Origin of the sequence: Pseudobutyrivibrio ruminis (genome assembly GCF_015057245.1) — a bacterium.
Taxonomy (GTDB): Bacteria; Bacillota; Clostridia; order Lachnospirales; family Lachnospiraceae; genus Pseudobutyrivibrio; species Pseudobutyrivibrio ruminis_E.
The window spans coordinates 1-44,167 of record NZ_SVET01000021.1 but is presented as its reverse complement, the minus strand read 5'-3'; the positions used below and the strand labels follow the sequence as shown (position 1 = coordinate 44,167).

At 38.9% G+C, this 44,167-nt stretch carries 46 protein-coding genes; all 46 read right to left on the bottom strand.

What is annotated here, in order from left to right; genetic code table 11:
- The coding region (locus E7274_RS13020) for a TCP-1/cpn60 chaperonin family protein (protein WP_304176464.1) at positions 1–527 on the bottom strand (527 nt) is incomplete at its 3' end.
- Positions 528–552: 25 nt separating this feature from the next.
- Positions 553–837 carry a co-chaperone GroES gene (locus E7274_RS13015; RefSeq protein WP_033154058.1) on the bottom strand — a complete coding sequence of 95 codons (285 nt, stop codon included), beginning with the start codon at positions 835–837 and terminating at the stop codon, positions 553–555.
- Positions 838–997: 160 nt separating this feature from the next.
- On the bottom strand, positions 998–2,146 hold the full coding sequence (locus E7274_RS13010; protein WP_304176463.1) for an Mbeg1-like protein: 1,149 nt from the start codon (positions 2,144–2,146) through the stop codon (positions 998–1,000).
- Between the two features lie 8 nt (positions 2,147–2,154).
- Positions 2,155–2,892 (bottom strand): DUF308 domain-containing protein, encoded by a 738-nt coding sequence (locus E7274_RS13005; protein ID WP_304176461.1) that lies wholly within the window; start codon positions 2,890–2,892, stop codon positions 2,155–2,157.
- Between the two features lie 41 nt (positions 2,893–2,933).
- Positions 2,934–3,575, bottom strand: coding sequence for a CPBP family intramembrane glutamic endopeptidase (locus tag E7274_RS13000; protein WP_304176460.1), 642 nt, complete (start codon positions 3,573–3,575; stop codon positions 2,934–2,936).
- A complete protein-coding gene (locus E7274_RS12995) occupies positions 3,562–4,215 on the bottom strand; it encodes an HAD hydrolase-like protein (protein ID WP_033154055.1) in 654 nt (217 codons plus the stop codon). Before E7274_RS12995 ends, E7274_RS13000 begins: the two co-directional genes overlap by 14 nt.
- Positions 4,212–6,452, bottom strand: a complete 2,241-nt coding sequence (locus E7274_RS12990) for a DNA gyrase/topoisomerase IV subunit A (RefSeq protein WP_074790468.1) — start codon at positions 6,450–6,452, stop codon at positions 4,212–4,214. The genes E7274_RS12995 and E7274_RS12990 overlap by 4 nt, the downstream gene beginning before the upstream one ends.
- A complete protein-coding gene (locus tag E7274_RS12985) occupies positions 6,445–8,370 on the bottom strand; it encodes a DNA gyrase/topoisomerase IV subunit B (RefSeq protein ID WP_304176458.1) in 1,926 nt (641 codons plus the stop codon). Before E7274_RS12985 ends, E7274_RS12990 begins: the two co-directional genes overlap by 8 nt.
- Before the next feature lie 81 nt (positions 8,371–8,451).
- Positions 8,452–8,889 (bottom strand): dUTP diphosphatase, encoded by a 438-nt coding sequence (dut, locus tag E7274_RS12980; protein ID WP_304176456.1) that lies wholly within the window; start codon positions 8,887–8,889, stop codon positions 8,452–8,454.
- A 16-nt stretch (positions 8,890–8,905) separates the two neighbouring features.
- Positions 8,906–9,397 (bottom strand): anaerobic ribonucleoside-triphosphate reductase activating protein, encoded by a 492-nt coding sequence (nrdG, locus tag E7274_RS12975; RefSeq protein WP_304176454.1) that lies wholly within the window; start codon positions 9,395–9,397, stop codon positions 8,906–8,908.
- 14 nt (positions 9,398–9,411) lie between these two features.
- Complete coding sequence (nrdD, locus tag E7274_RS12970; RefSeq protein ID WP_304176452.1) at positions 9,412–11,535, bottom strand: anaerobic ribonucleoside-triphosphate reductase; 2,124 nt, start codon at positions 11,533–11,535, stop codon at positions 9,412–9,414.
- Positions 11,536–11,705: 170 nt separating this feature from the next.
- Entirely contained in the window at positions 11,706–12,695 is a 990-nt protein-coding gene (locus tag E7274_RS12965) for a radical SAM/SPASM domain-containing protein (RefSeq protein ID WP_304176450.1), read from the bottom strand.
- On the bottom strand, positions 12,689–14,416 hold the full coding sequence (locus tag E7274_RS12960; RefSeq protein ID WP_304176448.1) for a DUF2207 domain-containing protein: 1,728 nt from the start codon (positions 14,414–14,416) through the stop codon (positions 12,689–12,691). Before E7274_RS12960 ends, E7274_RS12965 begins: the two co-directional genes overlap by 7 nt.
- Positions 14,406–15,428, bottom strand: coding sequence for an NAD(P)H-dependent glycerol-3-phosphate dehydrogenase (locus E7274_RS12955; protein ID WP_304176446.1), 1,023 nt, complete (start codon positions 15,426–15,428; stop codon positions 14,406–14,408). The genes E7274_RS12960 and E7274_RS12955 overlap by 11 nt, the downstream gene beginning before the upstream one ends.
- A complete protein-coding gene (plsY, locus tag E7274_RS12950; RefSeq protein ID WP_304176444.1) occupies positions 15,428–16,087 on the bottom strand; it encodes a glycerol-3-phosphate 1-O-acyltransferase PlsY in 660 nt (219 codons plus the stop codon). Before plsY ends, E7274_RS12955 begins: the two co-directional genes overlap by 1 nt.
- Positions 16,087–17,412: a ribosome biogenesis GTPase Der gene (gene der, locus E7274_RS12945; protein ID WP_304176443.1), complete on the bottom strand. Its 1,326-nt coding sequence runs from the start codon at positions 17,410–17,412 to the stop codon at positions 16,087–16,089. Before der ends, plsY begins: the two co-directional genes overlap by 1 nt.
- A gap of 13 nt (positions 17,413–17,425) precedes the next feature.
- Entirely contained in the window at positions 17,426–18,745 is a 1,320-nt protein-coding gene (locus E7274_RS12940) for a DUF512 domain-containing protein (protein ID WP_304176441.1), read from the bottom strand.
- Entirely contained in the window at positions 18,739–19,098 is a 360-nt protein-coding gene (locus tag E7274_RS12935; RefSeq protein ID WP_304176439.1) for a YraN family protein, read from the bottom strand. The genes E7274_RS12940 and E7274_RS12935 overlap by 7 nt, the downstream gene beginning before the upstream one ends.
- 13 nt (positions 19,099–19,111) lie before the next feature.
- The gene (locus E7274_RS12930; protein ID WP_033154042.1) at positions 19,112–19,399 is read right to left on the bottom strand and encodes an EscU/YscU/HrcU family type III secretion system export apparatus switch protein; all 288 of its coding nucleotides are present in this window, start codon (positions 19,397–19,399) and stop codon (positions 19,112–19,114) included.
- A gap of 2 nt (positions 19,400–19,401) precedes the next feature.
- Entirely contained in the window at positions 19,402–21,249 is a 1,848-nt protein-coding gene (locus E7274_RS12925) for a flagellar hook-length control protein FliK (RefSeq protein WP_304176437.1), read from the bottom strand.
- An 11-nt stretch (positions 21,250–21,260) separates the two neighbouring features.
- A complete protein-coding gene (locus E7274_RS12920; protein WP_304176435.1) occupies positions 21,261–22,025 on the bottom strand; it encodes a ribonuclease HII in 765 nt (254 codons plus the stop codon).
- 2 nt (positions 22,026–22,027) lie between these two features.
- The gene (gene lepB / locus E7274_RS12915; RefSeq protein WP_304176466.1) at positions 22,028–22,549 is read right to left on the bottom strand and encodes a signal peptidase I; all 522 of its coding nucleotides are present in this window, start codon (positions 22,547–22,549) and stop codon (positions 22,028–22,030) included.
- Between the two features lie 182 nt (positions 22,550–22,731).
- Positions 22,732–23,571, bottom strand: coding sequence for a ribosome biogenesis GTPase YlqF (gene ylqF / locus E7274_RS12910; protein ID WP_304176433.1), 840 nt, complete (start codon positions 23,569–23,571; stop codon positions 22,732–22,734).
- 12 nt (positions 23,572–23,583) lie between these two features.
- On the bottom strand, positions 23,584–24,180 hold the full coding sequence (gene lepB / locus E7274_RS12905; RefSeq protein WP_304176431.1) for a signal peptidase I: 597 nt from the start codon (positions 24,178–24,180) through the stop codon (positions 23,584–23,586).
- A gap of 98 nt (positions 24,181–24,278) precedes the next feature.
- Positions 24,279–24,629: a 50S ribosomal protein L19 gene (gene rplS / locus E7274_RS12900; protein WP_033154038.1), complete on the bottom strand. Its 351-nt coding sequence runs from the start codon at positions 24,627–24,629 to the stop codon at positions 24,279–24,281.
- A gap of 105 nt (positions 24,630–24,734) precedes the next feature.
- Entirely contained in the window at positions 24,735–25,433 is a 699-nt protein-coding gene (trmD, locus tag E7274_RS12895; protein ID WP_304176429.1) for a tRNA (guanosine(37)-N1)-methyltransferase TrmD, read from the bottom strand.
- Position 25,434: 1 nt separating this feature from the next.
- Complete coding sequence (gene rimM, locus E7274_RS12890) at positions 25,435–25,953, bottom strand: ribosome maturation factor RimM (protein ID WP_033154036.1); 519 nt, start codon at positions 25,951–25,953, stop codon at positions 25,435–25,437.
- 78 nt (positions 25,954–26,031) lie between these two features.
- A complete protein-coding gene (locus tag E7274_RS12885) occupies positions 26,032–28,458 on the bottom strand; it encodes an FtsX-like permease family protein (RefSeq protein ID WP_304176427.1) in 2,427 nt (808 codons plus the stop codon).
- Position 28,459: 1 nt separating this feature from the next.
- Entirely contained in the window at positions 28,460–29,167 is a 708-nt protein-coding gene (locus E7274_RS12880) for an ABC transporter ATP-binding protein (RefSeq protein ID WP_304176425.1), read from the bottom strand.
- 183 nt (positions 29,168–29,350) lie between these two features.
- Positions 29,351–29,632: an acylphosphatase gene (locus tag E7274_RS12875; protein ID WP_304176423.1), complete on the bottom strand. Its 282-nt coding sequence runs from the start codon at positions 29,630–29,632 to the stop codon at positions 29,351–29,353.
- 371 nt (positions 29,633–30,003) lie between these two features.
- The gene (locus E7274_RS12870; RefSeq protein ID WP_304176421.1) at positions 30,004–30,633 is read right to left on the bottom strand and encodes a hypothetical protein; all 630 of its coding nucleotides are present in this window, start codon (positions 30,631–30,633) and stop codon (positions 30,004–30,006) included.
- Positions 30,634–30,855: 222 nt separating this feature from the next.
- A complete protein-coding gene (locus E7274_RS12865; RefSeq protein WP_304176420.1) occupies positions 30,856–31,314 on the bottom strand; it encodes a hypothetical protein in 459 nt (152 codons plus the stop codon).
- A 129-nt stretch (positions 31,315–31,443) separates the two neighbouring features.
- The gene (locus E7274_RS12860) at positions 31,444–31,881 is read right to left on the bottom strand and encodes an SMI1/KNR4 family protein (protein WP_304176418.1); all 438 of its coding nucleotides are present in this window, start codon (positions 31,879–31,881) and stop codon (positions 31,444–31,446) included.
- A 223-nt stretch (positions 31,882–32,104) separates the two neighbouring features.
- Entirely contained in the window at positions 32,105–32,776 is a 672-nt protein-coding gene (locus E7274_RS12855) for a LemA family protein (protein WP_304176416.1), read from the bottom strand.
- 13 nt (positions 32,777–32,789) lie between these two features.
- A complete protein-coding gene (locus E7274_RS12850; RefSeq protein ID WP_304176414.1) occupies positions 32,790–33,356 on the bottom strand; it encodes a hypothetical protein in 567 nt (188 codons plus the stop codon).
- Between the two features lie 401 nt (positions 33,357–33,757).
- Positions 33,758–33,994 carry a KH domain-containing protein gene (locus E7274_RS12845; RefSeq protein WP_033154032.1) on the bottom strand — a complete coding sequence of 79 codons (237 nt, stop codon included), beginning with the start codon at positions 33,992–33,994 and terminating at the stop codon, positions 33,758–33,760.
- A gap of 23 nt (positions 33,995–34,017) precedes the next feature.
- Positions 34,018–34,260: a 30S ribosomal protein S16 gene (gene rpsP, locus E7274_RS12840; RefSeq protein ID WP_033154031.1), complete on the bottom strand. Its 243-nt coding sequence runs from the start codon at positions 34,258–34,260 to the stop codon at positions 34,018–34,020.
- A 39-nt stretch (positions 34,261–34,299) separates the two neighbouring features.
- Entirely contained in the window at positions 34,300–35,640 is a 1,341-nt protein-coding gene (gene ffh, locus E7274_RS12835; protein WP_033154030.1) for a signal recognition particle protein, read from the bottom strand.
- Between the two features lie 3 nt (positions 35,641–35,643).
- Complete coding sequence (ylxM, locus tag E7274_RS12830; RefSeq protein ID WP_033154029.1) at positions 35,644–35,979, bottom strand: YlxM family DNA-binding protein; 336 nt, start codon at positions 35,977–35,979, stop codon at positions 35,644–35,646.
- A gap of 82 nt (positions 35,980–36,061) precedes the next feature.
- The gene (gene ilvA / locus E7274_RS12825) at positions 36,062–37,273 is read right to left on the bottom strand and encodes a threonine ammonia-lyase (protein WP_090394010.1); all 1,212 of its coding nucleotides are present in this window, start codon (positions 37,271–37,273) and stop codon (positions 36,062–36,064) included.
- 26 nt (positions 37,274–37,299) lie between these two features.
- Positions 37,300–38,229, bottom strand: coding sequence for a signal recognition particle-docking protein FtsY (gene ftsY / locus E7274_RS12820; RefSeq protein WP_033154027.1), 930 nt, complete (start codon positions 38,227–38,229; stop codon positions 37,300–37,302).
- 18 nt (positions 38,230–38,247) lie between these two features.
- Positions 38,248–41,808, bottom strand: coding sequence for a chromosome segregation protein SMC (smc, locus tag E7274_RS12815; protein WP_304176412.1), 3,561 nt, complete (start codon positions 41,806–41,808; stop codon positions 38,248–38,250).
- Positions 41,809–41,826: 18 nt separating this feature from the next.
- Positions 41,827–42,528, bottom strand: coding sequence for a ribonuclease III (gene rnc / locus E7274_RS12810; protein ID WP_044934237.1), 702 nt, complete (start codon positions 42,526–42,528; stop codon positions 41,827–41,829).
- Between the two features lie 96 nt (positions 42,529–42,624).
- Positions 42,625–42,861, bottom strand: a complete 237-nt coding sequence (gene acpP / locus E7274_RS12805; protein ID WP_033154024.1) for an acyl carrier protein — start codon at positions 42,859–42,861, stop codon at positions 42,625–42,627.
- A gap of 3 nt (positions 42,862–42,864) precedes the next feature.
- A complete protein-coding gene (plsX, locus tag E7274_RS12800; RefSeq protein WP_304176411.1) occupies positions 42,865–43,887 on the bottom strand; it encodes a phosphate acyltransferase PlsX in 1,023 nt (340 codons plus the stop codon).
- Positions 43,888–43,984: 97 nt separating this feature from the next.
- Positions 43,985–44,164 carry a 50S ribosomal protein L32 gene (gene rpmF, locus E7274_RS12795; protein ID WP_033154022.1) on the bottom strand — a complete coding sequence of 60 codons (180 nt, stop codon included), beginning with the start codon at positions 44,162–44,164 and terminating at the stop codon, positions 43,985–43,987.
- Positions 44,165–44,167: the final 3 nt, after the last annotated feature.

Below are 44,167 nucleotides of genomic sequence, written 5' to 3'. Positions count from 1 at the left end.
TCGATTGTGATAACACCATCGTTAGAAACCTTTTCCATAGCGTCAGCTACCATCTGACCTACTTCATCATCACCAGCTGAAATTGCTGCAACACGAGCAATCTGCTCCTTGCCATCTACAGCCTTAGACATTTCAAGAATAGCCTTAACAGCACAATCTGTAGCCTTCTTCATACCCTTTCTAAGAACGATTGGGTTTGCGCCAGCAGCAAGGTTCTTCATACCTTCCTTTACCATAGCCTGTGCTAAAACTGTAGCTGTTGTAGTACCATCACCTGCTACATCGTTTGTCTTTGTAGCAACTTCCTTTACGAGCTGAGCACCCATGTTTTCGAATGCATCCTCAAGCTCAACATCCTTAGCGATTGTAACACCATCGTTAGTGATAAGTGGAGCACCGTAAGACTTTGCAAGAACAACGTTACGTCCCTTAGGTCCAATAGTAACTCTAACTGTATTTGCTAATTTATCTACGCCTGCCTCAAGAGCCTGTCTTGCTTCAGCGCCATACTTAATTTCTTTTGCCATAATAATCTACCTCTTTTCCTAAATATTATTCTACAACTGCAAGAATATCATTCTGACGAACGATAATGTACTCCTCGCCTTCAAGCTTAACTTCTGTACCAGCGTACTTTGAATATATAACCTTCTGGCCTTCCTTAACCTGCATTGTGATTTCCTTACCGTCAACAATTCCGCCAGGGCCAACAGCTATAACCATAGCTTCCTGTGGCTTCTCCTGTGCTGCAGATGCAAGAATAATACCAGACTTTGTAGTCTCTTCTGCTTCGCACTGCTTTAATACAACGCGATCTGTTAATGGAACTAATTTCATTTTATATTACCTCCTAATTTAAGTATCAAAATCATTTATTAGCACTCCATTCAGTCGAGTGCTAACCACAAAGAGTATAATAGGATTCTCTCGAATCAGTTGCAAGCAATTAAGGTTAGTAGTTTTCGAAAGAATCCTATAAAAAGCTCTTATTTTCTCTTTATTTCTCGTTTTTTCTCATTATTAAACTTTTAGGTAGCTTAGAAAGCAGAGAATGCTTAAGACTGTCGCCACCTGCAGACACAAGTTTGCCAAATACATCCAAAATCAAAGCCTGATTCTTGGGATCAAGAGTTTGTATCTCTTTTGTTAGTGACGCAATAGACCTGACTTTACTAGATGTAATCTGTGAAAGCCTTGTAGCCCCTGATGAGCTAATAAGGGACGAAAAGAAAACATCACCAAATGCCGCCCTGGTCTCATAATCAAACTGAACAGCCCATTTCTTGATGACTTCATCAATTAAAACTGAAGACGAAGCAACTGCATCTACCTGTTCAAATTTATTGCGTTTTATCTGCCAGCTCATTGGGTCATGTTGGTTAATCCCCTTTGCATCACTGACAACAACCTGCATCTTAGCCTCTGTATACATAAGCATTCCAATAATAGATTCTTCTGGAATAAACTTATGAACTCTATTAATCATAGCTTTATAAGCAGGCTTTTCGAGGACTTCCGGAATAAATCCAGGTCCATCAAAATTATACACTCCTAAGATACTATCCTGTATATGGCCCCTGCAGAATGTGCTTCCATAAACAGCAAAATTACCACCCTTTGAGTGGCCACCAATTCGAAGCTTTTTCATTGTCCTTGCAAAATTGGTATTGAGATAATCTGCCGCCTGAAGCTGACCGCCAGTGCCTTCAGAAAAGCACATGTTAAAATCTTCTTTCCATCCAACAAGTGTATCGTCAGTTCCTCTAAAAGCAACAAAAATAGTGCCATCAGGCAAATAAAAGCTGCAAACAGCAAACTGAGTCTGCTTTTTAGCATCAACATCATTAACAAAACCTGCAAGCTTCATTCCACCAAATCTTTTAGAATTAGCCATTTTAGGCATAATAAAGGGAGCAAGCTTAGTCAAAGCTGTTCTTGCCATCAAACCTTCTTCTGTGAATTTTTCAAAGAATTTTTTATTGAGATCTTCTATTGATATTTTTTCTTTTAGGCCAGGACCAGGCACTAAACCATCAAAAGGTGCATACACCAGCTCGCAAAGAGCTAGCGCATCCACCTCATTAAACGGATCTATATCGAAAGGGACATCCCCTCTCCAGTCAAGATAATCAAAGATGTTAGCCATACAACATACTATTCCTCAAATAAAGCATCTGAGCCAGCCTCAGGCTGTGACTTTGTTTCTTCTGCAAACTCAACTACAGGCTCTTCCTCAAAAATAGATTCATCTACTTTGTTTTTGCCTGAAATTGGAGAATCCTCCATGTTGCGATTAAAGTTTCTATTAGAATCCTTCTTATGATCCCTAAGGCCAATCACCATAAGTAACAATGAAAATAGAGAAAATGCTCCTACCACTACTAAGTAAGCGCATGCATAAACATTTCCATCAAAAATCTTGATAGGTGTTAAGAGCAGGTAAATGCTTGCGGCAATTGTAGCTGCTCCGAGAATCAAGCTTAAGAACCAAGAGCCTCTTTGAATATGGAACAATGCAAATGACTGCTGAAGCATGATAGCACCAAAAACCACGCCAATGAGACAAACAAGGGCATCAATAAATGCTGATACAATATCCGCATTTACGATAAAAACTGCACCTATTACAACAAGGATGACACCCATTGTAAAACCATAGCTAGTGATTCTAGTAAATTCATGATTAAAGAAATATTTAATCATGTAGTACATTCCAAAACAAATAAATAAAATACCAAAACCTAAAATAGAGAATGAATATACCACTTTTGAAATAAACTCTACATTAAGTGTGAGCAAACAAATACCAACAGCCAGGTAAGCAATCGCTCCGATAATATTGGCAATCAAGCCTGCCTTTGAGTCCTTAATTTCTTCTTGTGTGTGAGCCATAGTCTCCTCCTTAGTATTGATTAAGTGATAATAATCAGTATTTAACCAAATAATATAGCAGTAAGATTTATTAAACAGTGAGCAATAATGCACATAGATAAACGTTTATTTTTAATATACATAAATCCAAGGGCTGCTCCCATCAATACTGCATATATGAATTGTACTATATTATTGTGTAGAATTCCAAAACAAATTGAGGAAATCACTACCGCTGGAACCGGGCCGTACCATAAGCATAGCTGGCCTGTTAGAATGCCACGCATTAACAATTCCTCTAATATCGGAATTACTAAACAGTTGCATAACACCTTCATTAATAAATCGCCATCAGTAAGTATACTGTTAGCTCTGGCAAAGCCTGCCGACGATTCAACCAAACCACTATGTGTCAGAGCTACGTTAAGTAAAACTGCCACAGCTACTGTTGCCACAACCCATATCGCATATACGAAGACTTGCTTTTTGTTTTTAACAGGCTCCGGAATAAGCTTTGGAACATTTGAATAAATAATATACATTGGCACAATGCAAACAATGCCTGCTATAAGCAGACATGTAAGCTTGCCGTATTTATCTCCTATGATATCAAGAAGTAACGATACTCCAAGCTGATATACAAAGAAATAAACAAGCAACGGATATATAATTTGAATGATTCTATTCTGTCTAATTTGCTTCAATGTATTCAAGCACCTCATTTGGATAGTCTAAAATAGTAACAGCTCCAGCATCTTCCAAATCCCACTTTGAACCAAAGCCCCAGGAAACACCAATGCAATCGATTCCTCTTTGTGCAGCACCTTCTGCATCAAACTTGGTATCACCAACAAGAACTGTTTCTTCCTTTTTGTGCCATGGTGCACGAGAAAAGCATAGATCAATAACCTCTGCTTTTGTATCTATGGAAGCATCCAATGTAGCTCCACAAATATCAGTGAAATAATGGTCTATACCAAGCTTTGCCAAAAGCTTTCTAGCAGTTGGTTCTGGCTTTGAAGTACAGACAAAAAGACAATAGCCTCGTTTGTTTAATGCAGCAAGAAGCTCTTCTATGCCAGCGTAAACCTTGGCATTGAACATACCATTTTCCTTGTCGTAATACTGTCTGTAAGCGGCAACAGCACCATCAAAATCCTCATCCTTAATATGCAAAAGCTTTGGAAAAGAATATGTAAATGGTGGCCCTACGCATTTGCGAAGTGTAACAAAATCTGGAATGTCATATCCATATTTTGTAAGGGCAACCTTCAGCCCCTCAATAATACCAGGAGCTGAATCAACAAGTGTGCCATCTAAATCAAAATAAACATTTTTTATCATTTCTTAACGCCCTTTGTGTCTCTGCTTGCGATGTGAAGTCGTCCGATTGAAACAGTTTTGTCTTTAACCTTAACATCTACATTTTCGCCTTCGCCAAGAATGTAAATATTAATAAGCTCGTCGCCCTTGCCAAGTTTCATTCCACGGACACCAACTGCTGTCTTTTTCTTTTCAGGAATTGTGTCCCCTTCAATTCGAAGGAACATATCCTTTGCAGACTGCATTACAACAGAGCTACCAGGATTAAGCTTGCCAACACAGATAACCTTATCGTCATCAGCAAGTTTTGTTGCAGCAATTTGCTTTCTAGTAACGTCAAATTCTGCACCCTCAACAACCTTAATCATAGATTGCTTAGTACCGAATAAAAGTCTTGATTGGATAATGTTAGCCATTGAATCTGCAAAGATAAGATTCTGCTTTGTAAGGTCAATCTTTGAGCCCTTTTCTGCAGTGTCGATTGGCTGTCCCTTGTCGCGGAACTTACCAAATGGCAAGCTGAGAACCTTAATCGCATGCATGTCTCCGTCATCTGTAAAGAGACAAATCTTATCTATGTTTTTACAGAAGATAATCTTTTTAGATTCAGTCTCTGCTGCTTCTTTATTACGCTCGAATGTAGGCATATCTACTACACGAGCATATGCAAATCTGTCGATTAGAACTGCCACATCAATTTCCTCGATTGGCTTTTCTTCTACAACAGCCTCTTCCACGTTATCAATGACTGTACGACGCTCTCTAGCATACTCTTTTTTGATAGCCTGTAAATCCTTGATGATAACCTTTGCCATCTCAGCACGGCTTTCAAGAATCTTTGTATAATCAGCAATCTTCTGCATTGTCTCAGCATAATCACCACGCAATGCTTCGATTTCCAAACCGATTAATCTGTGGAGACGCATATCAAGGATAGCCTGAGCCTGACGTTCAGTAAACTTAAGCAAAGCTGCATCCTTTTTCGACTGCTCAGACTTGAACTTGATACCTTCTGTGATACCTTCAACAAGACAAGCCTTAGCCTGCTTTACATCCTTTGAACCACGAAGGATTTCAATGATAAGATCGATAACATCACAAGCCTTAATCAAACCTTCCTGGATTTCCTTTTTCTCACGCTCTTTGCCAAGTAAATGAGTGTACTTTCTAGTGCAAAGCTCATACTGGAAGTTAACATGATGTCTGATGATTGGAACGATGCCGAGAGTCTCTGGCTTTCCATCAGCAACAGCAAGCATGTTTACGCCAAATGTATCCTCAAGACGAGTCTTCTTGTAGAGGAGGTTAAGGACATTCTGTGCATCCGCACCCTTTCGAAGCTCAACAATAATTCGCATACCATCCTTTGAAGACTGGTTTGAAATATCTGTAATATCGTTGGTCTTTTTAGACTCAACAAGTGAATATATATCATTAAGGAACTTTCCGATATTGGCACCAATCATAGGATAAGGAATCTCCGTAATTACGATTTGTTCCTTACCACCTTTAATCTTTTCGATTTCTGCCTTACCACGGATTTTAATTTTTCCAACACCTGTAGAGTAAATCTCAAGCAAATCATCCTTGTTAGTGATGATACCACCAGTTGGAAAATCTGGACCAGGAATTATTTTAAGCATCTGAGCTGTGTTAATATCTGGATCCTTCATATATGCAATAACGCCATCAATTACCTCACCTAGGTTGTGCTGAGGGATTGATGTAACCATACCTACGGCAATACCATCGGAACCATTGATAAGAATATTAGGAACACGAACAGGAAGAACCTCTGGCTCCTTTTCTGTCTCATCATAGTTTGGTACGAAATCTACAACGTTTTTATCAAGGTCCCCAAGATAAACCTCCTGGGCAACCTTAGCAAGACGAGCCTCGGTGTAACGCATAGCAGCGGCACCATCACCTTCGATGGAACCAAAGTTACCATGGCCATCAACAAGCGGAAGACTCTTCTTGAAATCCTGTGTCATAACAACAAGTGCTTCGTAGATTGAGCTGTCACCATGTGGGTGATATTTACCCATGGTATCACCTACGATACGGGCACTCTTTTTATATGGTTTATTATAATCAACCTTTAACTCGTACATATCGTACAGGGTACGACGCTGTACAGGCTTAAGACCATCTCTAACATCTGGAACTGCACGTGCAAGGATAACCGACATAGAATAGTCTATAAAGGATTTCTGCATAATCTCAGAATATTCGGTTCTTATAATCTCACTAGGCATCTATCTCTGCCTCCTTTGCATGTTTGTAAATAAAGTCTTTTCTAGGAGCAACGTCACTACCCATAAGAAGCTCTGTTACCTCGGAAGCCATAAGAGCATCCTCGATTTCAACAAGCTTAAGCTTACGACGCTCAGGATCAAGTGTAGTCTCCCAAAGCTGATCCTTATCCATTTCACCAAGACCTTTGTATCGCTGAAGAGTGAATGTCTTTCCATTCATCTTCTTACGATATTTATCTAGAGCAACATCATCGTAAAGGTATTCTTCCTCGCCCTTTGTAGGAATAGCCTTGTAAAGAGGAGGCATAGCGATATATACATGGCCCTCCTTGATGAGCTCTGGCATAAATCTGTAGAAGAATGTCAGAAGCAATGTACAGATGTGGGCACCATCAACGTCGGCATCGGCCATGATTACAATTTTGTCATAGCGAAGCTTAGAAATATCGAAATCGTTGCCATAGCCCTCAGAGAAACCACATCCGAAAGCATTGATAAGTGTCTTGATTTCGGCATTTGCAAGGACCTTGTCCATTGATGCCTTTTCAACATTAAGAATCTTTCCGCGGATAGGCATGATAGCCTGATACATACGATTTCTAGCCATCTTTGCAGAACCGCCAGCGGAATCTCCCTCTACGATAAAGATTTCGCACTTGCTAGCATCTCTTGATTCGCAGTTAGCGAGCTTACCATTCTGGTCAAAAGAAAACTTCTGCTTTGTAAGAAGGTTTGTCTTTGCCTTTTCTTCGGATTTACGAATCTTTGCAGATTTCTCTGCGCAAGAAATAATAGCTTTTAATGTGTCTAAATTTCTATCGAAATAGAGAACAAACTCATCCTGGCAAATCTTCTGAGTTGCCTTTGATGCATCTGGATTATCAAGCTTTGTCTTTGTCTGTCCCTCAAAGCGAGGATCTGGATGCTTGATAGACACAATAGCTGTAATTCCATTACGAACATCGGCGCCAGTGAAATTAGCATCCTTGTCCTTTAGGATACCAAGCTCACGGGCATAGTTATTGATAACAGTTGTAAGAACTGTTTTAAAACCTGTGATATGAGTACCACCCTCTGAGTTGTAGATATTGTTACAGAAACCAAGGATATTCTCCTTGAATTCGTTACAATACTGGAATGCAACCTCTAGCTCGATTCCATCAGCACTACCGCTGAAATAAATAACATCGTGAAGCACCTCAGCTGTTTTATTGATTTCCTTAACAAAGCCCTTGATTCCCTCTGGCTCGTGGAATGTAAGGTACTCAGGCTCCTCACCACGTAAATCTGCATAATTGATTGTAAGACCAGGATTAAGATATGCAGTCTCATGAAGACGTGACTTAATATCCTCCTCCTTGAAATAAGTCTTTTCGAAGATTTCTGGATCTGGAAGGAAGTTGATTTTTGTACCGTGCTTTGTTGTCTTGGCAATCTTTGGAAGAAGGCCATCAACAAGCTTTTCTGTAGGCACACCTCTTTCGTATCTATCGTGGTGAACGTAACCCTCACGAGAAATATCTACAGTCATGTATGTACTAAGAGCATTTACAACTGAAGAACCTACACCGTGAAGACCACCAGAAGTTTTATAGACACTGTCATCAAACTTACCACCTGCGTGAAGTGTAGAGAAAACAAGACGTGCAGCAGGCACACCTTTTGCATGCATTCCAACTGGAATACCACGACCATTATCCTCTACTGTACAGCTGCCGTCCTTTTCAAGAGTAACATGAATAGTGTCGCACTCACCGGCCAAATGCTCATCTACTGAATTGTCCACTATCTCATATATAAGATGGTTCAAGCCCTTTCGTGATGTTGAACCAATATACATGCCGGGTCTTTTTCTAACAGCCTCAAGACCTTCTAAAACAGATATACTGCTGGCATCATAAGTAACTTTGTTTGCCATAAAATCATACTCTCTTTCGATATAATTTATAAAAACGCTGAAAGGCGTCTGGTACAAAACCAGGCGCCAACGTAATAAATACTAATGTTTTCCAGTGGAACCAAATCCGCCTTCTCCTCTAGCGGTATCAGATAAATTTGAAACCTCATTAAAGTCAACAGATAAAAATGGTACAACCACAAGCTGAGCAATCTTTTCAGCTGGTATAATAACTCTAGCCTGCTCTCCATCGTTGTGAAGGGCAACCTTTATTTCTCCCCTGTAATCAGAATCTACCACGCCAACACAGTTTGCTGGTCGAAGACCTTCCTTTGCAGATAATCCGGAACGAGCAAAAATGCCTCCGAAATACCCTTCTGGAATCTCCATCGCAAGACCTGTGCCAATCATTTTGGTCTCGTGTGGCGCAATAGTAACATCCTCTGCAACATCAGCAAATAAATCATAACCAGCTGCTGATACTGAGCCACGCTCAGGAAGCTTTGCTGAATCAGTCATACGCAAAATATTAATATTCATTTTTATTCTCCATTTATTAATCTACATGCAAAACGATTTGTCCAAGCTTTCTAGTCTGTGGAACATCAATAACACGCTGATTGATACTTCCTCTCCATTTTGCCTGCAAATCTATCTTATCAATTTCAAATTCTCCGTCAACCAGAACATCCAAATATTCCATAATTTCCAGAGATTTTATTTCTTCATAAGTGAAGCCCGTGTAAAGCCAGACGGTCTTCCCGGGAAATCTCTCCCTAATCTCCCGGGCAAGAGCCGTCACTTCCTGACGATTGCCAGGATAAAGTGGATCTCCGCCACTAAATGTTATGCCTGATATATAGTCGCGAGATAAGACCTCGTATAATTCATCCTTTGCAGCCTGATCAAATTTAAGTCCTCCATCAGGATCCCAAGTAACCGGGTTCTGACACTCCTTACAATGATGATCACAGCCAGCTACCCAAAGTACAGCGCGAAGGCCGTCACCATTGAGCATATCATCCTTTGTAATGTTATGGTAATTCATATTCTTCAAGTCCTTTACATTGATTTACGATCAGCAATCTCTGCCATCTTTGCCTCATTCAAACGTGTATCTCCCTTTACACGTGAATATGACAAATATCCATTCATACGGTCGATTTTTGTAAGATTCTTGCTGCCGCAAACTGGGCAAACATCCATCTCTAATTCCTCGTGACCACAATCATCACAGTATGAAAGGGAAAGGTTAACTCCTTCGTAGAAGCCCTTTGCCATAGCGCGACGAACAAGTGTCTTTACAGCTTCGCGATTGTAGTTGATTGGATAACGAACGTACTGAATCTTTCCACCGTTTGAAAGCTCCCAGAATCTGCCTTCCAAATCCTGCTTTTCAATTGGTGTGATGTCTTCTGTAACATGACAGTGGAATGAGTTTGAAACGTACTCTCTGTCAGATACATTTTCAACGATTCCATATTTGTTTCTAAACTGCTTTACCTGAAGTCCGCAGAGGTTCTCAGCTGGTGTGCCGTAGATAGCATAAAGATTGCCATCCTCCTCCTTGAACTGATTTACTTTTTCATTGATATGCTTAAGAACCTCGAGAGCGAAATCTCCGTCTTCTACAAGAGATTTGCCGTTGTAAAGCTCCTGAAGCTCATTAAATGCGGTAATACCGAATGAAGCAGTTGCAGCCTTAAGGAGTGGCTTAATCTTGTCGTGGAAACCAAGGTGTCCACCGTAGAAGCCACCCTCGCAATAAGCAAGTGGATTTGTGCTAGCACGCATTTCTCCAAGGTATGCATATGTACGAATGTGAAGCTTTCTAATCATTTCAAGATAGTAATCAAGCACTTCGTAGAAATCCTTTGATTCCTGACGTGACTTAGCAAGAATCATAGGAAGGTGAAGTGATACTGCACCAATATTGAAACGACCAATAAATACTGGCTCATCATTTTCATCTGCAGGCTTCATGCCGCCCCTTTCATACCAAGGTGAAAGGAATGCACGACATCCCATAGGTGAAATTACCTTGCCATATTTTTTGTACATGCTGGCAATGTAGCCCTCACCTGTAAGAGAAAGCCAATCAGGATACATTGTCTTGCGTGAACAATCGATACCTGCTTCGAAAACATCCTCAAGCTCCTTACCAGGGCCGTGAAGATTTTCATCATAAAGGAATACAATCTTAGGGAAAAGAACTGGCTTCTTGAAGCCTGGCTTACCCTGGCCGATTGAACGAACCTTTAAGCATGCCTTTGATGCCATCTTTGCAAATACTGATGTACCAAGGCCAATTGTAACAGTGATAAATGGATAGTCACCACGGCTAGATGCAACTGTGTTGAACTTGTACTCCCATCCCTGGAAGCCCTGCTCCATTTCTCTTTCAACTTCTGCCATTGATACTTCGTGAGCCTTTTTCTCACCAATACCAAGGGCAATGTATTTTTCCATGTATTTATCAAATGATTTCTGAGCATATTTCTCAAGAATCTGATCAGCCTGAGGAATAGTGAAACCACCGTACTGCTGGCTTGCAGCAGAAAGAACGATATCACCGATAACATCAAATGCTACATCCAAGCTCTTTGGCTCGTTGTAGAAAATGTTACCCATTTCAAAGCCGCCCTCAAGAACTGACTTTACATCGAAAAGACAACAGTTCATTGTGTCTCTTCTGGCGTTCATATCGTGGATGTAGATATAGCCATCACGAATAGCCTGGACTTCCTCAGTTGTAAGGAAGAATTTCTTGTAAAGCTCTCTATTAAGCTCATTGAAAATCAAAGAACGTTTTGTGGATACAAGCGCAGAATCAGTATTTGAATTCTCCTTGTCACCGATATACATGATGTTTTGAGACTTCTTATAAACATCATCCAACATCTGGACAAAATCCTGCTTGTAATTGCGGTAATCTCTGTAAGACTTCGCAACCATAGGGTTAACACGTTCCAAAGCACCCTCAACAATGTTATGCATTTGCGCAATTTCAATTTTCTCAAGGCCAAGTTCCTCCACTCTTTCTTCAACGAATTGACAGATAAACTTTTCCTGCTCAGGAGTAAATTTTACAAGTACGCGTGTAGCAGATTTTCCAACAGCTTCTACAACTTTTTGCACATCAAATGGTTCAAGTGAACCATCTTTTTTAACTACATATCTTTTCATGTTCCGCCTCCGGGTTTTATATAAAAATGAATCGTATTGTATATAATATTCAGTCAATATCTAGTTGATTTAAAACAAAAACTACTAGATATTGTGTTGATAGAATTATACTACCACCACATTATCTAGTAGTCAATAGACTTCTGTACCACAAAATAAAGTTTCACAATTTAGTCATAATAACAGCCTACATCTTTGTGATTTAAATCACCATAGGTGGCGTATGTAAGACATTTCAAGCCACCCTTGCAAAATGAGCTGTAATCGCAATCACTACAGTCATCAGGGGTGGTATCTGCTCTAAGCGACTTTAACACATCATAGTTGTTGTAAAGGTCAAGCATATTGTCATCAAGCAGATTCCCAACCACTATAGGCATACGTCTACAAGGAACTAAATCGCCATTTTCCATGACAGTCAGCAAGGTGTCTCCCGCTGTACAGGAATAAGGCAGATTATTTGTCTTCAAAAATTGCAAAGCACGATATAGCGCCACTTCTGTTTTACAGCCCTGTCTTCTTAGCGCAAAGCTCTCACTTGTGATCATATCAAGATACTCTTTCGTTTGCTCTTTATTCATGCAAAGGTTAACTTCTGGAGAATTCAATGGAATATATCTATCAGACCATACAGTGTCTACTCCATATCTTTTTGCGAACTTTACCACCTTTGGCAGCTCTTTATAATTAAGAGCTGTTGCAGTAAAAGATAAAGAAACATATACATTGTATTTTTTCAGCAGCTTTACAGCCTTTGCCACTTTAGAATAAACGCCCATGCCTCTTATATAGTCGTTAGTTTTCTTGCTACCTTCCAGGCTCACCTGAACATATTCTGGGCCATAACTAGCAATCCTTTTTGCTATCTCATCAGTGATAAGCGTGCCATTTGTAAGAATCGAGAAACTATATAAATCTCTATCCTTCTTAAACTCTTCTAAGAGCTCAAAAAAATGAGGAGAACACAGTGGTTCCCCTCCTGTTATATTAATATGCCCTTTTATTTTCTGCTCTTTAAGAAGCATTCTGTATTGATTTAAAATGTCAAAAAGCTGCTCACTATTAAGTGAAACAGGTACATGACCTTCTTGATAACAATGTAAGCATTTAAGATTGCAGCTTTCACTGATATGCCATTGCAATACAAATTCTCTTACCATGAGCCGCCTCCGCCGCAAGAAGAACATCCACCTCCACAAGATGAGCATCCGCCGCCACATCCTGAGCTAGAACTAGAGCTAGAGCTCGAGCTACTTGTAGATGTATCTGTGTAATATACAGAGCTTGTTATATTATCTGTATATTTAATATATCTATTTGTTGCATTTGCATTGTAATCATATTTCTGCACGAGCTTTTTGGATATACCAAATATAAAGGCATAAGGAAGGACCTCATCAAAGTAATCATGGTCGTCTTTTATCTTAGCCTCTAGATCCTGCTTCTTGATAGTAGATAGATAATTCTTGTACGCCTCTATCCTAGCTATAAGCTCTTCACCATATGCAGATTTTTTAGGAGTTTTGACTGCAAAAATACCAGTAGCTATCACTGATAAAAAAGCAGGTAAAAAGAACCATCTAAGGGTTGGATCCATATCCTCAGACCAAATATAGGCAACGCATATCCCTATTGAAGAAATCAAAAACAAAAAGCTTGAAATCATAAACTCAACATAGGATGCAATATTGTAAATCTTAGAATCGAATTTCTCCTCTAACATTTTATTAAGCTTACTATTGAGCTTACGGATACGAGTATCCTCAGCCGGAATTACATTGTTACCATTTTTAAAAAGCCCGTCATATACAAGTCTTTCTGCATCGGACAATGCGACATCGCTCTTGTTTACTTTTTGTAATGTCAGCTTCTTTTTGCTGCTTGGATTCTTGATTCGGATATACCCTTTGGTTGCAAGCTGAATGATTACTGTGATAAGTAACAGTTGGCCACTTCCACCATAAATATACCCCATTTCAACGGCTTCAAGCCCACCAACATTAATTCCTGATACATCACCTTTGTCAAACAAATCACTATCTTTGTTTTTATTCCAAAAGAAAAAGCTAACTAAAAGACTAAGCATACACAATGCGCTTAGGATAAATGCCTTTGTCTTGTAATTAACCTGAGCATCTTCAAAATAACCATCAGGCAACTCCACATCCACAGTGAGTGCGCCATTAAGGTTATAATTCTTTGACACCTGGGCTGTAATAGTATTGCCATCGACTGTATAATCCACGTAAGAAGTAATATCTTTTTTACGCTTTTTATCTGCAAAGAATTTAACAGCGCTTGTATCGTCAATCTTCTTTGGCAAATTTATAGTGACCTTGGCTCCATTTATTTCGGTACCCCAGTAATCACCAAAAGCATGAAAAATCAGTTCGTCGAAGCCCTTATAAATATCGCCACCCATATCATAGTCATATGAAATCACATACTCATGGATTCCTGTATCTAAGGTTTCATAGGCGCTTCCAATTTTGACTCTTTGCTTGCCTTTAATGGTATCTACTTCATAGTCTTCATTTTCGCAACGTAGATTTGTTATAACTCCTCGTCTAGATTTAGTTTTACCATCCTTTGAAGTATATTTAAGCCATTCTGGAACAAAACGAAAAATCCCATGATGTCCAGTTTCATAGAAATTAACACCGATGTTTTCTGTAACATGAATCTGATTCTTTGTATTTACATCCAGATTTACTTCATAATAATCAATTGTAAAACCGTCAGCTTTAGAATCGTTTTTTCCTGACGTAGCGCTAATGTGCCTAAAAACCATGATTCCAGCCGAACACAATACAATTATTCCTAAAATAAAAAAGGTTACACCGAAGAAGTGTAACCATTCCTTACATCTTTTAAACATCATAACACTCCCACTCTAAATCTGATGTTTCATCCTTCTTTGAACGAGTCATCAGCTCATATACTGCATCCTTTGCAGCAAGTCCATCAAATAGAACCGCATTTACGATATCTACGATTGGCATTTCGATATTGTATTTCTCAGCAAGCTTCTTTGCTGCCTTAGCAGAATATACACCTTCTACAACCATGGCAACCTTTTCCATAGCCTCATCCTTGCTCATACCCTGACCAATATAATAACCAGCCATTCTGTTTCTAGAATGAATAGATGAGCATGTAACAATCAAATCACCGACACCTGTAAGACCTGACAATGTCTCAGCCTGGCCACCCATTGCAACTGCAAGGGCAGAGATTTCCTTGATGCCACGAGTAATAAGAGCAGCCTTTGCATTGTCGCCAAAGCCAAGGCCATCTGACATACCAGCAGCAAGTGCAATAACGTTTTTCAACGCAGCACCAACCTCGATGCCCTTAACATCTGGTGATGAATAAACTCTGAAGTATTTGTTCATGAAAAGATTCTGAACAAAAAGTGCTGTCTGACGGTCTGTTGAACCAGCAACTACAAGTGTAGGCTTGAATACAACAACCTCCTCAGCATGGCTTGGACCAGATAATACGCATATACGTTTATCCTTACCTAGCACATCCTCCAGAATTTCTGTCTGTGTAAAAAGAGTATCTTCCTCAATACCCTTTGTAACAGTAATGAAAATCTGATTTGGATTAACATAGGATTTAATCTTTTCAGCGGTCTCTCTTGTTGCTTTTGATGGAACTGCCATCAAAATAACATCAGCGAACTTTGCAGCAGACTCAATATCTGCAGTAAACTTCATAGACTCTGGAAGCTTAACTCCCTTTATTTTGTCACTAGTATGAGTATCGTTCATCTGGTCAACCTGTGACTGACGATGTGACCAAACCTCTACTTCATGACCATTTTTGTCAAGCATTACAGCAAGGGCTATACCCCAGCTTCCTGCACCTAAAACACTAATTCTTGCCATTATGCCCTCGTTTCTGGATGGAATGAGAATTTGTTTTCTTTTCCATTGATTAGACGTCCAATATTTGCATGGTGAAGTGCAATTGAAAGCGCAGATACTATGCAGCAAATAACAAGTACTTCCTTAAGCTGTGCCCCTTCAAATTTGCCATCTAAAAGTCCCATCTTGGCACCGATAAGCATTTCGATTGCAAATGAAAGCTCACCAATGATAGAACCAAGTGATACATAGCGAGTAAGTGCAACAATCGCTATAAAAACACATGCTGGAATTGGAAGTCCCATTGGGAAAAGTGCGATGATGAATCCAAGTGTGGATGCAACACCCTTTCCACCTTTAAAATGCATGTAACATGGGAAATCATGACCAAGGACACAGCCAAGGCCTGCATATACCATGTAAATGTTTACGTTTTCTGCAAAACGTCCAAAAATCAGCCAAACAAAAAATACCGCTACTACGCACTTAAGGCAGTCCCAAGCAAGTGTAGCAAGACCCGCAGGAACTCCAAGAGTTCTCATGGTGTTAGTGGAACCAACGTTACCACTACCAACCTTTGTCAAGTCGATATTCTTAGATTTACCGATGAGGTATCCCATCAAAATCATTCCAAAACAATAACCAATAAGTAAAGCTAAAATTCTCCCCAAAACAACCATTATTCGTTTTCCTTTCTCTCTCTAATGATAAATTTTAAAGATGTACCTTCAAAACCAAAGGCATCTCTGATTCTGTTTTCCAAATATCTAACGTAAGAGAAATGCATCAGGTATTTCTCGTTTACAAAGATAACGAATGTAGGTGGCTTAACAGCAACCTGAGTTGTGTAGTATATCTTAAGTCTCTTACCCTTATCTGTAGGTGGCTGCTGAAGTGCAACTGCCTCAGATACGATTTCGTTAAGAACACCTGTAGCTATACGCATTGAGTTGTTTTCAATAACTGCATCGATTGTCTCATAGATTTTGCCAAGACGCTGTCCGCTCTTAACAGAAATAAAGAGAATTGATGCATAAGGCATAAATGAAAGAATCTGACGAATCTTTGTCTCGTGCTCTTTCATAGTTTTATCGTTCTTTTCGATAGCATCCCATTTGTTGACGCAGATGATGATACCCTTTCCACGCTCATGAGCGATACCAGCGATTTTGGCATCCTGCTCAGTAACACCTTCTGTAGCATCAATCATAATGATAACAACATCTGCCTTTTCAACAGAGGCAACAGCACGTACTATTGAGTAACGCTCAAGATCCTCTTTAATTTTACTCTTACGACGAAGTCCTGCTGTATCAATAAAGATGTAATCCTTGTGATTGTAGCGAACCTTTGTATCGACAGCATCACGAGTGGTGCCTGCAATATCTGAAACGATAACGCGATCTTCACCGCAAAGTTTATTAATAAGGGATGATTTACCAACATTTGGCTTTCCGATAACTGCAATACGTGGAGTTTCATCTTCCTCTTCGTTTTCTGTAGGCTCTGGAAAATAGCTACAAACAACATCAAGCATATCACCAAAACCGAGACGAGAAGATGCTGAAATAGCAATTGGATCACCAATACCAAGATTGTAGAACTCGTAAACATCAGCCATATCACGCTCAAAGCTGTCTACCTTGTTAACAACAAGAACAACTGGCTTGTGGCTACGTCTAAGCATATCTGCAACCTTTGAATCGCTATCCTGAAGCCCCTGCTTAACATCAACAAGGAACACGATAACATCTGCAGTATCGATAGCTATCTGAGCCTGTTCGCGCATCTGTGATAAGATAATATCCTTTGAATCTGGCTCAATACCGCCTGTATCAATCATAGTGAAATCGTAATTTAACCATGAAATATCTGCATATATTCTATCTCTTGTAACACCAGGGGTGTCTTTTACTATTGAAATTCGCTCTCCTGCGAGCGCATTAAATAATGTGGATTTACCAACGTTAGGGCGACCTACGATGGCCACTACTGGTCTTGCCATATTATACCTCTTTCTAATGTCCAATTATGGCGTAAACTAAATCACGCCCGTCTGATTGTACTATACGAGTTTTGACTTGTAAAGCCGACTCAAGCTCAGATAAAGTGATGTCGTCAAGGAATACTTCCTCACCACTTCTAAGCATCGTACATGACAATAATAAACTATCTCCAAGCTCTCTGTTTGAAAGCTGTTTTATCAAATCCTGTCCTGTAATTAATCCAGAAACAGTAATCTCTTCTCCGAAAAATTCGTTTGTGATTGCAACAACATCAACCGTAACTCGATTGAACTTTTCTGTAATCAAATCTGCAAGCTGGCGCATAAATGGAGCTGCAAGCTTTCCAGTTGCGATAGTCACATGACGCTTTTTCATAAATAATGGCTTTTTAATGTCCTCAAGGGCATCCAAAACTTCTTCGTGAAGGAGTCTTAGCATTCCAACACCATTTTCAAGCTGGATAAAACCATCGTATCTATCAGCCTCAGGAAGTGGTCTTCCTGCAAGAATATACCACTCATCAGATGCTTGAACAAAATGATTGCCAAGGCGTTCCATTGCTATCTGCTGCCAATGCTCTATTTGGTCGATTACCTTTCCTGCTTCCTCAGGTGTGTAGGTGCGAAGTGGGAAAAGCCCATCTCTGAACTTTGTGACACCAACAGGCACTACTGACATAGAGCTCATGACAGGTGCAAACTCCATCAAATCAGAAATTGTACGATCTAATTCCGGTCCATCATTAAGCCCTGGGCAGGAAACAACCTGGGCATTCATAGGAATCTCTGCTTCATAAAGCTTACGAATCTTATCAAGAATATCTCCTGCAAATCGGTTGTGCAAAAGCTTCACTCTAAGCTCAGGATTAGTTGCGTGAACAGATATATTGATTGGGCCAAGCTTATAAGCAATGATACGATCCAAATCAGCCATCTTCATATTTGTCAAAGTAACATAGTTACCCTGTAAAAATGAAAGACGTGTATCGTCATCCTTGAAATAAAGAGTCTCTCGCATGCCTGGTGGCATTTGATCGATGAAGCAAAATGCGCATTTATTTGAGCATGATTTGTAATCATCCATAAGACCATTACAGAAAATTACACCAAGGTCTTCCCCCTCTTCCTTTTCTACAAAAACTGAAGAGGTAGTACCATCCTCATGGAGAAGCTCAACCGTGATATCTGCATCATCCGAATAGTAATGATAATCAAAAATATCAACAAGCTCTACATTATTAATTTTTGTGATTATATCCCCAGGAATAAGTCCAGCTCTATCAGCAGGGCTGCCTTCACTTACCTGAGCGATTTTATGACTTGAATTTAACATACTGGTATATACTCAAAAGCATTTTTAATATGCTTTAAATGTCCTTCCTCAATTGCAATAACATCAAACCTAACACTTGTACCGCCATCCATGTGACGACTGTACATATAAAAATCTGCGACTCTAGAAATTTTACGCATTTTATTAAAGTTAACCGCCTCAAAGCCGGTCCCTTTTGCAGCAGATTTTCTATATTTTACTTCTACAAAAACTAAGTAGCTGCCATCCTTTGCAATAATGTCTACCTCTCCCATTTTACAGTAAAAATTCATTTTGAGAATAGACATACCTTGACGCTTCAGATAGTCAGCTGCCAGCTTTTCAAAATCATTTCCTTGCGTTCTGTAATTCAATAAAACCTCAATTCTAACCTAGCTTTGATTTAATCTTTTCCATATCATTTACAAAGACCAAAATCTCAGCAACAACCTCGTATAACTCTGGTGGGATTGCATCACCAATATTTAATTTACTAAGGGTCTGAGCCAATTCATTATCCTGGTAAAAAGGCACATCTGCCTTCTTTGCCTCTTCGATGATTTGCTCAGCCACATAGCCCTTTCCTGAAGCCAAAATCTTTGGTGCTGTATCTCCAGCCTCGTAAGAAAGGGCAACAGCAGTTTTGTTTTTATCAAATGTCTTTTCTTCTGCCATAATTATGCCCTCATATCAAAGCTATATCTATGAACTATGCCTTCTGATGTGTTTTCTGTAGATATTGGCGCAGCCCCAAGAAAATCCTCTACAAAAGATTTCTTTGGCTCACCACAGGTTACTTCAGATGTAACTGAGAAACCTTTCTTGGCAAGCCGCTCAGTAAGAATATCTAAATTGTCCTCAATAAGCTTCATAGAATCCTCGCTAGCAAGATTCCATTTGCAACCAACCTTGGACTCCTTCAAACTAATGAAAACATCTGTAGAACCTAAATACTCCATATCGAAGTGAAGAAATGCAGTAATTTCCTCGCCCTGCTCATAAGATGCCTTTTTGTTCTGGCGAACATAAAGCATACTATCAGTGTTCTGATTGTACATCTTCAGTGGAATCTGGATGAAATTATACATTTCATTTGCAGAATTCATAAAGTTGACATTCTGCTTAATCTGAGATGTTTGAGTTTTGATTGTGTCAGCAGCCTTATTATTAAAGTTTGCTACAAAACGCTCTAAGGCCTCCGTCTGCTTCAGAACTCTTTCATATAGCTTTGAAATCTCGCCCGGCTTGGTAACCTCTTTTGGCTCCATAGCAAAGCTATTAGTAATTATATTTTTAAGAAGACCCTTATATAAAGGTGTTCCAATAATATCATTGAGTGTCTGCTTAGGAATATCAGGATTATTATTAAGATAATCTGTAATTTCCCTGAAAACCTGATTCATATCTGCATCTGCCTTGAGAGTGCCATTTTCAGCAAAAATCTCGTGATTATCCTTTGGAAAATCTGGCAGAGTGTTCAATATAGTATTGAATGAATCAATCTGTTTTTCAGATGCAAATGTATTTAAAACCTGTGTACCAAGCTCATTTTCCATGACCTGAGTCTGGTTAACAGTAGTGCTTTCTGTCTGATTAGAAATAATAGCCTCTGTATCTACCATGCCAGACTGAACCTGATTAGGATTCACTGCCTGTTCAGCGATAGCCTGCCCATTTACCTGAGGTTGCTGACCCGGTTCTAAAGCAATGGCAGTTTCTGTGGCAGCAGCTGGATTATTTGTGACATTAGTAGTATTTTCTGTGACAGCAGCTGTGGTGCTATCAACAACAACAGGAGCACTTTCTGCCTCAGCAGTAGCTTCTGCAGCAATAACCTCATTAGTGTTAACAAATATACCCCTAATAGCATTATTGATGCCAATTACATCTCCTGTAGATACTTCACTGCTAGTCATTATCTCGTGAAGCATATCTGAAATCACATCAAAATTATCTGATAGCACAGCCTTGTCATTAGCATAGTTTTGGAACATGCTGACGTTTTCAGGTGTAATCGGAAGATTTGATTTAGACATGGTTACAAGAGTCTGAATATCCACCCCTGGATTATTAATCATAGCACGATTCATAGCTGTCAAATTCTCAGGGCTGACAGACATAGAATTCTGCATCATTGAATTAACCATGTTGATTGTGCGCTCTGTAGCTGCCAAATTGGCCATATCCAAAGCTTTAAGAAGTGTAGGATTAGCATCTAGACTAGTAAGAGAAACTGGACGAATTTGTATAAGATTCCCATCGTTGCTTTTTACTTCAAAAAACACAGACTGACCAGGAGTAAGACTAACTCCCGAATCCAAACGCGCTGTCATAGTCTGACCATTGGCAAGCCCAATAGTAACCTTGCCATTGTCAATCGAGTTAACAGAGCCCTCAAAAACCTCGCCTTCTTTAAGGTTGTCAGTTACAGAGCCCGTAAGGGACTGACTCTGACTCAGCTTTGTCATGTCAGCTCCGTTAACATAATTTGAGTTGTAAGGATTCAGTCCAGTGTTAATGTTCATAATTCACCTAATTAAACAAAGTTTCCTATGAAGGATCTTCTATGAATTGGACAAGGGCCGTATTTCTTGAGAGCCTCGATATGCTCTGCGCTACCGTAACCCTTGTTAGATGCAAAATGATATTCAGGATAAATGCTGTCGTATTCTACCATCATTCTATCTCTAGTAACCTTTGCAATAATGCTGGCTGCACCGATAGATATTGATTTGGCATCACCCTTTATAATTGGAACCTGATGTATTTTTACCTCAGGTATAGTAACTGCATCATTTAACAGTACCTGTGGCTCTACTGAGCATTCTGAAATAGCCTGGCGCATTGCTTCGTATGTAGCCTGAAGGATGTTGATTTCATCTATGCGCTGCTCTGAGCATACGCCAATTCCAACTGAAACAGCCTCTTTCATAATGATTTCGTATAGTTCTTCTCTTTTTGAGGCTGAAAGCTTTTTAGAATCATTGATATAAAGAATACTGCAATCCTTTGGCAAGACAACGCAAGCTGTAACAACAGGGCCTGCAAGTGGTCCTCTTCCAACTTCATCAATACCGCCAATATAGTCAAATTCAGGCCAATACTGGTTTTCATATTCCTTGAGGCGTTCTATGCGTTCCCTCTCAATACGAAGCTTTTCCATACGTTTCTGGGCCATGCCTATGATTTTTGAAACTCCTGGTCGGCCGTCATTAATATATTCTTCGATAAAATCTGGAAGTAAAAGCTCACTAGTCTCTTTGTATTCTTTTTGAATTTCTGAAATCTTCTTTTCGCTCATGTCTATTCTATATTCTCTACAAGTCCAAATGAATCAAATGGGTAAACTCTAAGCCAAGCTCGTCCCACAATGTCTTCACCTTTAACATTACCAACAGCCTCAAAACGCGAGTCTGTACTGTTGTTTCGATTGTCTCCTAGAACAAAGTATTCATCAGGTCCAAGAAGAATTTCGCTGCTAGCAAGGCCAGCGTTCATAATAACATCAGTGCCATATTGCTCATCAAGAACCTGGCCATTGATGTAAATAGTGCCTTCGCTGTCTATGCTAACTACCTCGCCTGGCAAGCCGATGATTCGCTTAATGTAATATGTGTCTTCCTCATATTTAGGTGGAAAAACAACAACATCAAAACGCTCTGGTTCGTTAAAACGATAGCTGATTTTGTCAACGATAAGATTGTCCCCATCTGACAAAGTATCTTCCATAGATGAACCACTAACTACCGTACGTTGTCCTATGAAATGAGTGATAAGAAAAACAACTCCAAAACATACAAGCACATTGATAATAACGCTGATGATTTCCTTAGCTACTGATGCTTTTGTAAGAGGTTCTTCCTCATCATCCTTCTTTTTCTTCTTTTCTTTTTTAGGCTTTGAATCGAAGTCCGACAAATCTTCTACTTCTTTAATATTCTGTCTAGCCCTTTCGATGTCTCTTTTGATTTCCTGCTCTTCCTCGTTAAAGTCGATAACCTTCATGCTTATGGCCTTTCAAGTGAAATTTTTCCTAGACTACCGTTCCTAAATTCATCTATTAAAACTGAAGCAGCCTTGTCGAAATCTGGCTCAGAGCCCTTTTTCAAGAAGTTTCTCTTGAGGGCAATTTCAGTAATAATTTCATGATTAACTAAATCTTCATTTACTTCATAACGAGCAGCTAATGCTCCTGGATAAGTCTCTTTTATAAAATCTACAAGCTCCATTGCAAGCTCTCGAGTCTCGATGATTGCATCGTTGATAGAGCCAATAAATGCTAAATGCAAACCAACAGTATTATCCTCAAACTTTGGCCAAAGGATACCTGGTGTATCAAGAAGCTCCACTGATTTGTTAAGCTTAATCCATTGTTTGCCCTTTGTAACACCTGGCTTATTACCCGTCTTTGCTACTGCTTTACCTGCAAATGAATTAATGAATGTAGACTTTCCAACATTAGGAATACCTACAACCATGGCTCTAACTGGGCGATTCTTAATGCCACGTTTTCTGTCCTTTTCAAACTTTGCGGCGCAAACCTCATCAAGTGTGGCCTGAACGCCCTTCATGTTCTTTCTATCACGGGAATCAAGCTCGACGCAATAAAAGCCCTGATCCTTGAAATACGAAATCCATTTCTGATTAACAGCTTTGTCTGCTAAATCAGATTTGTTTAAAAGAACAAGACGAAGCTTGCCATTAGCAAGTCCATTTATATCAGGATTTCGGCTAGATATAGGACATCTAGCGTCGATAACCTCGATAACCAAATCTATAAGTTTTATATCCTCCTGCATCTGACGCTTTGCTTTGGTCATATGCCCTGGATACCATTGAAATTCCATATTCACCTCTCGTTAGAATGGGTATTTAGCCCAAACCTTGCCTAAAATATCTTCGTTGGTAACGAAACCAACACTTTCATAACGCGAATCCTCTGAAGAATTACGATTATCACCTAGTACAAAATACTGATCATCCAAAAGTGTAATTGGAGTCGCTGCAATACCTGGATTTTCTATGCGCTCCACATCAAGATTTTCTTTGTATAATTCATCATTGATGTAAATACGACCATTGCTGATATAGATAGTATCCCCTGGCACTGCAATAACACGCTTTACGCTGTAGCTGGCATTAACATTAGACTTTGGCTTGAAAGCGATGACATCCCCTGCCTCAGGCTCAGAAAACTTGTAAGCAATGGTGTTTACAAGTAATATATCGGATGTTTGATAGGTTGGCTCCATAGATGCATTGGAACATTCTACTTGTTTACCGAATGCAGTTACAACTCCAAATGCCAAGCCAATCACAAGCACTAATTCCAGCAAAAATATCAAAACGTATCTTACTTTATCGAAATTTATTTTCTTGCGGCGTCTTCTAAAATTTAGTCCATCGTTTTTACGATGAAAGGTTTTATTAAATAATCGTTTAATTGATAAAAGCATACAAAAATCCCTTTAAATCTTTAGTATAAATATACCGCACTTTAGTCTAAAAATAAAGAACAGTCACAATAAAGTGACTGTTCCAGTGGATTCCGAGATTAGATTCTCTCCTTAACCTTTGCCTTCTTACCTGTGAGCTCTCTGAGGTAGAATAGCTTAGCTCTACGAACTTTACCTTTTCTAACTACTTCGATCTTCTCAACGTTAGGGCTGTGAAGTGGCCAAGTCTTTTCAACGCCTACGCCGTTTGATGACTTACGAACTGTGAATGTCTCACGGTTGCTTCCACCCTGTCTCTTAATAACTGTACCCTCGAATACCTGTGTACGAGTACGGTTACCTTCAACGATACGGCCGTAAACCTTTACTGTGTCACCTACCTGAAACTCAGGTACTTCTGCCTTAAGCTCGGCAGCTTCAATGTTTCTGATAATCTCGTTTGCGTTCATTTTAATTCCTCCAAATTTAGCGACATTCTTAATATTCCCTATTGAATAACAGCGGAACATCTCTTTTTTGCAACTCATTTATAATAACATGGTTGTTTATAATAATCAACAATCATTTTCCAAATATTTAGCATATAAATCAGGCCTACGTTCTTTTGTGCGCTCAATTGACTGCTCGTGTCTCCACGCATCAACCTTTGCATGATCACCTGATAAAAGAATAGCTGGAACTCGTCTATCATTCCAAATCTCTGGCCTAGAATACTGAGGATATTCCAAAAGATTGTTTTCTAAAGATTCATCCTCTCCTGATTCTGAGTTTGTAAGTACCCCTGGAACCATACGTGAAATAGCATCAATCATAACAAGTGATGGAAGCTCACCGCCAGTAAGTACATAATCACCGATTGAATAATACTCGTCAACGATTTCCTCAAGTACTCTTTCATCGATGCCCTCGTAATGTCCGCAAAGTAAGCAAATATCTTCTTTTAAAGCAAGTGTCTTTGCATCTGGCTGCTTGAAAAGCTTCCCCTGTGGTGTCAAATAGATGCAATGAACCTTGTGTCCAGCCTTTTCACAAACTGCCTGGTATGCATCATAGATAGGCTGAGCCTGCATAACCATGCCGGCACCACCGCCATATGGATAATCATCCACCTTTTTATGCTTATCAAGTGTGTAATCACGAATATTAATAGCTTCGAATGAAATAGAACCAGCCTTGCTAGCACGGCCAAGGATACTGGTATTTAACGCATCCTCAATCATTTCTGGAAAAAGGGTTAAAATATAAAACTTCATATTAATCCATCAATCCTTCCATCAAATGAATTTCCATTCTGCGTCCTTCGATATCTACATCCAAGATGCAATCCTTGATAGCTGGAACGAGAACAGTTTTGCCGCTTTCAAGGGTAATCTCATAAACATCATTAGCACCTGTTTCCATAACATCAGAAATAGTGCCAAATCTATTATCCTTGTCAGAATCAAGATAAACATCACAGCCAATAAGATCCGCGATGAAATACTCATCCTCCTTAAGGTCTACGCGATTATCCTTTGTCACATAAAGGCCGTGGCCCTTATATTTTTCAATATCATTGATATTATCGATGCCCTTAAACTTAAGGATAACAAGATTCTTCTGTGGACGAGCATTTTCAACCTCAAGGCTGATATAGCCCTCCTTACCTGCATCCAAAAGCAAATTCTTCATATTCTTAAATCTGGAAATATCGTCTGTAAGAGGAAAAACCTTTACCTCGCCTCTAATTCCATGAGTCTGTGTAATTGAACCAACCTGATATAAATCTTCCAAACTAATTAACTCCTAATTTTTTCTATTAGACTATCATATACAAATAGCTCTTTGCAAATGATAGGGCTATCAATTATTTTACTCATTGGCCTTGAGGCTTGCAACCATATCTATCTTTTTAAGATTACGAGACAAAGCAATACTTGTAACAAACATGATTAAAAGTGTACCTATTATTGCAATAAGATAGGCCGATATATCTATGTTTGCAAAGAAATCGTAATTGTCACCTATAGCATATTTAAACATACAGTCAGTAAATTCATACCCCAGTGGTAAACCAAGGATTATCCCTACTAAGGTAAGCCATAGATTTTGCTGGGTGTAAATAAGTGCCAGTTTATTAAACTTAAAGCCTAATACCTTAAGCGTTGCAAACTGGTACATCTTCTCGCTAAGTGCAAGGATTCCCATATTGTAAATGATAATAAACCCAAGGATAGCTGATATTGCGATTAATAAAACTATCATATTGCTTATCATCTCAAGCATAACATTCATCTGCTCTTTCAGTGATTCAATTGATGAAATCGTAGATACTCCATCTATATCTGAGTCAGTTAAATCACTAAGATCATCATTTGTATAAATGGTATCGCAAACATAATCCTCGCCCAGACCTTCAAAGGCTACTCTTGTCATAGAAAACTGTTGACTCTGCGGATCTCTGTAGGCGGCTACAATCTTAGTTTCATACCAATCATCCTCCCCCATGATTCTCCATTTAACTGTATCTCCTAATGAAAATCCATTATCTTTTAGAAGTTTTTCTGTTGCAAAAAGCGCCCCCGCTTCATTTACGTCTCCATCTGTGCTTCCTGGTATTCCATCATTAATATCATAGGTGTTTGTATCATGGTCAGATACTCGTAAATATCCATCTGAATCATTTACAGTAATAGAAGAAGTTACTATATTACCCTCTGAATCCTTGTATTCGATGGCAACTGTCTGACTGGTTGCATCTCCGTATGCATCAAACAATTCATCCAATCTTTCATCTGAAACATTTTCTGAAAGATTGAGCTTGTAATTATATGCTTGTATCTTATCAAACTCCCATACAAGATAGTGCTGAAGTGAATCCTGCATGCCAAATGCCATCACTATTAAAAGTGTAGAACCCATAACACCAACTATAGCCATGATACTTCTAGATTTACTTCTGAAAATATCCCTCAGATTCCATTTTACGGAAAATGGCAATTTAGCGCTTAGTCCTTTGCCACCTTCCTTTGCCTTAATTTTAATGTGTGGAACTTCAAGTCTAAGAGTTTGAGCTGCAGATTCCTTCAAAATACTCTTTATTGAATAATAAGTTATTATCGTAATTACGATAACAATTAAAGAAGCAACTATATAATTCTTACTTAGAATACATCTGTGAGCGTCTGGCAAATCAAACATAGAGAGCTCCATGTTAAGGAAAGGTTGACCAAGTACAGGACCACCAATTACAATTCCAAGAATTGCAGCAATTAAACTTACCCAAAAGCCATATGCAATATAATGCATTGTAACTTTTCTATTTCTAAATCCTAAAGCCTTCAATGTTCCAATCTGCACTCTCTGTTTCTTTACAAATCGACTCATAGTTGTAACAACAGAAAGACCTGCTATGAAAACAAACAATACAGTAAACATTCCTGAGTAGGTATCACCCTCCTCCGATTCAGCCTTTAAAGTCTCATAAGATGGCCATACATCTCTACCAGTGATTGCACTTATAGAAATGTCATCAAGCTCATACAGCTCATTCTTTACTGACTTTAACTTGTTCTCAAATTCATCAAGCTTATTAGAATTAATATATGGATTTGGAGCTACTCCTGTCACATCAACTATAGCATTTGGATAGATGTAGAAATCATCCATTCCAAAATCTATAGGACACTCATTCATGGACAAATAGACCCATCCAAAATCAGCGGCATCCTGGAAAATAACAGTAGGATCAGATACCGTATATACGTGATCTGGAGATGATACAATTCCTCGAACCACCTCTGTAAATTCATAGCCCTCTACATAAAATGTCAGTTCATCTCCAACTTCAATATCTCTGGCCTTAGCGAAATAATATCCAACCCAAACACCATCTTTATCAGGGCTGTATTCCTCACCATCTCTTAAATACATAGAAGAAATATTCTTTTCATCATCCTCTGCATCCAGAAAATTCAACTCAGCTTGAATATTTTCAAGTTCTGAATTCTCCTTATTTTCCACATCTACTGAGCCCTGCATCGAAAGATATCTTTCCACGTCTGCTACATTGTCTAACGCCTTAATTTTATCTAAATCTTCCTCGGAAAAATTTTCTCCATACAACCATAAATCTTGAAGATTATTCTTTTCATAGAATTCTACTGAAGAATACTTCAATCCATCTGAAAAAGCATTGATACCTGAAAATGCCATAATCGCCAAAAAAATCATGGCAAAAATGGTAAAGAACTGTCCCAGGTTTTCCTTTATATCTCTTAATAATTTTTTTCTCAACATTTTACCATTGAACCTCATCTATGTTTGCTGGATTTGCATTCTCTTCTACACTCTTTATTTTGCCGTTTTTCACACGTATAACAACGTCGGCGATATCTGCAATAAGTGCATTATGGGTAACGATAATAACAGTATTATTACCTCTTTCCTTTGTAGTTTGCTTTTTCAAAATCTTGAGAATCATTACGCCTGTTTGAGAATCAAGGGCGCCTGTAGGTTCATCGCATAAAAGAAGTGCTGGATTCTTTGCAATAGCACGTGCGATAGAAACACGCTGCTGTTCGCCACCAGATAATTGATTTGGAAATTTATTCATGTGTTCTGATAATCCCACATCCTGAAGTGCTTCAGCCGCATCGAGATGATCTTTTACAATTTCATTAATCAACTCCACATTTTCTTTTACAGTAAGTGAAGGAAGAATATTGTAAAACTGGAAAATAAAGCCTACCGATTTAGCTCTAAAATCGCTGAGCTTATTCTCTGAATATCCGGTAATATTTTCTCCATTTACAATTACTTCTCCTTCAGAAGGAGTGTCCATTCCTCCAATGAGATTAAGTAATGTAGATTTTCCTGCTCCTGACGGACCAAGTATTACTACAAATTTTCCTTCCTCAATGTCTAAATCAACATGGTCCAAAGCTCGAAACTCTTTTTCTCCCACGTTATAAACCTTTGATACATTTCTTAATGATACTTTATTCACCTGTCTCCTCCTTGTCCTATCTAGCCTTTTCAATCGCAATTAAATAATAGCACATTTAGTTAGTTATTTCTAACTACAATTTGTGAATTCTATCATAAATATAAAAAACACCTAGCCCTTATGGACTAGATGCCTCTCATTAACCATCTATGATAGCAAGTTAATATAATTTATCATCCTGATTTAATACTGTACAATGAAGCCTCTTTCATCAGCTTCAATAGGAATCTGCTGCTTTTGCACATCGTCAATGCCTATGTACCTGTCACTAGCCAACGACTTAATAAACAAGTATATAGCTTCCTCGGCTCCCTGAACCTCTACAGTGACCGAGCCATCATATTCATTTTTCACGTACCCAGTAAGGTGATACTGGTTGGCAGCATTATTAGCTGTATATCTAAAACCAACTCCCTGCACTCTACCGGTAAATACCATTCTATATCTAACCAACTGATTCACCATCGCTTTCATCCTCTTATTTCTTACCATGTAAATTATTATAATGCTAAACAGCGTTAAAACAATGACAACAAGCGTTATCACTGACATAATACTAAACATGGTTGCCGTCATCAAACCGGTAGGATGCCCATGGGCATCTGGATTACCATTCACTTCCAATTCAAACGTAAAATGTAAAACAAGATAATCAAAGAATAGTTGAAACGGAATGATTATCAGCATTATAAAAGGATTAAACTCTCTTGTAGTTTTATTTTGACTCATTATTCCCCCTAGACTTCTCCATTTAAAGAAAAAGTGGAATCATAGAGATTCCACTTTAATTTTTAATTTGCAAATACTTTTATTCTCCCTTCGATATTAAAGACATACTACTGCTGTAACTCAAATTCAAGGCTAATTACAGTACCATCGCTTTCTGAATTAACTGTGATAGAACCATCTTCATTTAGAGTGCCCTTATCTAAGAGTAATTCGTCTTCACTATTAACTACAAAGACAACAGAATCTTTCTTAACTTTATAATCGCCTGAAACCGAATATTCCTGTAGTTCCTCATCAATTCCAGAATATATATCATCTAAAGAACCTTTAATCTCGTTCTCCATATCTGCAAACAAAGCATCAGCACTTTCATAACCAGAATACTGTGCAACTTCATCAGTAATATCTGATCTTGAAAAACCTTCAGACTCTAAAGACTTATCAATAATTGTATCCATGCTATCATCTACAAGTGTAGAAAACTGATCTTTGAAACTTGTAGTATCAAAAGCCATTGTGAATGTGTTATCATCTGATAACTCTAATGTCACATCCATAGTGATATCTCCGGCATTAATTCCTACATCAGCTAATGCCTGCATATCCTCTTGACTTGAAAACTGAGCAAGTTTAATTTCCGAAACATAATTTCCAGAAATGTCCTTTCCACCGCATCCTGTGAATACTGTTGCAACCGCTGTTACTGTTGCTAGCATTAACGCTAATTTCTTTTTCATATTACATCTCTCCTTAAAAATTATATTTAATGATGTGGATTGCCACACCATATAAAATATTAACAAATTCAATTTTTTTAGTAAAGCATCTTCTTGACAAAAAATAAACAATTTTAATACCTCCCCCATTACAACAATTATAGCAAAGTATATTTATGTAATGGAGGTAGGCTTAACTCTTAATAGATAGTCTGACCACATTGGTTCATGCACCTACATCAATTAATAAATTATAAAGCATTCACCATTCCAACCACATGGAATATGTCCTGATAAATATATTTCTATCATTTGGTCAAAAAATGTGGAAGAAAATACATTTTCGTACTTATATAGCATTAATAAAGTCAATATATTAAATTGGATGTCAACTCTCACAAAATCTTCAAATCCCCCCGCTTCTAAAGCGTCATTGACATGTTCCATTATTTCTTTTAACAATCCAGACTTTAGTTCTTCTGTATAATTATTCCACTTCTGATACTCTTCATTAAAGTTTTTATGCAAAAAGACAGTAAAATCCCCTCTTTTTTCAAGGACAGCATTTTCCCATGCTTGAGATTTTATTTTCTTTTTCATTTCAGTTTTAGAAACATACTCAACTTCAAACTGAAAATGATCTTTTACTCCTAATCTCGACAACCATTTACATTGTATTATTTCGTTTATTATTGTATTCATAATCATTATATTTCCCATAAACTAATATAAATAAATTCGTCCAGGTATTCTTGAAACAAGGCTATTTATTTATCAGACCATATTGCTGTTATTGTTTATATGCTAATCTAGTCAGTGTGCCTGCCCCCTTTACAAATTGCTATTAATATATTTAAGTAAAAACTCATCAAATGAACTAGCGTACCTTTCATTGCTATAAAGCTCGTAAATCGGATATTCATCCTCTTGTTTTTGTGTTAAATCCATATAAAAAATAGCATCATTAGGTTCAGCAATAATCAACTTGTTTACATAAGAATCATCATTTTTTCTCACCAATTCATTTATGTACACAACATCTCCACCAACAACAGTATCAAAATCCATTTCATAAACACTATAGATTTCAACGCCAAAAACTTCACCACCAGAATAGTTTTCAAGCCACCAAATATAAGATTTTGGAAAAACTACATTAAGTCTTTTTTCTGCTTTTTCAACCCACTCTTTAGATATTCCATCCCCATAATCTGCAAAATCTACATCTCCTTCATTATCCGATATTACATTGATTAACTCATCATACATAGTCAATTTCTCCTTTAATTAAAATCTAATGCTCTATTTTGCCAATAATTTTTTGTCCATTTACTATGTAATGTTGTCAGGCACCTACAAATAAAAAAGGATGTAGCTATTCTGACTACATCCTTCTATATCGAAACTATCCTAGAAGTTCCTTATTCACAGAATCAACTATGATTGCTTATTTATTCATCGTATTCTATAAGCAGTTAAACATAATAATTATTTATATACCTAAATCTTCATCTGTTATTTCCTGCTCAGTGTTAATGACTGTATCAGACATAGCCATTTCCATATCATCAAGCTTTAAAAGTTTTCTAAATAGTGCAAGTGGGAATGTGTGAATAGATGCATTATATTCAGCAATATATCTATTGCAGAGGCTTTTTGTCTTAACTAAATCATTCTCCACCTGATTAATTTGATTCATTAGAGTTTCAACAGCCTGATTTGCTTTTAATTCAGGATGAGCCTCTATTACTGCTGTAAATTCTGCTCCCGTATTAACATGAGACTGAGCCGATGCTTCCTGAACACTTTGCTCATGCATCAAATACTTATCTAAAACTCTATTTGCCTGATCAAGCTGATGTGTTCTCTTCTCTTCGTATGCTACTACGTCATTTTTACATCCTGGAATGTTGGCTTTTAAACGTTGCACTTTATTATAGTCAATAACTATAATACTAACTAAAGTCAAACCAAATGCAATTAACAAACCAGCACTTGACCATGATTCCTTAATTTCAGTTTCTACATAAGTCTCACCGTTGTCGTCATAATTAGTAACTTCTTGATTAGCAGCTGGTATTGCACAAAAAATAAACAAACTAATTATCCAAAGAGCAATCCAAAGAACTGCCATAAGTCCAACTTTTTTAAGTAATTCTTTCATAGTTGTCTCCCTTTTATACAGCGTTAGCCATATGAGCGTTCTTATATTTTTCTAGTCTTTCCTGACTCGCCTTTGCACAAATGCCATGTGTAGGTCTTAAATCCCACTTTTCAATAATTCCAATATAGTAGTTCTTGTCCCTTTCCTCAAGCTTGATAAAGTTCATCTTTGGAACATTTCTACCTTCAAACTCATGAGTAGCATAAATCTTTTCAATGTCTTTAAAGTAATAGAAATCGCATGTATCTGTTACAGCCAAAAGACCTTCATCTGTAATAACAACTAATTCATTGTCGAATACCTCGGCTGTACCATCTTCAATTGCTTTTTTTACCATGTCCAAATTTTCAGCCTTTTGGACGAGTTTGTTAACATACTTGTATCTATTTCTCTTATAATTGTTTAGAAATAGGAAATAACCAATTCTAAATAAACAAACCAATGGTACTACAATTATAATAATAGCTCCTATACTAACTAGTGGCTCTACCGTCATCAAAAGAGCTGCACCTACAATAAATGAAACTATTCCAATGATTAATGGTTTTTTCCAACCATCCTTATAAGTTGGTGTAAACATTTCAAAAATCCTCCCTTATATACTCAATATTTTATAATTGTATCTTATTTATAAAATTATATCAATAATTTTTACTATTTAATAACTCCAAAATATTGTACTACTCGTTTTACCACTAGCATCATCATCTTCTTCCCTGCAGTGGTAACGATTCCCAATCTTTACCTCTCCATGATACTTATATATTCCTACAGTGGTAATACTTCATCTAATTTACCCCATTGTGTTCAGCATCAAAGCATTACAGTGGTAAAACCTTCCAAATCTTACCACCTTCTATAAGTCATTTACATACACAGTGGTAAAATATATAAAATATTGGCCAGTATCGATGTTAGAACCTTTTCTACACACTATTTCTATAACAAAAAAGGAACCTGAAAACTCAGGTTCCTACAACATTAGTCAACGTCAACAATATCAACGATAACTTTCTTGTCAATCTTTGAGGCTGCAGCCTTTACTACAGCGCGGATAGCCTTGGCAATTCTGCCCTGCTTTCCAATAACCTTACCCATATCAGATGGTGCAACGCGAAGTTCAACAACGATTGATTTAGCGTCTTCCTTCTCTGAAACTACAACCTCCTCAGGATTGTCTACAAGTGACTTAGCAATTACTTCAACTAATTCTTTCATCACTATTCATTCCTTTCGAGTGTTTACTGAACGCCTGCCTGCTTGAAAAGTCTAGCAACTGTCTCTGTTGGCTTTGCGCCGTTTGAGATCCACTTCTTAGCTGCCTCAGCATCAACTGTAACTGCTGCTGGCTCCTGGTTAGGATCGTATGTACCGATCTCATCGATGTTTCTACCGTCACGAGGTGCTCTTGCATCTGCTACTACGATTCTGTAGATTGGTCTCTTCTTCTGACCCATTCTCTTTAATCTAATCTTTACTGCCATTTTTAATTCCTCCTAAATAATAAAACTAAATGGTCTTGGCTAAAATGGGAAGCGCATTCCGCGGCGACCCTTGCCCATCATATTTGGCATCTGCTTCATCATCTTCTTTGATTGTTCGAATTGTTTAACGAAGCGATTAACCTCTGCTATATCTAAACCAGCTCCAGCAGCTATTCTGTGCTTTCTGCTAGGATTTAGTAATTTTGGATTCTCACGCTCTGCAGGAGTCATGGAAAGGATGATTGCTTCGATGTGTGCAAGCTTTTTATCATCCACAGCCCCTTCAATCTGAGCCAACTGGCTAGAATTGATACCAGGCATCATTCCAAGGATGGACGAAAGGCCACCAAGCTTTTTCATCTGCTCCATAGAAGTGAGATAATCGTTGAAATCGAATGATGCTTTCTTTACTTTCTTTGAAAGCTGCATTGCTGCATCTTTATCGATTTCTGCCTCCGCCTTTTCGATGAGTGAAAGTACATCACCCATACCGAGGATTCGGCTTGCCATTCTGTCTGGATGGAACTGCTCCAAATCTGAAAGCTTTTCGCCCATACCAGCGTAAAGAATAGGCTTTCCTGTGACAGCCTTAATAGAAAGGGCTGCACCGCCTCGAGTATCACCATCAAGCTTTGTGATGATAACTCCATCAATGCCAATCTTTTCATCGAATGTAGCTGAAACATTAACTGCATCCTGACCTGTCATGGCATCAACTACCAAAATGGTATTGAGGATATCGATATTGCTCTTGATTGCCGCGAGCTCATTCATCATATCCTCGTCTATGTGAAGACGACCGGCTGTATCGAAGATAACAACATCGAAGCCGTTCTTTTTAGCGTAAGCCATTGCCTCTTTGGCAATCTTTACAGGCTTTTCTTTATCTCCTAAAGAGAAAACCTCAACATCCTGCTTTTTACCATTGATCTGTAACTGCTCAATAGCCGCAGGACGATAAATATCACAAGCTACCAATAAAGGCTTTTTGCCTTTTTGTTTTACCTTGCCAGCAAGCTTTGCTGTGGTAGTTGTTTTACCGGCACCCTGAAGACCAACCATCATGATAGTGGTGATGGCGCCGCCTGTGCCAAAAGTGATATCTGTAACCTCTGAACCCATCAAATTAACAAGCTCTTCGTTAACAATCTTTATAACCATCTGCCCAGGATTCAAGCCGTTCATAACATCTGAACCAATTGCTCGCTCTGTGACAGTGTTTGTAAATTGCTTTACAACCTTGAAGTTAACATCGGCCTCAAGAAGTGCCATCTTAACTTCCTTTAAAGCAGCCTTTACATCAGCTTCTGTAAGTCTGCCCTTGCTTCTTAGATTCTTAAATACGCCTTGAAGCTTTTCTGAAAGTGAATCAAAAGCCATAAATTATAGTTCCTCTAAAATCAACTGAGATAATCGGGAAATCTCTGATAAAGTAGCTTCGCTAGGATTTCCTTCTGTCAATTCGTTTATACGAATGACATCTCCTCTAATGTTCATAAACTTTTCTACGAGATGGAGCCTAGATTCATAATCCTGTAAAAGCTTGTCGCATCTCTTTAAAATGTCGTGTACCGCCTGACGGGAAATGGAAAGTGAATCTGCTATTTCTGCAAGGGACAAGTCATCATTGATGCTCATCTCATATACGCTACGCTGATGCTCTGTTAAAAGCTCACCATAAAAATCATATAAATAACCAGATTTAATCTTGTCTTCCATATCTCTCCTTTTAGCGACCTTAAATAATATACTATAATAAAATAGAGGTGTCAAGTATAAATACTTTACACCTCTAATATTATTAAAGTGAAGTTCTAACTATCTTTGGTCTGTAACCGCCTTCATCCAAAGCCTTAAGGATCTGCTCCTTGTGGTCTGTACCGAATGCCTCAAGAGTGATGCGAAGCTCTACAGCTGCAGAACGATTTGTTGTAACAAACTGATTATGCTCAAGCTTGATAACATTGCCCTGCTGATCTGCAATAAGCTGTGAAACCTTTGCAAGCATACCTGGCTTATCAGGAAGAAGTACAGATACTGTAAAGATTCTATCTCTGAAGATAAGTCCCTGCTGTACCACTGAAGACATAGTGATAACGTCCATATTTCCACCAGAAAGTACAGATACAACTCTCTTATCTTTGAAACCAAGATGGTTCAAAGCAGCAACTGTAAGAAGTCCTGAGTTTTCGACTACCATCTTGTGATTCTCTACCATATCAAGGAATGCAACGATAAGCTCATCATCGTCTACTGTGATAATCTCATCGATATTTTCCTGAAGATAAGGGAAAATGTTTGAACCTGGAGTCTTTACTGCAGTACCATCAGCAATAGTATTTACAGAAGGAAGTGTTGTAACCTCTCCCTTCGCAAATGATGCCTGAAGTGAAGCAGCTCCACTAGGCTCAACGCCGATTACTTTAATCTTTGGATTGAGAAGCTTTGCAAGTGTAGATACACCTGTAGCAAGTCCGCCGCCACCGATTGGAACAAGAATATACTCAACAAGAGGCAACTCCTTGAAGATTTCCATTGCAATAGTACCCTGACCAGTTGCAACTGCTAAATCGTCGAAAGGATGAATGAATGTGTAGCCATGCTCATCAGCAAGCTTGTAAGCATACTCACATGCCTCATCATAAACATCACCATATAAAACAACATCGGCACCGTAGCTCTTTGTACGGTTGACCTTAATAAGAGGAGTTGTTGTAGGCATAACGATTGTTGCTTTTACGCCATATTTGCTGGCTGCATATGCAACACCCTGGGCGTGATTACCAGCTGATGCTGTAATAAGTCCCTTTGCTCTCTCCTCATCTGTAAGAGTGCTGATTTTGTAATATGCACCTCTAAGCTTATATGCACCAGTAAGCTGCATATTCTCTGGCTTAAGGTAAACCATATTTCCGCACTTCTCACTAAAATAATCGCTGTAAACCAGCTTTGTCTCGTGTGTTACCTCAGTGACAATCTTTGAGGCTTCTTCAAATTTGTCCAATGTAAGCATAATTAGTCTCCCTCTTGTGTGGCTTACTATTGTTCAGCGTAGAATAATGCATCAACAAATTCATCTGCGTTGAACTTTTCTAAGTCGTCAATTGTTTCTCCAACACCAATATATTTTACTGGCAATTTTAACTCAGATTGGATAGCAATTGCAATACCGCCTTTTGCAGTTCCATCTAATTTTGTAATAACAATACCAGATATATCTGTAACCTCAGAGAATTCTCTAGCCTGAACAAGGGCATTCTGGCCTGTTGTACCGTCTAACACAATAAGTGTCTCGCGGTAGGCCTCTGGGAATTCCTTTGAGATAGTGCTGTTAATCTTAGAAAGTTCGTTCATAAGATTCTTTTTGTTGTGTAATCTACCTGCAGTGTCCACAAGAAGAACATCTACATTTCTAGCCTTTGCTGCGTGAACAGCATCATAAACAACTGCCGCTGGATCTGAGCCTTCTGGACCACCAATGAAATCCACCGATGCTCTGTCTGCCCATTCCTTAAGCTGATCAGATGCAGCTGCGCGGAATGTATCAGCGCCGGCTACCATAACCTTTTTGCCAGCAGCCTGAAGCTTTCCAGCAAGCTTTCCGATTGTGGTTGTCTTTCCAACGCCATTTACACCGATTACTAAAACAACAGATGTCTTCTTTTCAAAATCAAATGATGTCTCATCGAGAGCCATCTGCTCCTTTATTTCATTAATGAGAAACTGCTTGCACTCGGCAGGCTCCTTGATGTGCTCCTTTTTTACTGCCTCTCTTAAATCGTCGAGGATAGTCTCTGTAGTACGCACACCAATATCACCCATGATAAGGACTTCTTCAAGCTCCTCGTAGAAGTCCTCATCGATATTTGAAAAGCCGTTGAAAATGTAATCCATCGACTTTATAAAATTGTCTCTTGTTTTGGTCAGGCCCTTTATAAGGCGCTGCCAGAAGCTGATTTTTTCTGCCATATAACCTCCAGCTAAGGATTAATCATCTAACTGTGCTTCGATAAGATTTACAGAAACAAGAGCCGAAACACCCTTCTCCTGCATTGTGATACCGAATAATCTGTCTGCTGCGTTCATAGTACCACGACGGTGAGTGATAACGATGAACTGTGTATTCTTTGTAAGCTTGTGTAAATATCCAGCAAATCTATCTACGTTTGCATCATCAAGAGCCGCCTCAATCTCGTCCAAGAGACAGAATGGAGATGGCTTAAGATTCTGAATTGCAAACAATAATGCAATTGCAGTAAGTGATTTCTCACCACCGGACATCTGCATCATATTGATAAGCTTCTTTCCTGGTGGCTGGGCATTGATGATAATACCTGTCTCAAGCAAGTCCTCACTGTCAACAAGCTCAAGTGTACCATGTCCACCACCGAACAATTCCTTGAATGCCTTATCGAACTGTACCTGGATGTCCTTGAATCCTTCAGCAAACTGCTTTCTCATTCCCTCATCGAGCTCATCAATGATACGAACAAGAGAAGCCTCTGCCTCAACCAAATCATCGTGCTGTCCCTTAAGGAAGTTGTAACGCTCAGAAAGTTTCTTGAACTCCTCGATAGCATTAACATTAACATTTCCCATAGCTCGGATAGCATTTTTGATTTTAGAAGCATCCTTCTTCATCTGATCCAAATCGTTGTACTCTGAATCCTTTAATTCTTCTGCTGAATGATATGTAAGCTCATATTCATTCCACATGTAATTGTTCTGGTATGAAATAGCATCGCTGATTTTCTCTCTCTGAGAATCAAGACGATAGATTTCCTTGTCTAATTCAGCGATTCTATCTGTAATCTCCTGACGCTGCTCAAAGAAGTTCTTGTGTGAGTTATTAAGCTCTTCTTTTCTTGCAACAGCTTCTTTGATTTCTTCCTCAAGCTTTCCAAAGGACTCGTCAGATGCAGAGATTGTAGCCTTAATCTCATCGATTCGCGCTTTCTTTGCCTCTGTCTCTTCCTTAGTAGACTGAGCATTTTCTTTGATAACCGCAATATCAGCCACACACTTTTCGATTTCAGATGTGATACGGTCTAAGTTCTGCTGAACGAAATCAACCTTCTGTCTAGCATTAGCCTCCTCAATCTGAACCTCGGACATTGTTCTGTTAACAGAAGTTTCCATGTAAGTCTTCTCATCAACTTCGTCTGAAAGCTTTTGAATCTCAGCTTTGAGCTCTGCTTCTTTGTCTTCTGATTCCTGCTTTTCGAACTCAATTTCCTTCTTGCCAGCAGCAATTTCAGTGAGCTGTGTTTCAAGCTCTTCGCTTTCCTTAGAAAGGCCTTCGTAGGCAGTTAAGCTTTCCTTCTTCTGCTCATTTGCTCTATCTAAGCCAAGCTTTGCAGTATTTAATGCGATTGCAGCTTCATTAAGCTTTGTAGTGTTGTCATCTCTATCACTTTCAAGAAGTGCAACAGCAGTCTCAAGCTCGCCCTCACGGTTCTTAAGCTCATCCATCTCCTTAGAGATAACATCAAGCCTGCCTTCAAGCTCCTCAATCTCACGATTTCTACCGAGAAGATTTGACTTGTTCTTGAAGTGACCACCGGCCATTGAACCACCCGGTGCAAGGTATTCACCATCAAGTGTAACGATATGAATGCTGTAATTATTTTTCTTTGCAAGAGCGATAGCTGAATCGATATTATCAGCAACCACAACTCTACCAAGAAGATAAGCTACAACACCATCAAACTTGCTATCACATGTAACAAGCTCTGATGCAAGACCAAGAACTCCCTTATCGTTAAGGACTTCCGTCTTCTTGAAATTGCCTCTTCCATCAACAGATGTAAGTGGAAGGAATGTGGCACGACCAAGCTTGTTTTCCTTTAAGTAGCCGATAAGCTTCTTTGCGCAAGCTTCGTCAGCTGTAACGATATTTTGAATGTTGCCACCGAGAGCTGTCTCGATAGCCATTTCGTATTTCTTTTCAACATGGATAAGGTCAGAGATAACACCCTCGATACCATCGATTCTGCCCTTCTGCTCCATGATTTTACGAGTAGAATTTCCGTATCCCTCGTAGCGCTCAGCTATGTTCTTGATTGACTCTAATCTAGTCTGAACACGAGCGAACTCATCCTTCTTAGCCTGTAATGCATTGGAATTCTCACGGCTCTTCTTTTTCCATTCAGCAGCCTTTTCTGTGTATTCCTTGTCCTTTTCCTGAAGCTCAAGAAGAAGTGACTGCGCATTCTTAAACTCATCCTCTGCAAGTGCAACAGCAACATCCAAATCCTCTTCACGAGTCTTTCTTTCAAGGAGACGCTGATTAAGCTTTGCCTTGCGGATGTTTGTCTGCTCAAGCATAGTCTCAAGACGCTGCTCCTTAGACTTGATTGAAGCACGATTGTTGAGCAGTTCCATGATAGCTTTGTTGTCCTGCTCGATTTTTTCGTTATTTGAAATGATTGCACCCTGGAGTTCACTGTAGTTAGTCTTAACAGAATTGAGACGTTCTACCGCTTCCTCCAATGTCTTATCAAGATTTTCCTTTTCAGCCTTGAAATCTGCTAACTGGCTTTCTTTATCTGCCTTATCTGCCTCGATTTCAGCGATACGGCTTGCCATATTTTCATCTGTGGCATTAGCAGAACGAATCTGCTCCTCTAAAAGAGCGATTTCATTTTCCAGCTTGCCCTTCATGAGAGTAGAATCCGACTGATTCTTCTTTAAGGTTTCGATTTCAACATCAAGGTCGTTGATCTGCTGCTCCAAAGAGTCGTATTTTGTACGAATCTCCTCCTGAGCTGTCTTGCTTTCTTCCATGTGTTCTCTAGCAAGATTTGCATTCTTTTCAACCTCGTCCAAATTAGCCTGAAGTCTATCAACCTCAAGCATGAAAGAGTTGACATCGATACGCTTAAGCTCTTCTTTGTATTTTAAGTATTGCTTTGCATCCTCAGACTGCTTCTCCAATGGTCCGATACGACGCTCCTGCTCAGAAAGAATATCATTTACACGAACAAGATTCTCTCTCTCGCTTTCAAGCTTCTTTACAGATGCCGCCTTACGCTTTTTGTATTTAACGATACCAACAGCTTCATCAAAAAGCTCACGTCTATCCTCTGGCTTACCAGATAAAATCTTTTCAATCTGACCCTGTCCGATGATAGAATATCCTTCCTTACCGACACCAGTATCATAGAAAAGCTCTGAAACATCCTTTAGACGGCAAGGTGTACCATTTAAAAGATACTCGCTTTCGCCTGAGCGATATACTCGTCGTGCAATTGTAACCTCTTCGTAATCTACTGGAAGCACATGGTCAGAGTTGTCCATTGTGAGTGCAACATATGCATATGAAAGAGGCTTTCTAGCCTCTGTTCCTGCAAAGATAACATCCTGCATGCTGGCACCACGAAGCTGCTTTGCAGACTGCTCGCCAAGAACCCAACGAACAGCATCAGCAACGTTACTTTTACCGGAACCGTTAGGACCAACGATACCTGTGATACCATTATGGAATTCGAATTTCATCTTATGTGCAAAAGATTTAAATCCGTATAATTCAATACTTTTAAGATACATTAAATTCTCCCTAATTAATTATATAATCTTGATAGAGTCTTCTTTGTGAAGGCGCATCAAGCCTTCATAAGCAGCTTCCTGCTCAGCAGCCTTTTTGGTGCTACCAACACCTGAGCCAAGAACTCTATCCCCTACTAAGGCTTCAACCTTAAATTCCTTAGCATGGTCTGGACCAGTTTCTGAGATAAGCTGATATGTAAGTGGCTCTTTAAAATTAGCCTGAACAACTTCCTGTAGTCTGGTCTTGCTATCATAAAATAGCTGCTTGTGTTCTATGTCATTTAAAACAAACCTGTGGATATATTCAGAAGCAGGCTCCATTCCACCATCCAAAAAGATAGCGCCAATTGTAGCCTCGAAGGCGTCAGAAAGAATAGACTTTCTATTTCGACCGCCTGTCATGTCCTCCCCTTTAGATAGGCGAACATAGTCACCAAGGTTTATTTCCTTGCAGATGTAAGCCAGTGTAGGCTCACAAACTATGCTAGCTCTAAGTCTAGATAATTTACCTTCGTTTAATTCGGTATAATTTAGATACAAAAACTCACTCGAAACGATTTCAAGCACTGCATCCCCAAGGAACTCAAGTCTCTCGTTGTCGCTAAGCTTTGGCATGTGATTTTCATTTGCATATGAACTATGTGTCAAAGCCTGTTGTAGTAAGCTTTCGTCTCTAAACTCATAACCGATAATCTTTTGAAATTCCTTTAAACTATTCAAAATACTACCTCCTGAGTTTAAAATAGTGTCCACTGAAAGTGGACACTAAACGTGCAATTGTTGCGGCCCATTAAAGGCCGCATTTTACACATATAATTACTTGTTTGCAACTGTCTTCTTGATAAGCTCAACTGCATCGCCTACAGTAGAAAGCTTCTCAGCTGCCTCTGTATCAACTTCGATGTTAAGCTTTTCCTCAACACCCATGATAATCTGGAATACATCAAGTGAATCTGCACCAAGATCATCAACAAATGTAGTCTCTGTTGTAATTTCAGCAGCATCTACGTTTAATACCTCTGCAATAATCTCTTTGAGTAAATCGAATTCCATTCTCTAGTCCTCCTTTTTCTTTTCTATAACTATATTGTCTCTAATAAACTCGTTAATCTGCTGCTCTTTGAAAGTTACACACTGGAAAATAGTGTTTCTAACCTCTCCCGCTTTTGCACTACCGTGAGTCTTAACAACAAGCCCCTTTAATCCAAGAAGAGGAGCTCCGCCGTATTCACTGGCATCGAACTTCTTAAGAGTCTTCTTTAAAGCTGGGAGCGCAAGTGCAGCGCCGATTTTTGATCTGAGGGTACTCATCAAACCACCCTTAATAACAGTGATAAGTGTACCTGCCAAACCTTCGTATAATTTAAGAATAACATTACCAACGAATCCATCGCAGATAATAACATCTGCATCTCCGTTAGGAATGTTTCTAGCCTCAATGCTACCAATAAAATTGATATCTTCGCATTCCTTTAAAAGTGGCATAGTCTCTTTAACAAGAGCATTACCCTTTTCTTCTTCGGCACCAACATTGACAATGGCAACACGAGGATTTTTAACTCCTACAACCTTTTCCATGTAGATGCTACCCATCTTGGCAAACTGTACCAAGTGGCTAGGACGACAGTCAACATTTGCTCCGCTGTCTGCCAAAAGAGCAACGCCAGTCTTAACTGGGAAAAGTGTGCCAAATGGTGCACGCTCAATACCACGGATACGTCCAACAATACCAAGGCCGCCTGTAAGAAGAGCTCCTGAATTGCCTGCTGAAACAAATGCATCTGCCTCGCCATCCTTTACAAGGTGAAGGCCAACTACCATTGAAGAATCTTTTTTTCTTTTGATGGCAGCAACTGGATGCTCAGCTGTCTCGATAACCTCTGTGGCATTTTTTATTTCAATCTGTTCCTGTGGGTATGTGTAAGATGAAAGCTCTGTTTTGATAACATCTTCCTTACCAACAAGAATAACTTTAATAGCTTTGTTTGTATTAACAGCATCAACAGCGCCCTGTACCATCGCTGATGGTGCGTTATCTCCGCCCATTGCATCAAGTGCAACTATAGTATAATCACTCATGATAATATCCTTTCATACATACTTTAGAAATTATACTTTAAATTAGGCATTATTTCAAATAAAAAAACCTTTCGGAAAATCCGAAAGGTTTTTAAAATTAATCAACTGCGATGATTTCTTTTTTGTTGTATGATCCACAGTTCTTGCAAACTCTATGTGGTACCATAAGCTCTCCACACTTGCTGCACTTTACGAGTGTTGGTTTGCTCATTTTCCAGTTTGCTCTTCTTTTATCTCTTCTTCCCTTAGAAGATTTGTTCTTTGGACAAATAGACATGCT

What these genes read in the sequence shown, in the direction of transcription:
- E7274_RS13015 (WP_033154058.1), bottom strand. Translation starts at nt 837, where the DNA reads ATGAAATTAGTTCCATTAACAGATCGCGTTGTATTAAAGCAGTGCGAA.
- E7274_RS13010 (WP_304176463.1), bottom strand. Translation starts at nt 2,146, where the DNA reads ATGGCTAACATCTTTGATTATCTTGACTGGAGAGGGGATGTCCCTTTC.
- E7274_RS13005 (WP_304176461.1), bottom strand. Translation starts at nt 2,892, where the DNA reads ATGGCTCACACACAAGAAGAAATTAAGGACTCAAAGGCAGGCTTGATT.
- E7274_RS12995 (WP_033154055.1), bottom strand. Translation starts at nt 4,215, where the DNA reads ATGATAAAAAATGTTTATTTTGATTTAGATGGCACACTTGTTGATTCA.
- E7274_RS12990 (WP_074790468.1), bottom strand. Translation starts at nt 6,452, where the DNA reads ATGCCTAGTGAGATTATAAGAACCGAATATTCTGAGATTATGCAGAAA.
- E7274_RS12985 (WP_304176458.1), bottom strand. Translation starts at nt 8,370, where the DNA reads ATGGCAAACAAAGTTACTTATGATGCCAGCAGTATATCTGTTTTAGAA.
- dut (WP_304176456.1), bottom strand. Translation starts at nt 8,889, where the DNA reads ATGAATATTAATATTTTGCGTATGACTGATTCAGCAAAGCTTCCTGAG.
- nrdG (WP_304176454.1), bottom strand. Translation starts at nt 9,397, where the DNA reads ATGAATTACCATAACATTACAAAGGATGATATGCTCAATGGTGACGGC.
- nrdD (WP_304176452.1), bottom strand. Translation starts at nt 11,535, where the DNA reads ATGAAAAGATATGTAGTTAAAAAAGATGGTTCACTTGAACCATTTGAT.
- E7274_RS12965 (WP_304176450.1), bottom strand. Translation starts at nt 12,695, where the DNA reads ATGGTAAGAGAATTTGTATTGCAATGGCATATCAGTGAAAGCTGCAAT.
- E7274_RS12960 (WP_304176448.1), bottom strand. Translation starts at nt 14,416, where the DNA reads ATGATGTTTAAAAGATGTAAGGAATGGTTACACTTCTTCGGTGTAACC.
- E7274_RS12955 (WP_304176446.1), bottom strand. Translation starts at nt 15,428, where the DNA reads ATGGCAAGAATTAGTGTTTTAGGTGCAGGAAGCTGGGGTATAGCCCTT.
- plsY (WP_304176444.1), bottom strand. Translation starts at nt 16,087, where the DNA reads ATGGTTGTTTTGGGGAGAATTTTAGCTTTACTTATTGGTTATTGTTTT.
- der (WP_304176443.1), bottom strand. Translation starts at nt 17,412, where the DNA reads ATGGCAAGACCAGTAGTGGCCATCGTAGGTCGCCCTAACGTTGGTAAA.
- E7274_RS12940 (WP_304176441.1), bottom strand. Translation starts at nt 18,745, where the DNA reads ATGTTAAATTCAAGTCATAAAATCGCTCAGGTAAGTGAAGGCAGCCCT.
- E7274_RS12930 (WP_033154042.1), bottom strand. Translation starts at nt 19,399, where the DNA reads ATGGCAGAAGAAAAGACATTTGATAAAAACAAAACTGCTGTTGCCCTT.
- E7274_RS12925 (WP_304176437.1), bottom strand. Translation starts at nt 21,249, where the DNA reads ATGAACATTAACACTGGACTGAATCCTTACAACTCAAATTATGTTAAC.
- E7274_RS12920 (WP_304176435.1), bottom strand. Translation starts at nt 22,025, where the DNA reads ATGAGCGAAAAGAAGATTTCAGAAATTCAAAAAGAATACAAAGAGACT.
- ylqF (WP_304176433.1), bottom strand. Translation starts at nt 23,571, where the DNA reads ATGGAATTTCAATGGTATCCAGGGCATATGACCAAAGCAAAGCGTCAG.
- lepB (WP_304176431.1), bottom strand. Translation starts at nt 24,180, where the DNA reads ATGCTTTTATCAATTAAACGATTATTTAATAAAACCTTTCATCGTAAA.
- rplS (WP_033154038.1), bottom strand. Translation starts at nt 24,629, where the DNA reads ATGAACGCAAACGAGATTATCAGAAACATTGAAGCTGCCGAGCTTAAG.
- trmD (WP_304176429.1), bottom strand. Translation starts at nt 25,433, where the DNA reads ATGAAGTTTTATATTTTAACCCTTTTTCCAGAAATGATTGAGGATGCG.
- E7274_RS12885 (WP_304176427.1), bottom strand. Translation starts at nt 28,458, where the DNA reads ATGTTGAGAAAAAAATTATTAAGAGATATAAAGGAAAACCTGGGACAG.
- E7274_RS12875 (WP_304176423.1), bottom strand. Translation starts at nt 29,632, where the DNA reads ATGGTGAATCAGTTGGTTAGATATAGAATGGTATTTACCGGTAGAGTG.
- E7274_RS12870 (WP_304176421.1), bottom strand. Translation starts at nt 30,633, where the DNA reads ATGAAAAAGAAATTAGCGTTAATGCTAGCAACAGTAACAGCGGTTGCA.
- E7274_RS12865 (WP_304176420.1), bottom strand. Translation starts at nt 31,314, where the DNA reads ATGAATACAATAATAAACGAAATAATACAATGTAAATGGTTGTCGAGA.
- E7274_RS12860 (WP_304176418.1), bottom strand. Translation starts at nt 31,881, where the DNA reads ATGTATGATGAGTTAATCAATGTAATATCGGATAATGAAGGAGATGTA.
- E7274_RS12855 (WP_304176416.1), bottom strand. Translation starts at nt 32,776, where the DNA reads ATGAAAGAATTACTTAAAAAAGTTGGACTTATGGCAGTTCTTTGGATT.
- E7274_RS12850 (WP_304176414.1), bottom strand. Translation starts at nt 33,356, where the DNA reads ATGTTTACACCAACTTATAAGGATGGTTGGAAAAAACCATTAATCATT.
- E7274_RS12845 (WP_033154032.1), bottom strand. Translation starts at nt 33,994, where the DNA reads ATGAAAGAATTAGTTGAAGTAATTGCTAAGTCACTTGTAGACAATCCT.
- rpsP (WP_033154031.1), bottom strand. Translation starts at nt 34,260, where the DNA reads ATGGCAGTAAAGATTAGATTAAAGAGAATGGGTCAGAAGAAGAGACCA.
- ffh (WP_033154030.1), bottom strand. Translation starts at nt 35,640, where the DNA reads ATGGCTTTTGATTCACTTTCAGAAAAGCTTCAAGGCGTATTTAAGAAT.
- ylxM (WP_033154029.1), bottom strand. Translation starts at nt 35,979, where the DNA reads ATGGAAGACAAGATTAAATCTGGTTATTTATATGATTTTTATGGTGAG.
- ilvA (WP_090394010.1), bottom strand. Translation starts at nt 37,273, where the DNA reads ATGCTTACATTGGACAAATTTGAAGAAGCCTCAAAGATTGTCACTGAG.
- ftsY (WP_033154027.1), bottom strand. Translation starts at nt 38,229, where the DNA reads ATGGCAGAAAAAATCAGCTTCTGGCAGCGCCTTATAAAGGGCCTGACC.
- smc (WP_304176412.1), bottom strand. Translation starts at nt 41,808, where the DNA reads ATGTATCTTAAAAGTATTGAATTATACGGATTTAAATCTTTTGCACAT.
- acpP (WP_033154024.1), bottom strand. Translation starts at nt 42,861, where the DNA reads ATGGAATTCGATTTACTCAAAGAGATTATTGCAGAGGTATTAAACGTA.
- plsX (WP_304176411.1), bottom strand. Translation starts at nt 43,887, where the DNA reads ATGAGTGATTATACTATAGTTGCACTTGATGCAATGGGCGGAGATAAC.
- rpmF (WP_033154022.1), bottom strand. Translation starts at nt 44,164, where the DNA reads ATGTCTATTTGTCCAAAGAACAAATCTTCTAAGGGAAGAAGAGATAAA.